This is a genomic window from Moraxella tarda (assembly GCF_035181405.1).
Classification (GTDB): Bacteria; Pseudomonadota; Gammaproteobacteria; order Pseudomonadales; family Moraxellaceae; genus Moraxella.
The window spans coordinates 38,371-91,889 of record NZ_JAYGGV010000005.1; the positions used below are offsets into that span (position 1 = coordinate 38,371).

34 protein-coding genes and 1 pseudogene are annotated in these 53,519 nt (G+C 42.6%); 11 read left to right on the forward strand and 24 right to left on the reverse strand.

The window, feature by feature from the left end:
• Positions 1 to 403, forward strand: a 403-nt coding sequence (locus U9670_RS07215; RefSeq protein WP_323842270.1) for a YadA-like family protein, incomplete at its 5' end; no start/stop codon positions are given.
• A 265-nt stretch (positions 404 to 668) separates the two neighbouring features.
• Here the strand turns inward: U9670_RS07215 and lpdA are convergent.
• From lpdA to sdhC, 7 genes are all read right to left on the reverse strand, one after another.
• A complete protein-coding gene (gene lpdA, locus U9670_RS07220; RefSeq protein WP_323842269.1) occupies positions 669 to 2,114 on the reverse strand; it encodes a dihydrolipoyl dehydrogenase in 1,446 nt (481 codons plus the stop codon).
• 128 nt (positions 2,115 to 2,242) lie between these two features.
• Positions 2,243 to 3,481, reverse strand: a complete 1,239-nt coding sequence (odhB, locus tag U9670_RS07225; RefSeq protein WP_323842268.1) for a 2-oxoglutarate dehydrogenase complex dihydrolipoyllysine-residue succinyltransferase — start codon at positions 3,479 to 3,481, stop codon at positions 2,243 to 2,245.
• A gap of 76 nt (positions 3,482 to 3,557) precedes the next feature.
• Entirely contained in the window at positions 3,558 to 6,398 is a 2,841-nt protein-coding gene (locus U9670_RS07230; protein ID WP_323842267.1) for a 2-oxoglutarate dehydrogenase E1 component, read from the reverse strand.
• Between the two features lie 470 nt (positions 6,399 to 6,868).
• Positions 6,869 to 7,579: a succinate dehydrogenase iron-sulfur subunit gene (locus U9670_RS07235; protein ID WP_323842266.1), complete on the reverse strand. Its 711-nt coding sequence runs from the start codon at positions 7,577 to 7,579 to the stop codon at positions 6,869 to 6,871.
• A gap of 100 nt (positions 7,580 to 7,679) precedes the next feature.
• A complete protein-coding gene (gene sdhA, locus U9670_RS07240; protein WP_323842265.1) occupies positions 7,680 to 9,530 on the reverse strand; it encodes a succinate dehydrogenase flavoprotein subunit in 1,851 nt (616 codons plus the stop codon).
• A gap of 46 nt (positions 9,531 to 9,576) precedes the next feature.
• The gene (gene sdhD / locus U9670_RS07245; RefSeq protein ID WP_323842305.1) at positions 9,577 to 9,912 is read right to left on the reverse strand and encodes a succinate dehydrogenase, hydrophobic membrane anchor protein; all 336 of its coding nucleotides are present in this window, start codon (positions 9,910 to 9,912) and stop codon (positions 9,577 to 9,579) included.
• Positions 9,913 to 9,932: 20 nt separating this feature from the next.
• Positions 9,933 to 10,322 (reverse strand): succinate dehydrogenase, cytochrome b556 subunit, encoded by a 390-nt coding sequence (gene sdhC / locus U9670_RS07250; protein WP_323842264.1) that lies wholly within the window; start codon positions 10,320 to 10,322, stop codon positions 9,933 to 9,935.
• Positions 10,323 to 11,362: 1,040 nt separating this feature from the next.
• Here sdhC and gltA point away from each other — a divergent pair.
• A complete protein-coding gene (gltA, locus tag U9670_RS07255) occupies positions 11,363 to 12,640 on the forward strand; it encodes a citrate synthase (RefSeq protein WP_323842263.1) in 1,278 nt (425 codons plus the stop codon).
• 125 nt (positions 12,641 to 12,765) lie between these two features.
• Here gltA and U9670_RS07260 read toward each other — a convergent pair whose 3' ends face one another.
• Positions 12,766 to 15,165, reverse strand: coding sequence for a helix-hairpin-helix domain-containing protein (locus U9670_RS07260; protein WP_416381518.1), 2,400 nt, complete (start codon positions 15,163 to 15,165; stop codon positions 12,766 to 12,768).
• A gap of 280 nt (positions 15,166 to 15,445) precedes the next feature.
• On the opposite strand from U9670_RS07260, the gene ompR reads away from it, so the two are divergent.
• The gene (ompR, locus tag U9670_RS07265) at positions 15,446 to 16,180 is read left to right on the forward strand and encodes an osmolarity response regulator transcription factor OmpR (RefSeq protein WP_323842261.1); all 735 of its coding nucleotides are present in this window, start codon (positions 15,446 to 15,448) and stop codon (positions 16,178 to 16,180) included.
• A 70-nt stretch (positions 16,181 to 16,250) separates the two neighbouring features.
• Here the strand turns inward: ompR and lptG are convergent, their stop codons facing one another.
• Entirely contained in the window at positions 16,251 to 17,357 is a 1,107-nt protein-coding gene (lptG, locus tag U9670_RS07270; protein WP_323842260.1) for an LPS export ABC transporter permease LptG, read from the reverse strand.
• Positions 17,354 to 18,565, reverse strand: coding sequence for an LPS export ABC transporter permease LptF (locus tag U9670_RS07275; protein WP_323842259.1), 1,212 nt, complete (start codon positions 18,563 to 18,565; stop codon positions 17,354 to 17,356). The genes lptG and U9670_RS07275 overlap by 4 nt, the downstream gene beginning before the upstream one ends.
• A 267-nt stretch (positions 18,566 to 18,832) precedes the next feature.
• On the opposite strand from U9670_RS07275, the gene U9670_RS07280 reads away from it, so the two are divergent.
• Positions 18,833 to 20,329 (forward strand): leucyl aminopeptidase, encoded by a 1,497-nt coding sequence (locus U9670_RS07280; protein ID WP_323842258.1) that lies wholly within the window; start codon positions 18,833 to 18,835, stop codon positions 20,327 to 20,329.
• 173 nt (positions 20,330 to 20,502) lie between these two features.
• Here the strand turns inward: U9670_RS07280 and U9670_RS07285 are convergent, their stop codons facing one another.
• The 9 genes from U9670_RS07285 to U9670_RS07325 form a co-directional block, all read right to left on the reverse strand.
• A complete protein-coding gene (locus tag U9670_RS07285) occupies positions 20,503 to 21,948 on the reverse strand; it encodes a surface lipoprotein assembly modifier (RefSeq protein WP_323842257.1) in 1,446 nt (481 codons plus the stop codon).
• 77 nt (positions 21,949 to 22,025) lie between these two features.
• The gene (locus tag U9670_RS07290) at positions 22,026 to 24,800 is read right to left on the reverse strand and encodes a lactoferrin/transferrin family TonB-dependent receptor (RefSeq protein WP_323842256.1); all 2,775 of its coding nucleotides are present in this window, start codon (positions 24,798 to 24,800) and stop codon (positions 22,026 to 22,028) included.
• Positions 24,801 to 24,809: 9 nt separating this feature from the next.
• Entirely contained in the window at positions 24,810 to 27,467 is a 2,658-nt protein-coding gene (locus U9670_RS07295) for a transferrin-binding protein-like solute binding protein (protein ID WP_323842255.1), read from the reverse strand.
• A 297-nt stretch (positions 27,468 to 27,764) separates the two neighbouring features.
• The gene (locus tag U9670_RS07300) at positions 27,765 to 28,961 is read right to left on the reverse strand and encodes an amino acid aminotransferase (RefSeq protein ID WP_323842254.1); all 1,197 of its coding nucleotides are present in this window, start codon (positions 28,959 to 28,961) and stop codon (positions 27,765 to 27,767) included.
• 114 nt (positions 28,962 to 29,075) lie between these two features.
• Entirely contained in the window at positions 29,076 to 29,990 is a 915-nt protein-coding gene (locus U9670_RS07305) for a LysR family transcriptional regulator (RefSeq protein ID WP_323842253.1), read from the reverse strand.
• A 245-nt stretch (positions 29,991 to 30,235) separates the two neighbouring features.
• Positions 30,236 to 30,736: a ribonuclease E activity regulator RraA gene (rraA, locus tag U9670_RS07310; protein ID WP_323842252.1), complete on the reverse strand. Its 501-nt coding sequence runs from the start codon at positions 30,734 to 30,736 to the stop codon at positions 30,236 to 30,238.
• A gap of 61 nt (positions 30,737 to 30,797) precedes the next feature.
• On the reverse strand, positions 30,798 to 31,733 hold the full coding sequence (locus U9670_RS07315; RefSeq protein ID WP_323842251.1) for a pseudouridine synthase: 936 nt from the start codon (positions 31,731 to 31,733) through the stop codon (positions 30,798 to 30,800).
• A 209-nt stretch (positions 31,734 to 31,942) separates the two neighbouring features.
• Positions 31,943 to 32,221, reverse strand: a complete 279-nt coding sequence (locus U9670_RS07320) for a hypothetical protein (RefSeq protein ID WP_323842250.1) — start codon at positions 32,219 to 32,221, stop codon at positions 31,943 to 31,945.
• Between the two features lie 242 nt (positions 32,222 to 32,463).
• Positions 32,464 to 34,104, reverse strand: coding sequence for a peptide ABC transporter substrate-binding protein (locus U9670_RS07325; RefSeq protein WP_323842249.1), 1,641 nt, complete (start codon positions 34,102 to 34,104; stop codon positions 32,464 to 32,466).
• Between the two features lie 201 nt (positions 34,105 to 34,305).
• Between U9670_RS07325 and U9670_RS07330 the strand changes: the two genes are divergently transcribed.
• On the forward strand, positions 34,306 to 34,428 hold the full coding sequence (locus U9670_RS07330) for a hypothetical protein (protein WP_323842248.1): 123 nt from the start codon (positions 34,306 to 34,308) through the stop codon (positions 34,426 to 34,428).
• A 299-nt stretch (positions 34,429 to 34,727) separates the two neighbouring features.
• Here the strand turns inward: U9670_RS07330 and U9670_RS07335 are convergent, their stop codons facing one another.
• Both U9670_RS07335 and U9670_RS07340 read right to left on the reverse strand, forming a co-directional pair.
• Positions 34,728 to 41,234 (reverse strand): S6 family peptidase, encoded by a 6,507-nt coding sequence (locus U9670_RS07335; RefSeq protein ID WP_323842247.1) that lies wholly within the window; start codon positions 41,232 to 41,234, stop codon positions 34,728 to 34,730.
• A 171-nt stretch (positions 41,235 to 41,405) separates the two neighbouring features.
• Positions 41,406 to 41,999, reverse strand: a complete 594-nt coding sequence (locus U9670_RS07340; protein WP_323842246.1) for an IMPACT family protein — start codon at positions 41,997 to 41,999, stop codon at positions 41,406 to 41,408.
• 67 nt (positions 42,000 to 42,066) lie between these two features.
• Here U9670_RS07340 and U9670_RS07345 point away from each other — a divergent pair, with 67 nt between their 5' ends.
• The 4 genes from U9670_RS07345 (at position 42,067) to dapB (ending at position 46,170) form a co-directional block, all read left to right on the forward strand.
• Positions 42,067 to 42,768: a pseudouridine synthase gene (locus tag U9670_RS07345; protein WP_323842245.1), complete on the forward strand. Its 702-nt coding sequence runs from the start codon at positions 42,067 to 42,069 to the stop codon at positions 42,766 to 42,768.
• 110 nt (positions 42,769 to 42,878) lie between these two features.
• On the forward strand, positions 42,879 to 43,868 hold the full coding sequence (locus U9670_RS07350) for a DsbC family protein (protein WP_323842244.1): 990 nt from the start codon (positions 42,879 to 42,881) through the stop codon (positions 43,866 to 43,868).
• Between the two features lie 207 nt (positions 43,869 to 44,075).
• On the forward strand, positions 44,076 to 45,239 hold the full coding sequence (gene dnaJ, locus U9670_RS07355; RefSeq protein ID WP_323842243.1) for a molecular chaperone DnaJ: 1,164 nt from the start codon (positions 44,076 to 44,078) through the stop codon (positions 45,237 to 45,239).
• A 118-nt stretch (positions 45,240 to 45,357) separates the two neighbouring features.
• On the forward strand, positions 45,358 to 46,170 hold the full coding sequence (gene dapB / locus U9670_RS07360; protein WP_323842242.1) for a 4-hydroxy-tetrahydrodipicolinate reductase: 813 nt from the start codon (positions 45,358 to 45,360) through the stop codon (positions 46,168 to 46,170).
• 169 nt (positions 46,171 to 46,339) lie between these two features.
• On the opposite strand, the gene U9670_RS07365 is transcribed toward dapB, so the two are convergent.
• Entirely contained in the window at positions 46,340 to 46,786 is a 447-nt protein-coding gene (locus tag U9670_RS07365) for an NfeD family protein (RefSeq protein ID WP_323842241.1), read from the reverse strand.
• A 570-nt stretch (positions 46,787 to 47,356) separates the two neighbouring features.
• Between U9670_RS07365 and U9670_RS07370 the strand changes: the two genes are divergently transcribed.
• Positions 47,357 to 48,202 carry a factor H binding protein domain-containing protein gene (locus tag U9670_RS07370; RefSeq protein ID WP_323842240.1) on the forward strand — a complete coding sequence of 282 codons (846 nt, stop codon included), beginning with the start codon at positions 47,357 to 47,359 and terminating at the stop codon, positions 48,200 to 48,202.
• Between the two features lie 136 nt (positions 48,203 to 48,338).
• On the opposite strand, the gene parE is transcribed toward U9670_RS07370, so the two are convergent.
• A complete protein-coding gene (gene parE, locus U9670_RS07375; RefSeq protein ID WP_323842239.1) occupies positions 48,339 to 50,231 on the reverse strand; it encodes a DNA topoisomerase IV subunit B in 1,893 nt (630 codons plus the stop codon).
• A 265-nt stretch (positions 50,232 to 50,496) separates the two neighbouring features.
• Here parE and U9670_RS07380 point away from each other — a divergent pair.
• Positions 50,497 to 53,316: pseudogene (locus U9670_RS07380) on the forward strand (S6 family peptidase); the annotation flags it as partial.
• 62 nt (positions 53,317 to 53,378) lie between these two features.
• Here U9670_RS07380 and U9670_RS08710 read toward each other — a convergent pair.
• On the reverse strand, positions 53,379 to 53,519 hold a 141-nt coding region (locus tag U9670_RS08710; protein ID WP_416381517.1), incomplete at its 5' end, for a pentapeptide repeat-containing protein.

Consider the following 53,519-nt stretch of genomic DNA (forward strand, 5'->3'; position numbering starts at 1 on the left):
GATTGCTGCTAACACAACCAGCATTCAAGCCAAAGCAAATGCTGCTGACTTGAAAGCTGCTAATGAGCGAATCACCACCATTGCAGACCAATACAACACACTAAACACCAGTGTTGACACGGTAAGCAACAACTACAAAAATCTTGATACCAAAGTTGGTAAGATGGATAAAGGTCTAAGTGCAGGCATCGCCAGTGCCGTTGCTCTTGGTATGATGCCAGCACCAGCTGCAGGCAGTCAGTACATCACTGGTGGCACAGGTTTTTATAATGGTCAAAGTGCCGTAGCAGTTGGCTTGACTGGTGCGACTGAGTCTGGCAAGGTTACTTATAAACTTGGTGGTTCTTTGACTTCATCTGGTGCTAGTACCTTTGGTGCAGGTGCAGGCTATCGCTGGAAATAATCAAGCATAGACTTTATCTAAAACCTTAAAAACCGCTTATCATTAAGCGGTTTTTAAGGTTTGTATCTAAGCTAGGCTCATCATGTTTTTGGTATCATAAAGTTAAATCAACCAACCCAAACCACCATAACACAAACATAAAAAATGCTTATCAGTCTAGGCAAAACCCAAACAAAGCCTAATCACAATCAAAAAAAACACCCATCAACAGTGTGATGGGTGTTTTTTTATCCGTTAATATCGTTAATGATGTTGGATTCGTCCATTAACGCTTTTTACGCTGAATGGCGTGGATTGCACGGCCATCTGCTGACAATACTGCCTCATGCACAGCCTCTGACACCGTTGGGTGGGCAAAAGTCATCAACTGCAAATCTTCGACACTGGACACAAATTCTAAGGCAATCATGCCTTGATGCACGATATCGCCTGCACCCACACCCACCATGTGTAGGCCCAGTAGGCGGTCAGTTTTGGCATCAGCAACGACTTTAATCAGACCTTGACCCTCGCCCTGTGCCAAAGCACGACCATTGGCAGCCAAGCTGAACGAGCCAGTTTTTACCTCATGGCCTTTGGCTTTGGCGGCTTCTTCGGTCAATCCCACCCATGCAATCTCAGGGTGGGTATAAATCACACTGATGATGGTGTCATAGTTGACCTGCGCCTTTTCACCATGAATGCGTTCTACCGCCATCATGCCCTCTTCCATCGCCTTGTGTGCAAGCATCGGCCCACGCACTAGGTCGCCAATGGCATACACGCCATCAAGGTTTGTTTTGCATTGGTCATCAACCGCCACAAGGCCACGCTCGGTCAGCTCAATGCCACAGCCCTCTGCCAACAAGCCTTCGCTGTATGCACGGCGACCCACGCAGACAATCAGCTTATCAAAAGTTTCGACTTTACTTTCGCCTTTGACATCAGTGGTTACCACAACTTCACCGTTTACCACCTCAGCTTTGGTAACTTTGGTATCGGTGCGAATGTCTAGACCTTGTTTTTTGAGCAATTTGGCAGCTTCTTTTGAGATGTCTTTGTCAGCCACAGCCAAAAATTCTGGCATTGCCTCATACACCACCACTTCAGCACCAAGGCGACGCCACACCGAGCCAAGCTCTAGGCCAATCACGCCTGCACCGATGACGCCTAGGCGTTTTGGTGCCTCGCTAAACTCCAACGCCCCTGTGCTGTCCACGATGTATTCACCATCTGTCTTGGCCACAGGGATATCAATCGGTACAGAGCCTGCCGCCAAGATGACATATTTGGCGGTGATGGTGGTCTCAGCCCCATCATGAGCGGTAAATTTGACTTGTTTTTCAGCCGATTTGCCATCAACCAGCGTACCCACGCCTTGTAGCCAATCTACGCCATTGCCTTTTAACAAGCCTGCCACACCAGCGGTCAGACCTTTGACAATCGTGTCTTTGCGGTTTAGCATTTTACTGATGTCAATATTAACATCGCCTGTGCTGATGCCGTGCTCTTCAAGCTCGTGCTTGGTCGCTTCATAGCGGTGTGAGCTGTCTAGCAGGGCTTTTGATGGGATACAGCCGACATTTAGGCAAGTACCACCAAGAGCAGGCTCGCCTTTATGAATGCGTTTTTCAATACAAGCGGTGCTAAAACCCAGCTGGGCAGCACGAATGGCGGCCTCATAGCCACCTGGCCCACCGCCGATTACTACTAAGTCGTATGAAGTTTTCATATTTTTCTCTTATTGTGTTATCTGATACTATTTTTTAACAAATTGTTCAACACAATGCCAAACAACTTGCCAAATGATTTGCCCAACAAAAGTACCCACCCTATCAAGATGGGTCAATCATTTAAAGTTTAAATGTCTAAAATCAGACGCGCTGGGTCTTCGATCAGCTCTTTAATTGCCACCAAGAACTGCACCGCATCTTTACCATCAATCAGGCGATGATCATAAGACAATGCCAAATACATCATCGGCAGGATAACCACCTGACCATTAACCGCCATAGGGCGTTCGTTGATGGCGTGCATACCCAAGATGGCAGTTTGTGGTGGATTGATGATTGGGGTTGATAGCAATGAGCCAAACACACCACCATTGGTGATGGTGAATGTACCACCAGTCATCTCTTCAATAGACAGCTTGCCTTCTCTGGCCTTGACCGCATAATCACGAATACCGCCTTCAATGTCGGCCAAGCCCATGCCATCTGTATCACGAAGCACAGGCACCACCAAACCACGATCAGACGATACCGCCACACCCACATCATAATAGCCATGATACACAATATCATCGCCATCAATAGAGGCATTCACCGCAGGGAAACGCTTCAATGCTTCGGTGGCAGCCTTAACAAACAGCGACATGAAACCAAGTTTTACGCCATGGCGTTTTTCAAACTGATCTTTATACTTGGCACGCAAGTCCATCAAAGGCTTCATATTGACTTCGTTAAAAGTGGTCAGCATCGCTGTTTCTTGGGTAGCAGACAGCAGACGCTCAGCGATACGCTTACGCAGGCGAGTCATTGGCACACGAGTCTCGGCACGCTCACCCACAGCGGTGGCAATCACACTACCAGAGGCGGTTTTAAGCGTTGGGTTGATCATGTCAGACTTGGTAACTCGCCCACCACGACCCGAGCCTTGTACATCAGCAGGATCAACACCTGTCTCTTTGGCAGCTTTACGCACAGCTGGGCTTTGGTCTTTAAAGCTTTGTTCAGCATTTGCACCTTTTGGCTGTACAGGAGCAGCAACAGAGGCAGGGTCAATCGTTGTACCCTTAGCAGCTTCTGACTCAGACAGAGCCTCTGATGATGGTGCATCAGCATCTTTGGCCACAGCAGAGGTTGCACCTGCTTCAAATTGAGCAATCACCTCAGCAGACAGTACAGTATCGTCCACGCCTTTGGCAATGCTGGTTACTACGCCATCATCAGGGGCAACAACTTCTAGCACAACTTTATCTGTCTCAATTTCAGCAAGCAGCTGGTCACGAGATACTTGCTCGCCCTCAGCAACATGCCACTCTACAATCGTACCATCTTGTACTGATTCTGGGAATACAGGGGCTTTAATTTCAGCCATGATAAACTCCTAGGTTTATAAATTTAATTAAAAAAATACAAAACGCCAAACCAAAATACTCGGTTTGGCAAGAATATTACTTCAAATCGCCTACAGTTACGCCAAGTGCATCAGCAATCAATGCCTGCTGTTGGGCAGCATGAATCTTAGGTGAGCCCGTTGCAGGGGCTGCCGCAGCAGGGCGTGCCGCAGGGGCAGCAAGTTTGGCAGACTCAGTTGCCATGATGCGATACATCTCTGGTAGCAGGAAGTACCAAGCACCCTGATTTAAAGGCTCTTCTTGTGCCCACACGACATCAGCAAGATTTGGATATTTCGCCAATTCTTCTAAAATGCGTGCCTCTGGTAGCGGATAAAGCTGTTCAATACGCACAATCGCCACATGGTCCAGACCCAGCTTACGGCGTTGGTCAAGCAGCTCATAATACACCTTACCACCGCACAGTACCATACGAGTTACTTTGTTGTTGTCTTGTGCATCAATCTCTGGCAATACGGTTTCAAATTTACCATCAGCAAGCTCTTCTAGCGTTGAGGTGGCAAGCGGATGACGCAATAGCGATTTGGGCGACATGACAATCAAAGGCTTGCGTGCAGGACGCACCACTTGACGACGCAACGCATGAAAAATCTGTGCAGGTGTCGTTGGTGTGATGACTTGCATATTGTCCTCAGCACACAACTGTAAATAACGCTCAAGACGAGCTGACGAATGCTCAGGACCCTGCCCCTCAAAGCCGTGAGGCAACAGCATGACCAGACCTGATAGGCGTTGCCATTTGGTTTCGCCTGATGAGATAAACTGGTCAATCACAACCTGTGCACCATTGGCAAAATCACCAAACTGAGCCTCCCAAACAATGAGAGCGTTTGGCATGGTGCTGGCATAGCCGTATTCAAAAGCAAGTACCGCCTCTTCTGACAGCAGTGAGTTATAGGTGGCAAAGCGTGCCTGCCCCTCACGAATGTGCTGTAATGGCACATAAAGACTGCCATCTTTTTGGTTATAAAGTTCGCTATGGCGATGCGAGAATGTACCACGACCCACATCTTCGCCTGTGATACGCACAAGCAGACCCTCATCAACCAACGACGCATACGCCAAAGTCTCAGCTGCACCCCAGTTAAGTGGTTCTTGACCTGTTTGCATGGCAAGACGCTGTTCAATGACCTTGGCAACTTGACGCTGTAATTCAAAGCCTTCTGGCACTTTTGCCATCGCCTGACCATAGGATTTGAGCTTCTCAATATCCACGCCAGTTTGCCAGTCGTCTTCTAGTTTATGTCCGATATAGGGTTTCCAATCCACAAACAAACTGATATCTGGGTCTTTGGCAAGCCCTCTTGCCACATCTTGACCATTATCAAGTGCCACACGATAGCCATCTTCAATCTGACCGCTTTGCTCTTGATCGATGATGCCTTCTGCCACCAATTTGTTGGCATACTGCGTGCGTGTGGTTGGTAGCTTTTTGATGATTTGATACATCAAAGGTTGGGTTGCTGATGGCTCGTCTGATTCATTATGACCATTACGGCGGTAACAAACAATATCAAGCACGATATCACGACCAAATTCATGACGATAATCCACCAACAGCTGAGCAGCAAATACCACAGCTTCTGGGTCATCGCCATTAACATGCAAAATTGGTGCATGAACCATCTTCGCCACATCGGTGCAGTATTCTGTTGAACGAGCATCTTCTGGACGGCTAGTGGTAAAGCCAACTTGGTTATTAATCACAATGTGCAAAGTGCCACCTGTCTTATAGGCACGAGTTTGCGACATTTGGAAAGTTTCTTGGTTGACACCTTGACCTGCAAAAGCAGCATCGCCATGCACCACGATTGGCAACACGGTTTTGTTGTCAATTTCATAGCCATATTTTTCAGAACGGCGAGCTTGGCGTGCTCGTACAGAACCCAACATCACAGGTGAGACAATCTCCAAATGCGATGGGTTATAAGCCAATGCCAAGTGCAGTTCGCCACCTTTGGTGATGACATTTGAGCTAAACCCATTATGATATTTAACATCTCCTGAGCCAATGGTTGGTTGTACTTTACCATCAAATTCATCAAATAAGGCAGCAGGGTTTTTACCCATGATGTTCACAAGCAGATTCAGACGACCACGGTGAGCCATACCAATGACAACCTCTTTGGCACCATAATCGCCAACACGCTGAATCATCTCATGTACCGCAGGAATGAAGCTCTCGCCACCTTCTAGACCAAAGCGTTTTACCCCTGTATATTTACGCGCAAGGTATTTTTCCAAACCCTCAGCAGCAGTCAGGCGGTCAAAGATTTCTAGCTTTTTATCCTTATCAAAACGGATATGCCCCTGATTGGATTCGATATAGTTTTCAATCCATTTTTTTTCGGTCGCTGTAAAGACATGCATATACTCATAGCCGATGCTACCACAGTAGATGCGTTCACAAATTTCAATGATTTCACGCAAAGTGGCTTCTTGCTTGCCAATACTCATCAAATTGGTTGGGAAAACCGTATCAAGATCAGCCTCAGACAAACCATGATATGCCAAAGTCAAATCTTCAATCTCTGGGCGTTTTTGCAAACCCAAAGGATCAAGGTTTGCCACACGATGGCCACGACGACGGTAAGCAGAGATGAGCTGCTGTACACCCATTTGTTTTGGATCACAGTTGCCGTCTGTTTGCACCAAACGACCTTTGGTCTGGTTGCGAGCAAGCAATAAATACTGCTCTTTGATCGCATTATGTGGTGCATCAGTGTCAACACGATAGTCTGCAAAATATGCTTGCCATTCTTCACTGACACTGTCTTTATCTGCCAAATAATCCTCGTACAACGCCTCAATATACGCTGCACCGTCCGCTGCCAATTCGGTGTTTTGATATGCCACCGTATTTTTACTGTTTGTCATAGTTTTCGCCATTTCTTTGGGAATTTTTAGGATAAATCATTGTTAATCGTTGAAAAAACTCTCAACACCGATCAAAATATCTACCGATACGCCTGAGTATTTTTATAAGACGCATATCAACTGTATAGTGTACGCCATTTCACACAAGATAACAAGTTGCAATGTTTTTAAAAATGTATATGGTCGTAAAATTTCGTAAAAAATTCCCATTTAAATTATCAATCACCAGCTTTTGGCAAAAAATTTTATAAAACTTAAATTTTTGACCGTACTTTTTTATCATGTATTTTGTCAAATCATCCAACCAAATAAAAATGAGCCAGCTTTTATCAATCAGCCATCAATCAGCCAACAGTTCTTATCAATTTTTATCATTGATCATAAATCCTAGCAACACTTTTTTGGTCTAAACCAAGCAAAGCAAAAAAGGTCTTATCAAAAGATAAGACCTTAAATACATCAAACAGTCACTAACCTGCTACATCAAGCAACATATTGCGGATATGGCCGATGGCTTTGGTTGGGTTTAGACCCTTTGGACAAACCGACACACAGTTCATGATACCACGGCAACGGAACAGGCTAAACGGGTCATCAAGACGAGCAAGTCGTGCTTGGGTATCGCTGTCACGGCTATCAATGATGAAACGATAACCGTTAAGTAGTGCTGATGGGCCAAGGAACTTGTCTGGATTCCACCAAAATGACGGACAAGAAGTTGAACAGCACGCACATAAAATACACTCATAAAGACCATTGAGTTTTTCACGGTCTTCTGGTGACTGCAAACGCTCTTTTGGTGGTGCAGGCTGGCTGTTAATCAGGTAAGGGTGAACTTTTTCGTACTGAGCGTAGAACTGGTTCATGTCCACAACCAAATCTTTAATCACAGGCAAGCCAGGCAGTGGGCGTACGACAATCTTATTTGGCAGGGTGTTCATATTAATCAAACACGCCAAGCCATTTTTGCCATTGATATTCATGCCATCTGAACCACAAATACCCTCACGGCAAGAGCGACGGAATGTCAAAGTTTCGTCAATTTTTTTTAAACGCAACAACACATCAAGTAGCATACGGTCGCTTTCTAGCAGCTCAATCTCGTAAGTCTGCATATAAGGGGCGTTGTCTTTGTCTGGGTCGTAGCGATAAATCTCTACAATGCGAGTGCCTCGACTCATAGTCCTTCTCCACAAAAATATTCGGTATGAAACTTAGGCTGATGACACAAAAAAATATTATTATTGGCTGTCAGCCTAAGTTCATTGATAAAATCATTAATTAGAAAGTACGAACCCGTGGTTCACAGTAGTCCACAGTCAGTGGTTTTTTGCGAACTGGCTTATAAATCACACGGTTATTCTCTGAATACCAAAGCGTATGCTTCATCCATTCATGATCATTACGACCCAATGGTGCATAATCATCATCAGCAGGACGCTCATAGTCTAATACAGAGTGAGCACCACGGCATTCATGACGAAGGGCTGCTGACAACATGGTTGCTTTGGCAACTTCATAAAGGTTGGCAACTTCTAAGGCTTCAATGCGTGCAGTATTAAAGACGGCAGACTTGTCTTTTAGGTGAATATTGGCAACTTTTGGTGCTATCGCCAAAATCTTTTCAACCCCTTCATCCATCAAAGCTTGGGTGCGGAACACGCCAGCATGAGATTGCATGATGTTGCGAATCTCATCAGCCACCTCTTGAGCGTTGTAGCCTTCAGTAGAGTTTTGTAATTTGTCAAGGCGTGCTTGGGTAAAATCAAGGACGCGTGGATTAAGTGGCTTGTAGCTACGGTCAGACTTAGCAAATTCATCAAGAATGTGCTGACCTGCTGCACGACCAAATACCACAAGGTCAAGCAGTGAGTTGGTGCCCAGACGGTTCGCACCATGAACAGATACGCACGCACATTCACCAATGGCATACAGACCCTTAATGATACGACCCTCAGTATACAGACCTTGCTCGTCCACATGACCATCTAGTACAGGTACAGTAACCTGACCGTGGATATTGGTTGGAATACCGCCCATCATGTAGTGAATCGTTGGCACAACTGGTACTGGCTCTTTGGTGATGTCCACATTAGCAAAGTTATGACTGATCTCAAATACCGAAGGCAGACGCTTCATGATTTCAGCATGACCTAAGTGTGTCATGTCCATCACGATGTAATCACCATTAGGACCACAACCACGACCTTCTTTAATCTCTTGGTCCATAGAACGAGAGACAAAGTCACGAGGTGCAAGGTCTTTTAGTGTTGGGGCATAACGCTCCATGAACGCTTCACCATGCTTATTACGCAAGATAGCACCCTCACCACGGCAACCTTCGGTCAATAACACCCCAGCACCTGCCACACCCGTTGGGTGGAATTGCCAAAACTCCATGTCTTGTAATGGAATGCCAGCACGCACCACCATGCCCAGACCATCACCTGTATTGATATAAGCATTGGTAGACGCTTTAAATATACGGCCTGCACCACCTGTAGCAAGAACAGTCGTTTGAGCTTGGAATACTGAGATATTGCCAGTTTCTTGGTCAAGAGCCACCACGCCATTGATGTTGCCTTCTGAGTCTTTAATAAGATCAAGTGCAATCCATTCAACAAAAAATTGGGTGCCTTTTTCAAGGTTTTTTTGATATAAAGTATGAAGCAACGCATGTCCTGTACGGTCAGCAGCTGCACACGCACGAGGTACCGCCTTTTCACCATAGTTGGCAGAGTGCCCACCAAATGGGCGTTGATAAATGGTGCCATCTGCGTTACGATCAAAAGGCATTCCCATGTGTTCTAGCTCATAGACGACTTTTGGTGCTTCACGGCACATATATTCAATAGCGTCTTGGTCGCCCAGCCAATCAGAGCCTTTCACAGTATCATAAAAGTGAAAATGCCAATTGTCATTACTCATGTTGCCCAAAGATGCACCGATGCCACCTTGTGCAGCCACAGTGTGCGAGCGAGTTGGGAAAACCTTAGTCAGTACCGCAACTTTCATACCGCCTTCTACAAGCTGTAATGACGCACGCATACCTGAACCGCCACCACCAACAATGACTGCATCAAAGTTGAGCGTGGGGATATTATTGATTGTATTATCTTGTGCTGATGCCATGTTAATTCCTAAAATATTATCAATTTAGCAGATGATGATCGGCAGATTACCAAAAAATCATCACGCCCCAGAACAGATACACCAAAACAGCGATGATCACCACTGCTTGTAGCACCAAACGCAGACCTGATGATTTTACATAGTCAGTAAACACCGTCCACATACCCACCCACGCATGAAACACGAGCGATAAAATCATCACAAGGCTAAACAGCTTCATGGGCAAGCTCATCATAAAGCCATGCCAAGTGTCGTAATTGACATCATTAAATAAGAAAAATCCTACAACAACCAGTGCATACACCGCAAGAACAACCGCACTGATGCGTTGTAAAATCCAATCTCGTGAGCCTGAGCCCGTCAAGCCTGTTGCACTTTTGATACCTGAATTATTTCTAGCCATTAGAACATCACCCATACAAACGAAGCCACAATCAAGGCCGCTGCAATCACAAAGCTCACAACTGCAGCAGTCTTGCCAGACTTAAATTCTTCATTCATGCCAAGGTCAGCAAGCAAATGTTTGCAGCCCATCACAAAGTGATAAGCCGTTGCCGCCACAAAAACCCATGCCACAAAACGAACCAACAAATTATCAAATACCGAAGCAAAGCTTTCAGGCGATGATAATGATGTTTGCAGAACGCATAGCATCACAGGAACAAGTAAAAACAGCACAATGCCAGAAACACGGTGCAAAATAGAAGCCATTGCAATCGGAGATTTTGAGTTCACCGCAATCACTTGGCTTAAAGGTAGGTTAATCGGTCGGTTGCTTTTCACAGCGGGCATCCTTATCTAATTAACGCCGCAAAGGGCAAGGAGAGCTGGCTGACAAAGGAAGCTCCAAATGCACATTTGTTTTGTGTTGTTCAATCCTAAATACTAAACAATAAGGCAAATTAAGACCTTTAATGATCGGATTTAACACATTTTCTTAATAAAACAAATTGCACCTAAGAGTCAAAACCCTACACAGCGAACACCATCAAAAAAAATTGAAAATACTTTTAAATCATAATCAATGAACCAAACCATCTGCCATCATGGCAGGCAAAACTTGCATGAAAGTTTTGCCAACAGCTTGATATTGCAAGTGATTATCGTTTATAAAAGCAGGTTGGTAAATATCGGAATTATAAAACGCTTGGCGAAATTTTACAAACAAATTTGGGCATTTTTGTTAAAAATGTGGCAATTTTTTGTAACTAATAAAAAACAATCGCAACATCACAACAAAATTTAATCAATACCATCTAATTAATACCAAAAAATCTTTACCATCAAATCTTGCACTGCCTGTGGCGTTGTCATCAAGATTTGGTTTAATATCTGGCTATAAAGAACTTTTAAGCAATCGTTATAAGCAATGTTTTAGTAGTTTTAGTATTAATGTTTTAGTATTTGAGTGATTTTTATAAATTTTTTATCAACAAATGTGATCAATCAATTGTTACAAATAATGTCATGATGAACAAAAGCCCTTGTCAAAATATAAAATTTTTCCTACAATCACTGCATACAATTTATCACAACTGGCACAACAGCTCTTCATTTTTTCAAATTTTTTGTTGGCAATAACCACGCTAAAACAGGTGTTTTGAGAAATTTTTGTGATGAATGCTTGTAAGTTGTGCAAAGTTTTTGTATCATCAGCACACCAGCTGTTCAATGCGTACTTTTTTTACGCACAAAAACACCAAACAAGGATGTCGCATCTTGAATAAAGGCTTATGAAGATGCGATTTAACTCGTCAGTTTTCATTTTTAGTTTGCCATGATGGCAGACCAAGATGCAAACATAGGACATTCACAACCAAAAGAGGTTTATCATGACACAAGAAGTTAAATTGGTCGTAGATGGCACAGAATATGAAATGCCAGTTTTAGAATCTACATTGGGTCGCCCTGTACTAGACATCACCGCAGTGAACAAGGCAGGTTTTTGGACTTATGACCCAGGCTTTATGGCGACCGCACCTGTTGAGTCCGCTCTGACTTTTATTGATGGCGACAAAGGGGAATTGCTACACCGTGGCTATGCCATCGATGAGCTTGCTGACAATGCTGACTATTTAGAAGTATGCTATGCTCTGCTATATGGCGACCTACCAAATGCCAAACAAAAAGAAGAATTTTATGAGCGTGTGAGCGGTCGTATGGCTGTTCATGACCAGTTGCGTAAGTTTTTTGAAGGCTTCCGTCGTGATGCTCACCCAATGGCAATCATGATTGGCGTGGTCGGTGCCCTGTCTGCTTTTTATCACAATCATCTAGACATTTCTGATGCCGAGCATCGTGATGAGACAGCGGTTGACTTGATTGCAAAAGTACCTACTTTGGCAGCGATGAGTTATAAATACTCAATCGGTGAACCATTCTTATATCCACGCAAAGATTTCAGCTATGCTGAAAACTTCCTTTATATGATGTTTGCAACACCAGGTGATGTCAATTACAAGCCAAACCCTGTACTTGTTAAAGCGATGGATAAAATCTTTACCCTACACGCTGACCACGAGCAAAATGCCTCAACTTCTACCGTGCGTCTGGCGGGCTCGACAGGTGCCAACCCTTATGCCTGTATCGCTTCTGGCATTGCTGCTCTTTGGGGGCCATCACACGGTGGTGCTAACGAGGCAGTTCTTACCATGCTAGATGAAATTGGTACGGTTGAGAATGTCGCATCATTCATGGAGAAAGTAAAAACAAAAGAAGCCAAACTCATGGGCTTTGGCCACCGTGTTTATAAGAACTTTGATCCACGCGCCAAAGTGATGAAGCAAACCTGCGATGAGGTATTGGGTGCACTTGGTGTTAATGATCCAAAGCTACAACTGGCCATGGAACTAGAAAGAATTGCTCTGTCAGACCCATACTTCATTGAGCGTAAATTATACCCGAATGTAGACTTCTACTCTGGCATTATCCTAAAAGCTATCGGTATTCCAACCTCAATGTTTACCGTTATCTTTGCCCTAGCGCGTACCGCAGGCTGGATTGCACACTGGACAGAGATGCACTCAGAATCTTTCAAGATTGGTCGTCCACGCCAAAGATATACTGGCGAGAAGCATCGTGCATTTGTAAAATTAGAAGATCGCAAATAATTTTAGCTTTACAAAGCCTAATAAAAAATCCCTCAAAACTTTGGGGGATTTTTTATTATGACACTTTTATATCAGCATATCAATTAAAAACCACCCATAGAAGGTGGTTTTTAATTGATGATTCATCACAAACCTGCTTGTTTTAACAATGCACCAAAACTACCCAGCTTGTCTGATTTCACCTTAGCAGATTTTGAATATGCCTCTTTTTTTGGTTTGTTGCTTGAATTTTTATCAAATGCCTGCTTTGATCTGCGTTCAAAATGATGCTCGCCTTTGGCTTGCTCAGGCGGCTTTTTGCCCGCCCCGTTCGCATCTGCATTTTCTGATTTTTCAGATTTCATGCTAAAACCAATGCGACCACGAGCCTCATCTACCGAAATCACACGAACGCTGACAATATCTTGGGGTTTGACGATGCTTGCAGGGTTGTCCACAAAGTCATCGGACAACTCAGAAATATGCACCAAACCATCTTGATGCACACCAACATCAACAAAACAACCAAAAGCAGTTACATTTGTTACCACGCCTTCTAACACCATGCCAACCGCCAAATCTTTGATAGAATTGACATCATCACGAAATTTAGCAGTTTTAAACTCACCACGAGGGTCGTGGGCAGGCTTGGCCAGTTCATTAAGTACTGTAGCAAGCTGGCTAAAATTATCACTGCTGTCATTGAGCGATTTGGCAACACTTTCATTACCTAAAACATCTGATAGCGATTTATCCGCCTGACGCAAAATCTCGTATACCAGACCATAGCTCTCAGGGTGCACGCCTGTGGCATCCAAAGGCTCTGTGCCATCTTTGATACGCAAAAATCCTGCTGCTTGTTCAAAAGTTTTTACACCCAGTCTTGGCACCGCCTTTAACTCATCACGGTTTTTAAAAGCACCATTAACACGGCGATAATCGACGATTTGTTGTGCGACATTTTTATTTAGGCCCGCAATGTGTGCAAGAATGGCAGGGCTTGCTGTATTAACATCAACCCCCACCGCATTCACACAGTCCTCAGTAACCTTATCAAGACTTGATTCAAGCTCAGTTTGATTAACATCATGTTGATACTGACCTACACCGATGGCTTTTGGCTCAACCTTCACAAGCTCAGACAAGGGGTCTTGTAGACGGCGAGCGATTGACACCGCGCCACGCACCGACACATCAAGATTGGGCAACTCATTACTTGCGATTTCACTTGCCGAATATACAGATGCACCAGCCTCAGAAATGACAAGAGCCTTGGCGGATAATTTTTCATCATCAATAATTGATTTTATCAGAGCCTCACTCTCGCGACTGGCCGTACCATTACCGATGGCAACCAATACCACGCCATATGTTTGTATCAAGTCAGCAATCACCTTGCGTGCTGCATCAACTTTATTATAAGGCTCAAATGGATAGACCGTTTCAGTTGCCAACACATCGCCTGTAGCATCGATGACGGCCATTTTTACCCCATGGCGTATGCCAGGATCTACACCCAAAATGACCTTGCGACCAGCAGGGGCTGCCATCAGTAAGTGTTTTAAGTTTTCGGCAAATACCCCAATGGCATCGGTCTCGGCTGCCACACGACGCTCGGTTAATAAACGGTGCTCGATTTGACTACGCCACTTGGCGTGCCATAGTTTATCTGCTGTATCTGCTAAAAATGCACCATTAGCAGCATTATCATCAACATTAAAATGAGATTTGATTTTTTGGACAAACGGCTCATCTTCACCATCAACATGAAGCACCAATACATTTTGCTGACGGCCACGCAACATGGCAAGCAGGCGATGATTTGACAGTTTGGCAAACGACTCAGTATGTTCAAAATAATCCTTAAACTTCTCACCTACCTCTCGTTTTTCTTCACCCACCAATTCTGAACGAATGCTGGCAGTCTTATTAAAGCCCAATCGCACTTCGTCCAATAAGTCTAATGACTGTGCCCAATTGTCCAAAATAATTGCCTGCACCCCTGCCAACTGCTTATCAAAATCTTTAAAGTCAGCTTCAAAAGTTTCACCCATTTCGTCGGTCAAAGTATCAGGACAGACAAAGCCACAAAGTGCATCAGCAGGGTCAGCTCCTGCTAAAATTGCATCAGCAATCGGTTCAAGACCAGCAAGTTTAGCACGAGCAGCGACAGAACGGCGACGCGGACGATATGGCTGATAAATCTCTTCAAGCTCAAGTTTGGTGGCAGCCGCCTCAATGCGTGAGATCAGCTCTGCCGTCAAGACATTTTGAGCAGCCATCAATTCCATGATTTTTAGGCGTCTTGCCGCCAAATCTCTCTCAGAACTCAGCCCTTTTTCAAGACCACGCAAAACAGCGTCATCTAGACCACCTGTCTGCTCTTTACGATAACGCGCAATGAATGGCACGCTCGCTCCTTCATCAAATAAGTTGGCAAACGCCAATACTTGATTAGTTTTCACGCCGTGTTCTTTGGCAAGTTTTTCATAGATGGCATCATGATTGATGGCAGGTTGAACGGTGTCTGTCATGGTTTTTTCTATTTTAAAGTTAAAGATGAAATTAAAAACAGTGAGCATTTTACCACAGTCGTTTCATCTTAAAAACCGTAAATTCACCCAAAACCACGATTTAGGTTAAAAGATTTGGGTTAAAAATTGTTATCGTTGGTAAATTTTACTTTATTCATCATGTAGGCATGATATGATAATAAAAAATTGCCAAAAAACTTGCCAAAAAGTTGTTACATTTTTTTGTGCAATGTTGTACACTAAACATCTATAATATCTGACATCAACCAGTGGACAAACCTAAGGATAAGACATGACAGAATTGAACGAAAATATTGCTCATCGCATTTTGGTGGTTGATGATGATGTGCGGCTGCGAACACTACTACAACGCTTTTTAGAAGATGATGGTTTTGTGGTGCGTGTGGCACACGATGGCAAGCAAATGGATAAACTGATCGCTCGTGAGGCTTTCTCGCTCATCGTGCTTGACCTTATGTTGCCCGATGAAGACGGCATCAGTATATGCAAGCGTTTGCGTGCCGAGAATTCAGGCATACCCATCATCATGCTCACCGCCAAAGGAAGTGATGCCGATCGCATTGCAGGGCTAGAAGCAGGGGCAGATGATTATCTGCCAAAGCCATTCAACCCAAAAGAGCTACTGGCTCGCATCAAAGCTGTTCTACGCCGTCAAAATCGTGAGTTGCCTGGTGCACCAAGCCAACAAATGGAAGTGGTAGAATTTGGTTCTTGGACGCTGGATTTATCCACACGCACGCTCAAACGAGAAGGCAATGTTGTTACCCTGACCACAGGAGAATTCAGCGTTTTAAAAGCCCTAGTACAACACCCAAGAGAGCCTTTGACTCGTGATAAACTCATGAATTTGGCTCGTGGTCGTGAATGGGGAGCAATGGAGCGTTCTATTGATGTGCAAGTCTCTCGCCTACGCCGCCTAATTGAAGATAACCCTTCGCAAGCTCGCTATATCCAGACCGTGTGGGGTGTGGGCTATGTATTCGTGCCAGATGGTGCAGAAGGCTAAGCTGATTTAAGCTAAACTGATTTAAAAAGCAGGTTACCACCTGCTTTTTTTGCTGTATTTTGTTGGCTTATTACTGGCGTTTATTCAGTAGATATATCCCTGCTGCCGCACTGATGATGATGGGTAACAATGTCATAGCCAAGGGAGGCAGATTGACTGCCAAAGCAATAAAACCTGTCAAATCAGTCAGATAGCTAAACAACAGCCCTGTCAATAATGCCAGCACAATCCGAAGTCCAAGCCCTTGCGACCGTAGTGAACCAAAAACAAATGACGATGCCACCAACACCAAGGATAATATCGCAAATGGCAAGAGTAGCTTTTGCCAAAATTTTAGCTCATGCCGAGCAGACGACACCCCTTGGTGATTCATCAGCTGTTTGTGTGCGTACAAGTCGGTCAATGACATATCATCAGGGTCTTGTGTGAGCAAATGAACATCGGTCGGTGCAATGGGTAGCGTGAGCAGTTTGCTATCCTCATGGCTATGCTGCACCCCATGTGTGCCGATATCAATCGCCTCAACATCATTCAATTGCCAAGTGTAACGACCATCTAAATAAGGCGAATGAACAGCCATCTTATCATAATTACCAGACTCTGCACGCAAGGCATGGATCAAATTGCTGTTACCATCAAGCGTATATCGCTTGGTCTTGCCCAATCTACCCTCGCTGTCAGCATAACTGATATAAACAATATCCTGCCCCAACTCATGCTCACTGACCGACCAATAACCATCTACCGATATCAGGTGGCTCATGGGTGTATCATGTCTGATGGCGGTAGCTTTTTGATTGGCAGTAGGCAGGACAAACTGATTCACCGCAAGAGAAATCACCACAAATAGACTAGCAGGAATCATTGCCCAGCTGATGATGCGATACTTACTCACACCAGATGCCTGCATACTCACCAGCTCACTATTGCCCGCAAGCAGTCCTAGCCCAATCACCGAGCCAAGTAGTATCCCTGTTGGGATAAATTGCACCAAAAAATACGGGGAGCGATATAAAATCAAAGTAAGTGCATCTTGGACAGTATAAACATCGCTCAACTTCTCTAGCTCGCTCAAATAGGCAAAGATCATTTGAAGCAGCCATAAGCCCACCACCGCAACCATCATCGCAAACAAAACGGCACGAATCACATAGCGTGCCAAAAGATACGATCTCATGTACGCACGCTCCGTCCAAGACGCAATTTTACCATCATTCGTTCATGATAATTGATGTACAAAGCCACACAGAACATTACCGTAAGCACCAAAGGATAAGCCCAGTTGCCCAGCTTACCTTTGGCGACACTTTCTTTTAAGGAAATCAAAATCAGCACATTAACCACAAAAATCAAGATCGCAGGAATGAGTTTAAGCCATCTGCCCTGCCGTGGGCTTGCCTGTGCCAAGGGCGGTGCAATCATGACAGCAATCAAAATCAACCAAGGCAAACCAAACCGATAACCCAGCTCAGCATGAATTTCGCTACGGCTTGGGCTAAAAGTGGTTTTGTTCAGATGATCAAGCAAGTCTGTCGTTGCCCAACCTTCAATTTTCATCGGTTTTAGCTCATCAGTTTTGCCTACTGCCAAGCTGATGCGATATTTTTCAAAACCTATTTGGCTGTATTTTTTGCTGGCAGCATCAATTTCATAGCGTCTGCCTTGATGTAAATCCAATCTCAATACACCATCATCGCTCTCCACCTGTGTGGCAGACTTAGCATAAATGACGGTGTCTTTTTCTTGGGCAGGCTGACTTGGGGCGTTTTGAGCAAGTGATTCAACCTTTTGGTCAATAATTGTGCCTTGCTTGGCAATGTCGTTTAAAGACGACTTATTGGCTTGTTTGTTTGGCATCCAAATCACAATGACATCTTTTAAATATTCTCGGTTTTGTCCAATTTCACCGACATATAAATGATAATCGCCACTACTAACAAATTTTTTTGGTGTTATAAAATCAAAGATCTCCAGCACCGATTGCTCTTGCCAGACATTCGTTGCTCTTGCCACACCCCATGGCTTGCCTACGGTTGTGATAAAAAATTGCATCACAAAAGCAATGAGCACAAATGGCAACAGCAGCCTTGCCACCTGTCCACGGCTGATGCCAATGGCATTTAGTGCCGCCATCTCGTGGTCTGCGTACAGTCTGCCAAAGACAAGCATCAAGCCAATAAAAAACGATAATGGAAAAATCAGTTCCAAAAAATATGGCAAGTTATAGCTGATGAGAGTCAGCAGAACGCTCATGTCCAACCCACCCTCTGCCACCATGCCAAAATAGCGAATTAAGCGACCACCGAGCAATATCACTACCAAAAACCCCAGCACTAAAACGGTGGTCATGGCGACTTCTCGAATCACATAACGGCGTAGAATCACGGATTTATCCAAGTAAATTAAGCAAAGCAATTGGTCATTATATCAAAATTTCGTTGCAAAAATCTTGAAAAATTTTTTACAGGCGGTATGTCAATCGACAGTTTCTTACACCAAACCCACTCATCAAATCAATACAACAAATCATGTTTTGACATCACTTTTTATTAAGCCCCTTACACAAAGCATGGCAAATGTGTTAAACTAACTGTGCATTTTTACAAATCTCAATCACTAAAAATCATCTTATAAACACATTAAGGAATCATCATGTCAATTACCCTTTCTACCCATTCAACATTCACTTTAAAAAAACCAACCAAATCCAATCCTTTGCCACAGCTTGTATTCTTTGCTGACGACGAAGGCAACATCTTGGGCAATACTGACAACGACCACGCCAAGCGTGCCGAGCAGTTAGTCGCTAAATCAAACTTTGCAGGCGGGCTGTGTGACTTGGTCAGCGACCATGCACTAGATGATAATGGTGTTGGTATTACGGTAGTGGGTGTTGGCAAATCAGATAAACTGGCAAGCAATATCCAAAAGCTGGGTGCAGCCACCTACAAAGCCATCAAAAACCACAAATCGGCCGTGATTATGTGGGGCGATGTCATTTGCCAAAAACATTTTTCTCAATTTGCCCTTGCACTGCTCAATGCAAGCTATCGTTTTGATCGTCATTTCTCCAAAAAAGCCGATGCAGACAAGTTGGAGACAGTCAGCCTCATCAACAACAAAGACAGCGAAGCTGAATACCAAGCAGCTCTTAGTCTGACCAAAGCAACCTTTGAAGGTCAAAGTTTTGCCCGAGATTTGGCAAATGAAGCACCCAATATACTCAATCCAAGCACGCTTGCCAAAGAAGCCAAAAAACTTGCCAAAAAATACAGTGATAAAGTTGAGGTTACCGTTTTAGGAGAAAAAGAAATCACCAAACTGGGCATGGGCTGTTTCATGTCGGTATCAAAAGGCTCGGACGAAGAAGGCAAACTCATTGTCATTGAATACTTTGGCAAAACCAAAAAGAACAAAAAAGCCAAACTAAACAACCCAATCGCTCTTGTGGGCAAAGGCATCACCTTTGACACAGGCGGTATCTCACTAAAACCTGCTGCAGGCATGGATGAGATGAAATTTGACATGGGTGGTGCAGCTGCCATGCTTGGTACAACCAAGGCGGTCTGTGAAGCAAATATGCAGATTGACCTAGTTACCATCATCGCTGCCGCCGAGAATATGCCATCTGGCAAAGCCACTCGCCCCGGTGATATCGTTACCGCAATGGACGGCACCAGTGTTGAGATTTTAAATACCGATGCAGAAGGTCGTTTGGTGCTATGCGATGCTTTGTGTTATGTTCAGGATAATTATGAGCCACGCACCATCATTGATGCAGCAACCTTAACAGGAGCCTGTGTGGTGGCACTAGGTGCTCATCGCTCAGCAATTTATTGCAACGACGAGGACACTTTGTCTGCATTAGAAGAAGCCAGCGAGTTTACCAATGATTTAATCTGGCATATGCCACTGGGAGATGAATACAAGGCTCAGCTAAAATCCAGCATCGCTGACTTACAAAATATTGGCGGTCCAAAAGGTGGTTCTATCACGGCGGCTTGTTTTTTAGAGCATTTCATCAAAGACAACCAAGCATGGGCACACTTGGACATTGCGGGCACAGCTTGGGTTAGTGGTGAAAACAAAGGTGCTACTGGTCGCCCAGTGCCAACATTAGTACAGTTTTTAAAATCACAAGAAAAATAATTTACGCCAAAAAAAATAAAACGCTCAAAATTGAGCGTTTTATTTTTTTATATAGATAAGCACAAAAAAAATTGGGCAGTCATTACCATACATACCAAGACACTGTTGCATGAATAACACCACACCGCCCCATAAACAACCGCAGGCAATGGATTTACAGCCTAATCAATCAACTAAAAACCCCCTGATAACTCAACAAACACACGGCTTTTATCATAGTTATGTAATGGAATGGTGCTGTCTGTTTTTTGATACTGCCAAGTCAGCCTTGGCATGAGGCCTTTATACTTAAATTTGTCATGCCATAGACTGATGCCTGCATTATACTCTTTGTTGATTTGAATTTTATTAAAAATGGGCATGGGTGCCAAATAGTGCCTATTAGCAATGCCGACATTGGCACTGACACCAAGATTTTTCCATTGTTTAGAAATACTGCCCGTCAAGCCAATTCGTCTGTACGAGTCATCTTTGTCTCGTGTCTTAGTATATTGATAATCCGAACCGATACTCAGCCATGCATTGCCCAAAATCTGACTTTTAGTACTAAAACTTGGGGACAAACTGATGCTATAACCATCTAGATGCTTACGAGTTTGATATTTATTTTTGGCAAATTCAGCACTGGCAGAAAATTGGCTATCAGCACCAAGTAAAGTACTGCCTGCCAATCGCACGCCCACACTATCAGAAAAATACTTCAACTCGGTATTTTCTTTTTTTGCTCCTGCATAGTAGGTCAATTCATGAAAAGGAACGACACTTAAGCTTCTTTTGGCATCACGAAAACTGGTGTTGAGCGATGAACGCAAAGACACCTCATTATACTGCTTGGCATCACGATACAGCTTACCACGCACACTAACATCTGGGGAAATTGACACCCCTTCATCAAACAAAAATCTTTTGGATAGGCCAGTATTAAATGCTATGCCGTGAGCAGATATTGGGGCGTTTGCCGACCACCCACCGCCCAAATTCCGATTTTTTGGTGCATTATTAATATTTTTATCAATAATTAAATTACCACCAGCACGGACATCTGTTTTGGTAAAATTATCAATGGCAGTTAAATAAAGCGATAGTTGTTGTGTCAAGATTGGATCGCTGGTGATGATGTTACGAGCTTCTTTGTATTGACGATTAGCAAATAGGCTTTGGGCCAAACGCGCTGCAAATAACCGATTATCAGGGTAGTTATTTTTAAGATCTTTATAGAGCTTGATGGCAGTTTTATGTTCTTGGTTTTGTGTTGATAGTACAGCGTTTGCCCAAACGATCATTGGATATTCTATCAAATCTTTCGGCTGTTTTTGATAAATGGGTAACAATGTCCGCACGCCATCTATATTATTATAGACCAGTGCTGATAGCATCGCTCGTGCCAAAAGCTCGGGGCTGTTTAATAATGTAGATTCATCAATATTAATCACCTGTGTGTCAGTTGGTATTGCTGGTTGTGTTGGGCTGGGCGGTGGGGCAGAGTTGGTGTCAGACAACTGCAATCGGCGATCATCTTGGGTCTGGTCTATGATGTTGGCATGTGCTTGTACATGACACATCAGTCCAACGGACAATAACAATGGCAACGCACTGCCACACAATTCTAATCGTTTCATATAATCTCACAAAATAAGCATACAGGCGAACAGCGTCCACCTGTATGAATTTACCACACATCACATTGGTCAAAAAATTAATATTTCATCTCAAGTGATACTGCAAAGTTACGCCCTGGCGCGGCATATTGGTTCAGCGAAGCTTGTCCATGAGCATTGCCAGAAGTGATAGAAGTCTGACGCAACGACTCCCAAGTACTATAGCGATGATTCAAAAGATTTTGAACGCTGCCACGCACGGTAATATAATCCGTTGGACGATAGAACGCTGACAGGTCTAAGGTATGCCAACCACGACTTTTAACATTGGTGGCTTTTCTTTCATGCTTTTCACCACTAGGTATGACAGCCTGTGTTTTTAGCTCATTGGCATCTTTGGCACCAGTGATGGTCCAAGTTGCCCCAAGACCCCATTTATCGCCATCAGCTGCATAGTCCAACCCAAAAACATATCTGGTTGGTGTGATGGTATCTAGAAAATAACCATCTGCACTGATAAAGTTCCCTTTAATCTTATTTTCTTTCACATTGGTTTTAAGGTAAGCTAAACGACCTGTTAGACCCTGTGGCAGTTTATCTGATAAGCTGTCAAAATAGAGTTTACCACCAATACTAACACCATCAAGATGAACATCTTGGTAATTGCGATAGCCCCAGATCTGTACAGGTAAATTAGGTGCTGGTCTATCAAAGTGTTTTAAAGTTAGGTCAATTAAGTCTTTGTAACGGTTATCAAAATAGCTGACATCAAGCACGCCCATATTGCCTTTAACACTGATTCCCAATTCTTGATTTAAGGCTTTTTCTGGACGAACATTAGTGGCTTCATATTTGTCATCATCCTCACCTTTAATTAAGCCGTCCAAACGATAACCAAATAATTCTTTAAAACTAGGTACGCGATAGCCTGATGACGCTCGATACATGATATCCAAATAATCAGTTGGTCTTACCACAAGCCCAGCATTCCAAGAAGTGTTGTTGTATTTACCCTTACCAGTCCAGCTGTCATCACTATTAAACAAATGCGTATCATAGCGTAAACCCAAACTTAAATCCACCAAATCACCAAAATAAATGGTGTCTTTTAATGATGCGTGCAAATTATGCCCCGTAATAACACTGTCGCCACACTTACGTGCCTCACCAAGTCCAGATTGCTGATCTTTACACACATCGCTATATTTTAGCACAGGCGGTTGGATTGACCACACCTCCACACCGTGTTTATCTTTTAAGAATTCATATTGTAGTTTATAGGACTTTTCGTGAATGTCTGAAATGGTGCGTTTGGAGTTAAATTTATCTATACCAACACCCGCTGACAGCTTATGATCAATCTTCTCTCCTTGGATAAATTTACTAAAATCAGCACGCAATACATTATGATTTTCTACATAAATCGTACGGTTGCTTTTTTCGGCAGAATTGGGTTTATCAATACTAGCCACACAGTTTTTATCAATGGTTGGGTATTCAGAGCAGTATTTTTCGGTAACAAAATTGTTGATATCTACCGTTTGACGATCAACGCTAATTTTGGCATCATCAATTAAGGCGTTTTTGTTGTCATTTTTAAAGTGATAGCTTAAGCCAAATCTGTCTTTGCTGTGTTTTTCATCAATAAAACGAGCCTGCGACCAATAACCTGCAATTCCATCTGGTGGCGTAGTATGTAGTCCTTCATGGTAGCGACTACCAAGATAAACTTTTCGAGCTGAGCCTAGTGCACCTCCATTCAGAGTGTCTTTTAAGTGATAGCTTTCTTTGCTCATGTCTCTGGTGTCATATTTTTGTTTTGTGCTCTCATAAACTGCCTCAAAGCGATGCTGTGGAGCAAGATTATAGCCTAATTTGAACAAGTATGAGCCAGATTTATAATCCATAGGGTCGCCCAAAACTCGGTATGTACCTGTGTAATCTTTAGCATTCATTTTCTCAAAAATGGGTTTGCTTAGCACTTTTTTCTTAATCGTACAGCCCGCCAGACTGGTTTCATAGTCAGGACATTCTTCTACGACGATAAATTTATGCGTATCATCATCATCAAAGACAATGCCACCATTCGTCAAGTCATCAGCCGTACTGCCCCATCGCCATATGCCATATTCTGTGTTCAATATGTCTTTGTGTGGTATGACAGCCTGCTTGGTACGGTCGGTATATTGCAAGAGCAAATCAGCCTTGTCATTACGCAGGGCAAAGCCCGCAGAGTGCATGGTCTGCTTATCACGGCTAGCATAAGAGCCTTTGTAAAAGGTGCCAAATTTGCTATCATGGTCTAATACATCACTGACACTTTTGGTACGAAAACTCACCGCTCCGCCCAATGCCCCACTACCAGACTCTGTACCGCTCGCCCCTTGGCTGATTTGGACGGCACTGATATTTTCCAGTTCAATCTCGTTGATTGCACCGCTGCCCTCTCGACCTTCGCCTGTTTGGCGTTTTTGTACCAAGTATGACTGAGCTTGGCTTAGCCCATCAACAGTAACGGCAACTCGGTTTTTATCTACACCACGAATGGTATAACCTGAACTTGCACCACGACCTTGTTCTACTACTGCTACACCGGGTGTATCTTTGACCAAATCACGAATGGATAGGATTTGTTTTTGGCTAATCTCCTCGGCTGTTTTGACTGTTTTTCCAAGCCCTGTTACTTCTTCACTTTTCTTGGTTAAGCGTTTTTTAACCACAACATCAATCGTATCTAGCACGGCATTTGGGGCATTGGGATTTTTAGCAGTACTATTTTCATCATCTTGAGCAAATGCTGGGTTTACGGCCCCAAAAAGCATCGAACACACAACCAAGCTTAGGTATTTTTGGCGATATTGATTTTTTTTCATAACAATTCCTTATTTTTTCTCTTTATTATTTACCTGTTCACTTGTGCCATAGAACACGCCACCACCCACAACAGTGTCAGATTTATTCTCTTCGGTTTGCTTCTCTAATTTACCCTCAAAAGAGAATATACCCGCCAAATGTTTGGCGTCTTTGCCATAAAATCCACCTTGCACTTTGCTGTTGTCAATGGATTGTAAAATTTGATTATTTTGTTGTCTACCAGGGTCTAAGTCAAGTCGTCTGGCAAGATTTAGCGTGCCTTCAAAACCATTTTTTACAATGTTGGCGTTAATTTGGAAAACAGGGTTCGTGTCTTTCTCTTTAATCAGCTGACCTGTCAATTTTCTTTCATCAAAATTAACATTAAAATTAGCTTTGCTATCATACGCACCCTCGCCAGCTCTGGTTTGCCAGTGGTCGCCAATTCGCCCATGCCAAGTGCCTGAATAACTTACCTCGCCTCGGCTTGGAATCTGTTCACTTGGGGTACGATCACCCAATAGATAAAACCCTCTGACAGAATCATCAATTGCAATCTGTGCTTGCAATTGGCCATTGCCACTATTTGCATCAGGTTTTGGTAAAAATTCTTTTAAATTTTCCAATACCGTCAAATCAAATTTATCACCGCCAACAAACAATTTGACAATTTCATGATTTTCATTAACCTCGCCTTCAGTCTGTTTATCTAACAAAGACTCAAGTTTTTGTTTGATTGCCTGATGTTTATTGTTGGTATATGCTTCTAGCACCTTGGTGATGATTTCTTGTTTACTTTCTTGTTTTCCATCATCTTCTGATAACAGAATATAAACATTGATCAAATCAATCAAATCTCGTTTTTCAGTGTTGATTTTTTGTTTAAGATCAGCCTTAGCATTATCAATCACCTGCTCGCTATATTGTGGCTCTACTTCGCGTTTTGGTAAATACTTTTGCAAATTAGCTAAGACATCTGGGTCAAATTTATCACCCTGCCTCATCAAGCCCAATGCTTCTTCAATACTACTGTACTCAAATTTACCAAATAGCTTCGCCAATTTCGCCTCGGCTGGCTTGACATCTGTAAACGCAGACAGAATCTTTTTGGTAATTTTTGCTTTTAATACTAATGTCGGACTGTCTAAATACTCATTCAATTCATTTTCAACATCGCCAAGGATTTCCTCCCTAGCCTCTTGCAACTTATTTTTTGCCTGTTGAAGCTCACTTTCTGAATAGCCAGGATTGGCAGGCGGTTTTGGTTGGCCATTACCACTTGAATTAGGCACAACAGCTCTGTTAAACGAACCCAAACGCAACAAACCGTCTGTTGTACCAAAGCTTGTAACAACGGCTTTTTGACCTGAAGCAAGTTGTACTATTTTTTGACGATGGTCATTAGGCAAAAGCTCAATAAACTGAGAGCCTATCTGTAGTTGATTGACATTACCAAAGTTGGCAATCGAATGCATGGTTGCTTTTTGTGCAGGGTTAATTTGACTGTCCTGAGTGGTATCCACATACAACCCATCATATCGGACTTCCAACTTCTTCACCTGATTTTCGGTTTGTTTACCTGAAAATACCCCAAATACCGAATTATCGTCTGTCAAGAATCGCCCACCCAACTCTTCAGCATTAGGCCCAAAAAATCCACCTTCCAGACGATTGGTCGCATCTTTTTGGAAAAATTGTAAAGTAGTGTCTCTATCTACTGCTCTGGCACTGCCAGAAAAACGGTTGCCTTGAATTGTGGCATCAATTTCATAGCGTTTTTTGGTTTCTATCTCGCCTTTTCTGGTTTGTTGCTTGCTATTGCTTAAAGTCCCTTTTAAAGTTTTGTCATCAAAGTTGGCTTGAAAAGTCGCTTGATGATTGCCGTTTCGTGGTGAGGTCTGTCCAAAAGAGGTCTCAGCAAATGAAGTCGCCCCCATATAATCACCCCAGTAGTTATCCATACCAAAAGTTACGCCACCACCCAAATGTCCTTGCTCTGGTCGTTCATTGTTTTGGCGTCTGTCGCGTTTTGCATCGGTGACAAAATCCCACGAACCTGTGTATTGTACATTGCCCATGGTGCGTCCGATGGTAGGTTGTTCGGCATAATAATATACATAACCATCACCATCTTCTATGAGGTATTTTTTGCCCTTTTCATCCGTTTTTTCTAATGATTCGTCAGCATACAGGTAAGAAAATATCCAGCCTGTTTTGACATATTTGTAGTCGTCATGAGGCTTTTTATAAGGCGACATTTCCTCTGAAAAATTACTTTTATAACGCTCTTTGTTTTTTTGGTCATAATTTTGTTTAAGCTCTTTGGTCAAGTCCGCAAGAGTCTTTTGGCTATTTTTTTCAAGGGCATCTTCGCTTAGCTGCTCATGTTCACCAAAATAACTGACATCTTTGTAATCTACAGCCCGTTTGCGTTTTGGAATGGGCATAACCGCGCTTAATGCAGAACCAAATAAAGGCTTAATTAAAGTATCGCTATTTTGGTTAGGTGGCACAGGCTGAGCATCGTCTTTTGTTGGTGGCTGAGGAGTGGCGGTTGGATTCACGCCGACCTCAATATAGCGTGGATTACTAAATCCACCGCCATTACAAGCGGTTAATAACACAGTGCTGACAGCCAGAACCAGTGGTAAAGGGGTGAGTTTTTTAGTATTGGATAAATCAGACATAACGTCTCCAAGCAGATGAATTAATCAGTCAGATTGCACAAACAACAACCTTGCAATTTGATTATTTTTTTGTAACAAAAGATGGTGAAATATTAATGATTTCTTACGCTTATGGTCGGATTTATTATAATTAATCTTAAATGAAAAAGCAATAAGAATTATTATCAATAATTAAATTGCTTTCAAACAGTATTGCTGTCCACGGCAGAATCTGATTACCAGTTTAAACAATAAAAAAAATACCCCAAAGTTGGACAACCAACTTCAGGGTATTTACACTAAAAACAGCAGTTAAAATTATCTTAATACTTCTGCCATCGCATAAGCAACATATTCAACATTTTTGCTGTTTAGCCCTGCAAGGCACATACGACCATTTTCTACCATATATACCGCAAACTCATCACGCAGACGCACCACCTGCTCAGCATTTAAGCCAGTAAAACTAAACATGCCACGCTGTTTGGTGAAATAGCTAAAATCACGCTCAGGCAATTTGGCACTCAATGCGTCTTGTAACTTTTGACGCATCGTGCGAATACGATCTCGCATTTCATACACCTCGCCCACCCATTGATTAAACAATTCATCATCATTCATCACAATATCAACAACCGCACCACCGTGTGATGGTGGGTTAGAATAGATGCGACGCACGGTAAATTTTAGCTGTCCAAGCACACGCTCAGCTTCATCTGCCGATGGTGCAACTACTGACAAACCCCCAACACGCTCGCCATATAGCGATAAGTTTTTTGAAAATGAATTTGATACAAATACTGGCAAGTCCAGCTCTACAGCACGGCGAATGGCGTATGCATCACTGTCCATGTCATCACCAAAGCCTTGATAGGCAATGTCCATGAATGCGATAAGTTTTTTATCTTTAATGATATCAAGTACAATATCCCATTGCTCACGATCCAAATCTACACCAGTTGGATTGTGGCAACATGGGTGCAACAATACGACATCGTTTTGGTTTAGACTTTTAAAAAACTCACACATTTCATCAAATTTTACGCCAATCGTAGCAGCATCATAATATGGATACTCACCCACCTCCATGCCAGCACCTGCAAAGATACTGATGTGATTGCCCCAAGTTGGCTTTGATACATAACATTTGGCTTTTGGAAACCACTGATGAATGAAGTCCGCCCCCACTTTTAATGCTCCCGAACCACCCAAAGTAGCGATGGTTGCCACACGACCCTCAGCAACTGCCTGACTGTCTTTACCAAATAATAGCTCTTGGCACGCTTTTTTGTATCCAGCCAAGCCGTCCATTGGCAAATAACCTCTTGGTCGTGGCGGATTGGCAATTTGTGCTTCAGCGGTTTTTACACATTCAAGCACGGGCAGTTTGCCATCTTCAGTATAGTAAACACCGACACCCAAATTTACCTTGATATCGCTTCGTGGATCGTTTGCAAACTTATCCATCAGACCCAAGATTGGATCGCCTGCGTAGCGTTCAACATGATTAAACATGACAACTTTTCCTTTAATTAAAGCCTAACGGCGAAAATGATAACCAATACAGTATAAACCAAATCCCACCTCTTGTGCAGATCATTTCTAAACAAAAGTGGCAAAATACAGCAACTATTCTTTTGGACTGCTCACCAAAAATTCATGTGCGTTTTCAATCAAAAAATCCTTAAAAGCAAGTGCGGCAGGTGATAACGAACGATTTTTATGCGTATAGAGCAGAAATTTCCTCTCAACCACAGGCTCTGCAATCGGACGCATGACCAAACCATACAGCTCCACCCATTCTGCTGCATAGAGTAGGCAAATCGTTACACCCAAACCCATTCTCGTCATGCCAAGTGCTGTTGATAGAAAGTTTATCTCAAAATCAGGATTAAAAATACGGCTCGAAATTGGTGCTGGTAGCTCGTTTTGCAAAGACTTAATAAACGGTCCATTTAGGGTGATTAAGCGTTCATTCAATAAATCCGTCCAGCGAATTACCTCTTCATTAGCAAAAAAATGGGTCTTAGGTAGTACCAAATAAAACGGTGAGCTAAACAACGTATCTGTTTGCAAATCATCTGAATAAGTTCTCTCAGGTGCAATGCCCAAATCAGCTTCTAAATTTTCAATAGAATCTACAACATCATCCACCGAACAGTCAGTTAGGGTTACTTGGATATGTGGATGCAATTCACAAAATTTAGCAATGAATTTTGGCATAGTTGATGCCGATAATTGCTGAGACACCGCCAAACGCACATGACCTTGGTGCAACGATTTGAGGTTTGCGACTTTTTCGTTGAGTACCGACATCTCGTTCAGCACTCGTCTTGCTTGTGGCAGTAGTCGTGTTCCTGCATCGGACAAGTGTAACTTGCGAGTAGTACGATCAAACAGCTTAACATCAAGATTTTGTTCAAGCTCTTTAATCAGCCCACTCAAAGCAGATTGAGTCAGGCACAAAATCTCAGCCGCCCTAGTAAAGCTGTTTTGTTCAGCGACAAGCACAAAAGCACGCAGTTGGCGTAGCGTAGTACTCACGGTTATAATCCCTAGTAATATATGTATCAGTTATTATTATAAATTATAATTTTAAAGATACAAGTAGCTTATGAAAATAAATCCCAACCCTCATTAAAACCAAAATAAAAAACCAATCTTTAATTTAAGATTGGTTTTTTGGTTAATATTATTTTATTCAACAGACCAAACCGCTTTGGTCAATCAGCTTTTATGGGCATATTTTATTATTAGGTTTAAAGAAAGATCAATAACACAAAGACCAATCACACTAAGGCAATGTCTGACAGCAAAATGCCATTGTTATCCGCATAGACATACGCACCATCACAAATAGTAACGCCACCAAGGTACAAATCAAGTCCTATCTCACCCACACCTTTACGAATGGACTTTTGCGGGGTTGAGCCCAATGCCTGCACACCCAAATCAAGCTCAGCAAGTGCATCAACATCACGCACACAACCATAAATAATCACACCTGACCAGCCATGTTTGACAGCACTTTCGGCAATCATATCACCCAATAATGCACATCGCATAGAAGCACCGCCATCAACAACCAGCACTTTACCAATGCCATCGGTTGCCAACAATTCCTTAACTCGTGAATTATCTTCAAAACATTTGACAGTAACAATTTGTCCACCAAATGATTTACGACCACCAAAACTGCGAAAAAATTTACCATCTATGCTTGGTAAAACCACTTGGATTTTTTTGTCCTCGTTGGCATCTAACAAATCACAAGTTACAAATACACCCATCGTTTCACTCCCATCATCACAAACTACAACGAACAATTTTTTTTACAAAAATAGCATTTCATCAATCTTTTGTCAATTTATCCGACACTAAGTCAAGCGTGCGATTTGACCTAAAACTCATTTGTTGTTTTGTGATGGGGTCAACAAAACTGAGTGAATAAGCAAGCAGTTGTAGCGGTGAGGCAAAATCGCCCTGTTCTTTATGGCAAATGCTTGGGTAATAAGGGTCGTTTTTAATCGGAATGCCCAGATGATTCAAATGCACTCTTAATTGGTGCAACTTACCTGTGGTAGGATAAAGTTCATACTTCGCCCAGCCATCATGCACTTGCAACCGATGAATGCGTGTATGAGAATTAGGTACACCATCTACCACCGCCATTGTGTAAAAAGGCTCGCCACGCTCCATGCACAAATTCACATCAAGCGGAAAAGCCAAACCAAAATGAACAGGTGCAATGGCATGATAAACTTTTTTGATGGTTTGTTTTTTAAATAATGACTGATAAATGCCTCTGGTCTCAGAATTTTTGCTGATGAGTATTAACCCTGCCGTCTCTCTATCAAGACGATGAATGGGGGAGAGTGTGGAAATATTCGTTTTGCACTTTAGGCGAGTTAAGAGCGTTTGTCTAACATAGTTGCCACTTGGGGTAACTGTAAGAAAATGAGGTTTATCCACAACCATAAATTCCCGATTTTCAAAGATTATCTCGTGTTCAAACGGTACAATGGTTTCATTTTCTAAGAACCGATAATAATAAATATGGCGTCCATGACAATAAGGAGAGTTGGCATCAACCCGCCTGCCATCGTCCCAAATGACCAAACCATCATCAAAACGCCTCTGCCATTCATCAGGCAAGATATGAGGAAATTTTTGACAAAGAAAATGATAAATGTCAGCGGGCCTCTTGGTATTGTCCATAAATTTTTCTAAATAAACCACACTAGGAGACACGCCATCAATCATCGGAGGAACAAATACTCCACCCATTACAAAGCCCCTTGATCAAATCGTCCATTATAAATGATTTTGATCAGTCTTAACCAAACATTTTCCCAGCTGATAAAATTTAGCACAACCACCAACAAGAGCCACAATGCTTACAACAGACGACTTAACACCTGCCAACTGGCTTTATTTTTTATAAAAAAGTCATTAACACAGCATCATTCATTAAAAATTTAAGACACTCGCTTTAATCAATCAATTGCAAAACTTTTTTTAAAGGCCAAACCACCAACCTTGACCATCTTAAAGCCCCAAAAACCACTGCAAACAAATACCATATTGATGACAAGAATGTATTGATCATAAAAACAAACAAGCTGTTTTGGTCGGCTTTCAGCACCACCTATCAATCTTGCACTTTGTAAGAAAAAGCTGACAAAAATTGACGATATTGGCGTATTTTCTTGTTGTTTTAAATTTGGCATAATATTCCCAAGCAGCAAGGAGATGGCAGATGGATATGCCGACATGGACGAATGCTGTGGTAAATGGAAGTAAAGCAAGGACGAATACGGAAAAAATCATGTAAATCTCCCAAAACAATAAGGCCACAATCATAACGGTTGTGGCCTTATTGTTTTTTATTAGATTATTACGATTTGCGTGATTACAAAAAGCTCCTGTACTACTGGGAGCTTTTTATGTTTATTGAATGTGTATTTTTCGCGCCAGCAGAAGGGGCTTTCACCCCTTTTTTTGGCTTTTAAGATTTTTATTTAATTGACCAGTACTTAGCTTGCCAATTACCCAGTGCATCCTTAGTAGAATAGCCCTGAACATAAGGCTTAACCGCCCTTGCATTAACTTGGTAATACACCCATACATTTGGCACATCTTTATCCAAAATCGCCTCTAAGTCATGATACACCTTGGCGCGTTCAGTATCACTGGTCTTAGTCAAAGATGTTTTTAATAATGCGTCATAATCTGCATTGGAGTAATTGCCATAGTTGCCTGAGCCCTCAGTACGCATGACATTCAAAAAGGCTGCTGGGTCATCATAGTCGCCACACCAAGCTGCACGCGCCATTTGATGTTCGTGGTTACGGCGACTTGCCAGATATGCCTTCCACTCTTGATTAACCAGATTAATCTTGACAAAGCCAAGTGCATCATGCCATAGTGATTGGGCAGCAACAGCAACTTTTTTATGATTTTCGCTGGTATTATAAAGTAAGTCAAATTTAAGCGGATTAGACTCATTGTAACCTGCCTCATTGAGCAACCGCTTAGCCTCAGCAATGCGTGCAGTTTTGTCAAGTTTGTGCCAATCTGGGGTATAATTTGGGTTGTTAGATACGACTGTTGGCGTCATCTGATAAGACGGCATCTCACCACGAGCAGCAACTTTTTCAGTGATGGTTTCACGATCAAGTGCCAGCGTCATTGCACGGCGAACACGCAAATCGTCAAATGGCGGTTTTTTGACATTCATTTCATAATAATATGAACAAAATGATGGTGAGGTCTTAACCTCATCTTTATTAGCCGATGCCAACACATCACTTGGGATATCGGTAAAAGTAATGTCAATCTCACCCGCTTGATATCGTGAATAATCCGTTGGGCCACTATCAATCGGCAACAACACCAAATGCTCAATGGCGACATTGGCAGCGTCATAGTAATGTGGGTTTTTGACAAAGACCATTTTTTCGCCAACTTTCCAGTCTTTTAAAATATACGCACCGTTTACCACAATATTTTCAGGTTTTGCCCATGCATCACCAAGTGTCTCGACCACTTTCTTAGGCACAGGACGCATGGCAGTGTAGGCAGCCATCTGTGGAAAATATGGTACGGGTTCAGATAAGGTGATTTGCAAAGTCTTATCATCAAGTGCCTTTACACCGACCTGTTCTGGTGGCAATTTACCCTCAATAATGTCGCTAGCATTTAGCACTTTGGCGTCTGCAATAAAATTGGCAAAATTAGCGGCGGTCTTAGGGTCAACCATACGCTGAAAACTAAATACAAAATCATGTGCTGTAATGGCATCGCCATTTGACCAATTGGCATCACGAAGTTTAAATACCCAAGTGATGTTGTCCGCACTTTCCCAACTTTCTGCAATGCCTGCGATTAATTTGCCATCTACATCTGTACTGGTCAATCCCACAAACTGCTGGCGTGCAACTGACGATTCTGGTACACCACCTGTCTTGTGGGGGTCAAGTGAGCTGATTTCTGCACCGTTGTTAATGGTTAGCGTTGTCTTGTCTTGCTTACTGGCAGTTTCGCTTGTTTTAGCGTCTGACTGGGCCGATTCGGATTTGTTTTCACAGCCCGACACAGCAAGCAACACACCAATAGACAAAGCTGAGACTGCAAATTTTAGCGTATGTTTTGTCATAATACATTCCTTTTTGATCATTTTGCCAGAAGTTATGGGCTTTAAGCACAAGTAATTAAAGCCTTAAAGCATTATTTGGGGTATTTTATCATCATCATAGAATAAATGGTTTTGGTTTTTTATTCCATTTTTGAATATATAAATCTCATTTTTCATGTAAGTATTTTCTTACACGCATTGGCGATATTAGTGTATTGTTTTATGCCAAGAAAATTGGCACAATATGACCATCAGCAAGGATTGGGTGAATGGATATGCCGACATGGACGAATGCTGAATGTCATGATGACGACATGGAAATTTAGGAATGGCAAAACACGATAAAACCACAAAGTTCACTTTGTGGTTTTATTGTCACATATAAAAATCAACAATAAGCACTGATTAGCACTCAACATTTATCGCTTATCAATATTCATCTTAGCCGCACATGGCACAACAAAACCAAGACCTTGCACCACTTTCAATCACTTTTGATACAAGGTCCGATAAGATAATTGACAAACTGCTGATCTAAATTCTAAGTTTAATCAGCCTACCATCGTACTTTAGCAGCTTAATGGCCAAATTGTACAATCATCATCTTTTTAAAAGACTGGCAAGCCTGCTTGGTAGGCATCAATTTAGAATTTAAAATTAACGCCCGCTAAGGCATTGACTCTTGTGCCAGATTCATTGTTCTTGGCATAATCTGCCTGTAATTTTATCTCAACATTCTCTTTACCAAGCACAACTCCGACTTGCCCCACCACCTCATTGGCAAATTTTTGTGTCAATGCTTGGTTGTTGATATGAATTTTGGCATCAGAATTGGTATGGCGGTAGCTGACACCAACACTTGGACGAATATTCAGCCCATGTGTCATCTGAATGGCCTTGCCAATATTGACACCTGCCTGATAACTCATCATGCCAATTTTGTCTTGCTTAACGCTTACCTCGGTACCATCATTAACTCTGATTTGATAATTTGCGCTACCCAATTGATGGTAATGCACACCTGTGTGTACTTTCACATCAAGCAAGTCATTATTAAAAGTTTTGGCAACTCCCAAACCGACACTTGACATATTTTTGTTGATATCAGGCATTTGGGTTTGATGATGCTTTGTTTCGGATTTGGCTTGACCTATTGACACATCTCCCATCAATGCCAAACCATCATGATGTTGCCATTTACCGTATGCCGTACCCGTAACAAGTTGACCCTTACCTTTAAAGTCATCGGCATAATCAGCAACATAATGCAAATGACTCAAAGATGCCCCCAGTATCAAGTCGCCCATGCTCAATGGCAAAGCATGATCCAAACCAATTTGGGTCAGCTGACTTTTTTGTTCATAGCCACGATACTGGTCAGAAAAATGGTGAGTCTTTTGGGTGTCCGCCTGAATCCAAACACCTGAATGCTTGCTATCTAGATGTTGCACGCGCTCATTGATGCGCTGATTGATATGCACTAAGTGGTATGCCCCTGCTGACAATTCAGACAAAGCGGTATTTGCATATTGACTGATGACATCAGACTGCTTAACATTTTGAGCAGCCTGAGCATCTTGCCGAGCTTTTTGGGCGGCCGAATCTTTGGCTAAAGAAACTTTTTCGGCCTGCTGAGCTTCAGATTGTTTCTTAGACTCTTCTGCTTGGGTTAGCACCAATCGAGTTTGACTTTGCGACTGAATCAGACTAGCTTTTTGGGCTTTTAAATCCACCAAAGTTTGTGCCAACTTTTGAATCAACCGATCTCTTTCTTGCTCCAAAGCCACTATTAACTTAGATTTTTCATCAGCCAACCGTTCAACATCGGCCAATCTTTGTTGAGCCTCCGCTTGTTTTTGTTGCGATTGATTAAGAGCGACAATGACATCAGCTTTGGCAATCTCTGCTTGCTTTTGTATTTCTATGGCTTCATTTCTTGCCATCTGAGCTTGTTCACGCAGTTGTTGTTCTTGGCTTAATTGCTTTTGTAACTGCTCATTTTGAAGCTCAATGTTTGCCAACTGCTGATTCATCGCCATTAAACTTTGTTGAGCATCGACCAGTACTTGATTTTGTGAATCAAGCTTTTGCTGTGCCTGTGCCAAATGCACTTTAAGCTGAGCAATGGTTTGTTCATTTGCAGCAGTGCTGGCTTGTAATTTGGCACTTAAAGATTTAACATCGGCAAGAGCATTTTTTGCTTGCTCCTTTGCCAGCTGTGCCACTTTTTTAGCGTCTTCGGCTTGTTGTTGGGCCAGTTTGGTATTTTGAGCAAATAGCTGAGTCACCTGCTTAACTTGCTCTTGCGCTTGTTGCTTATCCTTCTCTGCTTTTTGTCTGGCCAAATCAGCGGTCTGTTTGTCTGCTTGAGACTGGATCAGTTTGGCCTGAATGCTTGCCAGTTCTTGTTGTTTGGCAACCAATTGGTTTTGGGCTTTTTCTTTGGCTTGATTGGCTTTTGTTAGTGCCTGCTCTTGCTTCGTCACTTGAGCCTGAACCTGCAACAAATTACTTTGCAATTTAGTAACATCAGCCAGACCCTGTGATTGTGCCAATTTCAAAGCACCTTCGAGAGCTTTTTTCTCAGCTTGTGCTTCAACCAAACCATCCTGAGCAACCTTCAAAGCTTTCTCTGCTTGATTTTTAGACGAAACTGCGCTCGCCAAATCCTCTTCCAACTTAGTTTTGTCAGATTTTAATCTGATAAAATCCGATTGAGATTTTACTAAGTTTTCTTGGACTTGTTGCTTATCCTTCTCTGCTTTTTGTCTGGCCAAATCAGCGGTCTGTTTGTCTGCTTGAGACTGGATCAGTTTGGCCTGAATGCTTGCCAGTTCTTGTTGTTTGGCAACCAATTGGTTTTGGGCTTTTTCTTTGGCTTGATTGGCTTTTGTTAGCATTTGGGTCAAATTGCCCAATTCTCTTTCTTTATTTGCCAGATTATTTTTCAAGGCAGTTTGAGCATCAACGACATTTTGCAATTCGTCCGTTTTTTGTGCTACCTGAGCATTGGCATTGGTCAAATCTTGGGTTAATTTTGCCACATCAGCCGAATCATTTTTCTGTGCCAGTTGCAAAGCCTCTTGTGCTGTCTTTTTAGCCAAAATAGCCTGAGCCAACTCGCTTTGAGCCTTCATATTCTCTGCGTTGGCAGCATCTAATTGGTTTTGTAAAGCCGACTTATCGCTCTGAGCTTGGCTTAGCACCAACTGAGTTTGGTTCAGCTCTTTTTGCGATTGGGTCAGATCAGATTGCAATTTTGCCAAATTGATTTGTGATTGACTCAAAGCTTCTTGGGCTTTTTTGGCAAGACTTGCCTGCTTTTTAGCTTCTTCTTCGGCCAATTTTAAAGCTTGCTCTGCCACACGCTGGGCATTTTGAGCATCTTGCTTTGCCTGACTTAAATCCTGCTGAATATCTTGAGCATTTTTTAGTGCCAACTTTGCATCATGCCATTTGTGTTCCGCATCTTTTTTATCGGCATTAGCTTGGGTTAATTGAGCTTGAGTTTGATTCAGCTGTTGCTCTATTTGATTTTTGGCTTGCTCAGCCTGAATGGCTTTGTTTAACGCTTCATCTTTTTGTTGATTGGCCAAAACCAACACTTGGTTAGCCTGCTCAAATCGCTTCTGTGCTTGATTTTGTAAATGTTCAGCATGATCTTGGGCTTGTTTTGCCATCAGTTGGGCAGCTTGAGCCTCAGTCAGAGCTTTTTCTTTTTCGCTAAGCTGTTGATTGAACGATGCCAACTGATGTCGCAACGCTGTCAGCTCTTCATCGTTTGTGTTTTTCGTGCCTTGAATGTTGGCAAGTTGTTGTTCCAAGTTGGTTTTTTGAGCTTGAAGTTCTTGCAAGTCTTCTTGAGCTTTGACTTTTTGGCGTTCAGCCTCAACTTGGGCGGTCAATGCCTGCTGCAATGACTGTATGGCTTGAGTTTTATCAATATCAGCTTGAGCCTTATCATTGATGGCCTGCCGTAAGGCGGCTTGAGCTTGTAGTTTTTCATTTTCAGCTTGAGTTTTGGCACCATTGACCGCATTGAGTTGATCTTGTAGAGCATTTTTAGCAGCCAAGGCCTCTTGCAGTGATTGCTGAGCCTGCACTCTTAAATCATCTGCTTGGGTTTGGGCGGTTTGTGCATCGGCTAATTGCTGGCGAATCTCAGCCAATTGTCTTTCAGCATTAGCCTTGCTTGCTTGTGCCTGCTCGGCCAGTTTTCTGGCATCTTGTGCCTGCTGCTGAGCCACTTCCAAATCTTTGGCACTTGCACCACCATTTGCCAGTGCCTGCTCCAAAGCCTTTTGGGCATCTTCTCGTGCTTTGATGGCATCAGCTAGGGCCTGTTTAGCCTTTTGGGCATCTTCTGCCGCCTTTTTAGCTTCAGCATCTTTTCGGACTCTAATCTCTTCTGACTTTTGCTCATTAAACAAATAATAGCGGTTGGTTTCGTCATTTTTTAATGTATAACGCCAAGCTCCTGCATGCACAAAGTCATCTTTTAGTTTAAACTCAACATCTTTGCTTTCTTGCCCGCCGTGTTTTAATGCCACCAAGTCAAGCTCAGCAACCTTGGCTTCTGCCCCTGTATTTTGCACAGTAAGTGTATGATTGCCTGTGGCATAACCATGCACAGTCAAAGTGTCGGCCTCACCTTGTGCCAAATTGGTTTGGTGATTGAATTGAATACTGCCTGACAAATCACCATTGAGGGTTAGATTTTTAAATTCGCTAGGGTTTGTCGTTGTGTTGAGCGTGATTTGACTGCCAGTCTTTCCGTCCAAATGGCCAATCTTACCACTGTCTGGCAGCTGCCAATGGCTGTTTTCATGCAGCACAACTTGGCTTCTGCGAGCACCTGATACAGCAAGGGTGAGCGGATTTGGATTTTTTAAATGCAATTGGCTTTCATCATTTAATTGCACATTTTTCGCCAAAACATCACTATTTAGGGTGATTTTGGCATGATTTTGGGCATTTAAGTTACCTAAAATCGTGGCATTATTCACATTAATATGGGCATGGTCTTGAGCATGAACATCGCCAGAAAGATTGAGCTTGACCAAATTTTTCTCAGCAATGGCCGCACTGCTACAATAAATTTGTCCTGTATAATCAGAGCGATAGCAATTATCTGTCTTGCCATTGACAGCACCCAAGTTTACAGTGGCATCACCAAATGCCGACACATCACCTGTCATCTGTGGCACATTACGACTGGTGGATAAGACGCCGTTATCCCTTACCTCAAAAGATTTTGCGGTAAAATTATGGTTGAGCCATTCATCCTCTAGGACCACATCTTTTTTGCCCAGATGGTCATAAGCGTGTGGAACAGGACTGCCTGAGAGTATCACTGTGCCATTTTCTACGCTCAACTTACCATCAAGATTGATATCGCCAGACAAAATCATCACTTTATCGGCAGATGATGCATTAACACGAACATTCAAAGCATGATTGGGTGTATCAACAGTAGGCTTAATTTCGCCCAGATTGCCCTGAAAAATCTGTCGGTTATTGCCAGTATCTAGATTATCTTGTACAGTCAAAGTCAAGTTGGCGGGTCTGTCAGGATTGTGATTGACGATTTTAGCACCCTCATCTACGGTGCGTAAACGATTAAAAGTTAAATCATTGCCATTTAAATCCAATCGACCACCGCGATGGCCAAACACGATATTATCAGGGCTAACTTGATGTTCATCACCAAGCACAACAGTGGGTCGACCACTGGTGATATGAACTTGATTAAAGGCCTGTCTTTCACCAGCACGGTCAGCTTGCTGTGCTAAAATCAGCTTACCATCTCCCACGCTAACATCACCTAGGTTTTTTCCTCTGCCAGACACGCTCAGCGTACCTTTACCGATTTTTGATAAGCGGTCACCTGCTGGATTATGCAATCGCCATTCTACTTTCTTGCCATCAGCAACAGATATCCCAGCCCCAACCCAAGTGGCATCATCACGGCTAGGACCTATGACTGTCATATCAGCATCAAAGTACAACGCCCCCGCCCCTTGGTGAATATCACTACCAAGACGCAAAGTGGCTCTCTCCCCTGAAAAATACACGCTTTTACCGTGATTTAAATCTTTACGAAAGTGCGTTTGGGTGGGGTTGGCTTGTGCTTTATCATACACATTGACCACTTGGCGTAAATCTTTATCGCCTGTACTGGTTATCGTGGAGGCATTTTCATTCACCAACCAATGAATACGAGAATCACGAACTTTATTGACAACATGAACTTTATCTTCGTTCATTGTTTTTTCAATAAAGTCATTATGATGCAAAACCGTCCAGTTGCCATTAACCTTATTGCCCGCGCGGTGAACAGCAATGGCGGTCCATTGTTGTTGGTCAGCATCATAGGCAATGATAGGAGAACCGCTATCACCACCCAGTGTTATCGTGGGCATAGGACCATAAGCACTACTATTAACAGCGGTACGACCATCAACAGCGCCAATATACAATTCACCACTTCCAAGCAAGGCAATGCCATTCATGATATTACCACCGATCAAATACTGATAAAACCCTGCTACTTCCTTATCCTCACCGCCTGCAATGGGGCGAACCTTTTGTACACCCATGCCATTTCGCATGATATAAGGAAAGCGTCTGCGGTCTTGCAAAACCTTCCAATCATCTACCTTTAAAACAGGTATCGGGGCTGTTTCGGTAACTAATTTATGCAAGCGAGGGATGTGATAATCATCAATATTAATTTCCCTGCCATTTTGACCACTTGGTGGCTTCTCATTTCTATCCACAATAAAATAGTTGAAATTACTTTCTGGGTGTCCGTCTTGCTTAGGAGAGCCAAAGGCTACAGATTTATAGTATTTATTATGTTTGACACTGGCAATATACTGCGGATCAATAAGATGAGCAACACCGTTATTAACCGAAATGATTGACCAATCAGGCACAGGCGTGCCATCAGCAAGCATGAATCCGCGTGAATGACCTTGGTTATCAATCACTTCAATATTACTCTCCCCCAGCACAAACTTTCCTTTATTTTCAGCAAAATCACGAAAGTATTGATAATTGATACTGTCGGTAACAACACCAGAATGGGCATCTAAAATAGCAAGGCTAAGAGCACTGGCAAGCAAAGTTTTTTTAAAATGATATGACATGATAATAAGTATTACTGATAAAAAAATAGTCCAATATTGTATCACATCTTGCTTTATCAGTTTTTATGTTTTTTGTATCTGATGATTATAATACTGTAATACGGTTATTTTACAATCACACTGACCATCAAGCTGAGATACACATACCGATACCGCCATCAACCAGATTGACTAACCGTCTACAACCTCTCCATAAATCCCCAAACTCATCTTAAAATCTGCCAACTGCTCACTCTCCATCTGTACGCTGATGATGACCGCCTGTCCATAATCTACGCCAATAATCTTACCAGCAACCTGCCCCACCAAATAGCGAATTTGTGCTTCATGGGCAAAATCTGTCACGACTTTGACCTTTGATTTGGCAATAAATGGCATCAACACCATATTATCTACCACCATCTGAGTAGCGGTGGCATAGGCTCGTGTCAATCCGCCTGCACCAAGTTTAATGCCACCAAAGTAACGCACCACCACGACAAGCACATTACCAATGCTCTTGTGTTGCAAAACATTGAGAATGGGTCTACCTGCCGTGCCATTTGGCTCACCATCATCATCAAAGCCTGCCGAGGTGGTGTTGTTTGGATCGCCAATGATGTAGGCGGTGCAATGATGCCGTGCATCAGGATATGCAGATTTTAGTTGTTCCACATGAAACATTGCTTGATCTTTACTGTCAATTGGATAAGCAAAAGCAAGAAATTGTGATTTTTTAATTTCATAAACAGCTTGGCAAGGGATAGATGGCGTATGGTAGGTCATGTTTTGGTTTTATTGAATAAATGTGATAAACTAGGCGGTATTGTAACTTATTTTAAGCAAAAAAATCATGCGATTAGACAAATTCATCAGCAAGGCCACCGAATTATCCCGCAGCGAATGCAAAAAAATCCTTCACCGTGGCGAAATCACCGTCAATGGCGAAATCATCAAAGATGGCAGTCACCACATTAATAGCGATGATGATGTCATGTGGGCGGGCGAAACACTGAGTGTTGCAGAAGGCAATCGCTACATTTTACTGTATAAGCCAGATGGCTTTGAATGCACACTTAAAGCCAAAGAGCACCCCATCGTTACCGATCTTATTGCCGTTCCCGAAGTATCAAGCTTACGCATGGCAGGGCGACTTGATGTTGATACCACAGGGGCGTTATTACTTTCTGATGATGGTGCATGGTTGCACCGTGTAACCAGCCCAAAACGCCACCAACCCAAATGCTATGAGCTGACTCTTGCCGACCCCATGAATGCAGATGAACAAACGCACGCCATCAAGCAAGTCGCAAACGGTATTTTGTTAGAAGGTGAAACCGAAAAAACCCACCCCGCCAAGCTGTCTTTCATAGATGAAACACACGCCACACTGATTTTGACCGAAGGTAAATACCACCAAGTCAAACGCATGATGGCGTATTTTGGCAATAAAGTCATAAAATTGCACCGTAGCAGCATTGGCACGATTACTCTTGATGGCTTAGAAATGGGCGAATGTCGCTTTTTGACAGCAGATGAAATTGAGCAGTTTTAACAAATTACCTTAACAAATTACCTTAAAAATGCTGAGCAAAAAGATGGCTTTCATCCACCAAGCCAACCCCTTTGTTTAAAAAAAAATTTAAAAAAAGGAAAATTACAACCATGAAAAAAATCATCAAGCCCCTTATTTTAGGTTTGGCTCTCACTACTGGTACAGCAATTGCTGCAGATAATAACACCACAGATAATCATGTGATTCGCACCACATTGACAAACGCAGGACTCACCGTCCCCATTCAAAGCATCGTGGCAAGCCCCATCAGCTCGCTCACCCTGCTTACTTTGGGCAATGGCCAAGAACCACTACTTATCACAGATGATTTGCAGTACATCATTCAAGGCAATATTGAGCCAAACCCAAGCAAAATACTTGATATAAGCAAACAAATCAGCACAGCAGCGGCAGGCACGCCCATCAGCAATGCCCACAAAACTGCTTTGCTTTCCAATATGACGGCTCTTAAAAATATTGACGACGATGCTGCTTTTTATCACACCAATATCAAAGATGTGCTATGGGGCGTATCGGCAAGTGGCACACCGTTTTTAGTGAGTGCTGATGGGCAGTATTTCATCAACGGAGAGATTTCTGTCATCAAAGAGGGACGGTTTGCAGGGCTAGACAATGACTTTGAGACCGCCAAAAACCGCCATGTATTCTCAAAGCTTGATGAAGACACGCTCACCATCTATCCTGCCAAAGGCCAGCAAAGAGCGGTTGTGTACATTGCCACCGACATCAACTGCCCATATTGCAGAATGTTTCATCATAAAATCCATGAATTTAACACAAAAGGCATCACCGTCAAAGCCATTGGCTACCCTGTTTATGATGAATCACATACTCCCATGCGTCAGATTTGGTGCGAAACCAACAACACCAAGCGTGCCGCTTTGTTATCTGCTGCCATGAAAGGCATTCATGGCATAAGCAACGCCTGCCAAAATGATAAAAACCCCATCAAACACAATCAAATCATGGCACATTCATTGGCAGTCATTGCTACGCCTGCCATTTTTAATGAACATGGCGATTTATTTCAGGGCGACTTTACCACAGATGAATTCTTAGAATTTTTAAATATTAAATAAAATAAGCAACCTAAATAAATACCACCAACCTTTATCAAGCCTTTAAGCGAAGACTTGTGCGAGATTTTATCATGACCGACAGAGCGTTTTTATGAATTTTTATCTCAATTTTTAAGGAAAATATGTAAAATTTTACACATGCCTACCTTGATAAATGAGGCAAAATCACCATAAAAAGCAAAACTATTTTGGCACTACGGAATTAACATGAGCAGAGATTTTTATACCATTTTGGGCGTAGATAAGTCGGCTGATGAAAAAGAAATCAAAAAAGCCTATCGTCGCCTAGCGATGAAATACCACCCAGACAAAAACCCAGATGATCCAACCGCCGAAGAGAAATTCAAAGAGGCAACAATGGCGTATGAGGTGCTGTCAGATGCACAAAAACGCGCCAGCTACGACCGCATGGGACACGCCGCCTTTGAGCAAGGCATGAATAATGGCGGTTTTGGTGGTGCTGGTGGTTTTAATGGCGATTTTGGTGATATTTTTGGTGATATTTTTGGACAGGCGTTCGGTGGAGGCGGAGGTGGCTTTGGCGATTTCTTTGGCGGTGGTCGTTCATCTCGTACGCGTGCCAGTAAGGGCAATGACCTACTTTATCGTCTCAGTCTAAGCCTAGAAGAGGCAGTTAAAGGCTGCAAAAAAGAAATACAGTTCAGTTCATCTGTCAGTTGTGGCACTTGTCGTGGCAATGGGGCAAAATCAGACGCAGACATCACCACCTGCCACAGCTGTGGGGGGCACGGTCAAGTGCGTATGCAACAAGGCTTTTTTGTCATGCAACAGACCTGTCCAGACTGCCACGGCACAGGCAAGACCATCAAAAATGCCTGCCCAGACTGTCATGGCGAGGGCAAGCAAAAAAAATCACAAACTCTGGAAGTTTCTATCCCAGCAGGTGTTGATGATGGTGACCGTGTACGCCTAGCAGGCAAAGGAGAGGCAGGCGATGCTGGTATGCCAAATGGCGATTTGTATGTTGAAATTCATGTCAAATCACACGAAATTTTTACCCGTCATGGTGCAGACTTGCACATAGATGTTCCCATAGACATTGCCACCGCTGCCTTAGGAGATGAGGTTGAGGTCCCGACCTTGGACGGCCGTTTAAAAATTAAAGTCGTTGAGGGCACACAATCTGGCAAACTGCTACGCATACGCGGAAAAGGCGTCACGACTGTGCGTGGTGGTATGCAAGGTGATTTGATTTGCCGAATCATTGTTGAAACACCAACCAACTTATCACATGAACAAAAAGAACTGCTTCGTCAATTCCAATCCACACTTGGCAAAGAAAATGCAGCAGGCAAAAAGAAGGGTTTTTTTGATAAAATCAAAGACGAGGTAAAAGACATTTTTGATTAATCATTTGGCATTGTCAAAAACACGGTAAAAAATTACCGTGTTTTTATTTTGTATTTTCATTTAAGGCTGTTTTGGGTATAATCCAATGCACCACTCACCAACTTTAAAGGACATCATCATGAGCAACATCAACATCGGCATCATGGGTGCATCAGGTCGCATGGGGCGAATGCTACTACAAGCAGTACTAGACAACCCAAACGCCAACTTAAAGGCAGGCTTTGTGCCAAATTTTTCAAGTTTGATTGGTGCTGATGCAGGTGAATTCATCGGCATGCCCAAAGTGGGTGTACCATTGTCCACTTTCACACAAGTTGAGCACTTAGAAGGATTGAATGCATTGATTGATTTTAGCCTACCCAATGCAGTTGATGCAACCATTGATGCTTGTGTGTCAGCAGGTGTTCCGATGGTTATGGGGGTAACAGGTTTGTCTGATGAGCAAGAAATTAAATTAAAAAAAGCCAGCCAAAGCATTCCTATTGTCTATGCTGGCAACTATTCAACAGGCGTCAATTTATCGCTCAATCTGTTGGCCACCACCGCCAAAGTGCTAGGACTAGATACTGATGTTGAAATCATCGAACATCACCACAAACACAAATTAGATGCACCATCTGGTACGGCATTGATGATGGCAAAGTCAGTTGCTGACGCTCGTGGTCAAAGCCTAAAAACCGCCCTAGTTCATGGTCGTCAAGGCACATTAAAACGCACGCCAGGTGAGATCGGCATGCACGCCATTCGTGGTGGCGAAATCGTCGGCGAGCATACGGTTGAATTCATCATGAATGGTGAGATCATCGAAATTACCCACAAAGCCATGAGTCGTATGACCTTTGCCATGGGTGCGGTGCGTGCTGCCAGCTGGGCGAGCGGTCAGTCTGCAGGTTTGTATGACATGCAAGATGTGCTTGGTTTAAAGGCATAATTTGTAAAAACCACAAACCAACAGCCTTTAAATATCATGCAATTTGCATAAACAAAAAATGAGCCAACAATAAAAAATTAAAAACACAATGAGCTACCAAAATTGGGGCGATTAAAAAAGCCTCAAAAATTAGGTCCATTTTCCTAATTTTTGAGGCTTTTCATGGCATTTAGACCACCCTTTCAACAAATAACTCATTACCCACAACACGCTTTATCATCGCACGCTCTCCTACTAAGATGGGCACATCATCATGGGTACGGCACACCCATTCACTTGCCCCAAGCAATGGTACATTAAAGCGAATTTTACCACCCTTACTATCAGTATGTTCAACAATCATGCCCATCTCACCAATGATGCCAGCACCGCCCAAGCCAGCCTTAGTGCGGGTTTGAATCTTTGGCTGAATGAACCTAAACCAAAGTACGCACAGCACAATCGACAACAAAAGCCAAATGATAACAGCGATACTCCAACCCATCGGTATTAGCCAAAATACCAATGCCACGATCAGTGCCGCCACACCAAACCAAATCAGAAAAAATGATGGTAAAAACATCTCAAGCGTGACTAACGCCACCCCAAAAACCAGCCAATGCCATGCCTGAATCATCTTTTAGCCCTCTTATAGCCATTTGTCTCTTTATTTTGATCTTATTCTGTGCAGTATACAGCCAAACAGTGTATAAAGCCATAGTAAAATCTGCCAGACCATTGATTTGGCCCTCATCAATCCATAATGTCATATTACAGCATCACAATGCCATCACCTAAGTGCTCAGTTGGCAAGCTTACCACAAAGTAATTTGCTAATGGCGGCGGTGACTTTAAGATCCGCGTCCAATCGTTTCAATCAAGTCAAGCCAGACTACGATCATCAGGATTCACCTCACCGATCAGATGTGAGGTCATTTACATAAAATTACAAATATCACCCATCATTCATGCTATACAACATCAAAAGCCATACGCCATACCAGTAAATACACAAAGCCAAAAAAGCAATCAGCATTTAAAAAAATGTTTGAATACTTATGTGTCAGATTTTTTGCTAGTTTTTATTGTATATTTGCTTTAAATTTGCTATGATAACAATAAGTTTAATTCTGGCACAATAATGTAATATATAGTGTCATTCACTGATGCCATTTGGCATACCTTTATACCCATCTTGGAGATTGTTATGCAAGTTAAACATGTTGCTCTTGCCATTTCTGTTGGCATGCTATTAACCGCTTGTGCTACCGGCAGTGGTAGTAGCAGTGCAAGTATTGCAGTTGATGCCCCAAAACCCGCTTACTCAGGTAATTTATATGAAGACCTTGAGCTCAAAAGCGACCTAGAGGGCGTGTTTTCTACATTCAGCAAACAAGATGCATGGGTAAAAGATTTACGCGTAAAAATTGGCGATAAAACTTTTGACAATGGCAGTAAAATCAATTTTAAAGAGCTTGGTCAAGGCTTTGTTGTGATGCCTGTTACAGCCAGCATGCAAGTGACTGTTGACCATGAAGACAAAGCACAAATGAAAAGCGGTGAAAAAATCGTGAGCGGTAATATGGCGCTATTGCAACAGCAATACTCACTTGCTTTTGTCGGACTGCACAACAAAATTACTCACGCTGACGGCACACAAACTGTTGCCAAGATTGATCTTTTTGGTAGCGTGCATGGAAAAGAAACAAAAAATCTACCTGCAGGGCAAGCTACATATGTCGGCAAAGGCTATAGCATTTTTAATAATAAATTTGACAGCAAAAACGATGTCGACACCTACAACTTTACTTACAATGTTGACTTTGCCAACAAAACAGGCGAAGGCTCACTGGTCGGCCGTGACACATTGACACTACAAAAAGGTAATTTAACCTTTAACCTAGAAGATGAAGAACATCAAATAGAAGGTAAAGTTACTGGTCTATCAAATGGTGAGTATAAGTTGAATTTCTTTGGTGACAACGCTGAAGAAATAGCAGGGTCTTTTGATAGCGATAGCAAAACAGGCATCATTGGCGGCAAAAAACAATAAGCCCACAAAGATTGCCAACAAAAATAAAAAACCACACAATTTGTGCGGTTTTTTATTTAATCAGCCAAAACACACTCTTAGTTCAACAAGCATTCAATAAGCCATGCCCAATGTCGCACCAATATAACATCAATAATCACACCGCCAAATCTGCCAAGTCACCTTTGGTCTCCAACCAAGTCTTACGGTCAGATGAGCGTTTTTTAGCTAAAAGCATGTCCATCAGCTTTGAGGTTTGCGTCCAATCATCTAAGTCAAGCTGAACCAGCCTGCGAGTATCAGGGTTCATTGTTGTCTCACGCAAATGATCAGGGTTCATTTCTCCCAAACCTTTAAACCGAGTAATCTGAGGCTTGCTTTTATTCTTGGTCTTTTTTAGGATATTGTTTAATTCATCATCATCAAGGGCATAATACACCTCTTTACCAATATCAATACGATACAAAGGCGGCATGGCAACAAACAAATGCCCTGCCTCCACCAACGCCTTAAAATGCTTAACAAATAACGCACAAATGAGTGTGGCGATGTGCAGTCCGTCCGAGTCAGCATCTGCTAAAATACAGATTTTATCATAACGCAATTCGGACAAATCGTCAGAAGCAGGGTCAACGCCAATGGCAATGGCAATATCATGAATTTCTTGACTTGCCAAAACAGTATCGTGCGAGATTTCCCATGAATTTAAAATCTTACCACGCAAGGGTAAAATTGCTTGAAAATGACGATCTCTTGCTTGTTTGGCCGAACCACCCGCCGAATCACCTTCCACCAAGAACAACTCTGCCCCATCTTTTAAATCACCCTTACAATCGGCAAGTTTTCCCGGCAAGGCTGGACCTTGTACAACTTTTTTTCTGGCAACTTTTTGGGCAGATTTTAGGCGTTTACCAGCGTTGGCAATCGCAAGCTCAGCGATCATCTTGGCAGTATCTGGATGAACATTAAGCCATAGACTAAACGCATCTTTGGCTAAGGCCTGCACCAAAGGAGCGGCCTCACGACTGGATAATCGCTCTTTGGTTTGTCCACTAAACTGTGGTTCAACAAACTTGAGCGATAAAATAAAATTCACCCCCTCCCATACATCATCGGCCGTCAGACGAACATTTCTAGGCAACAAATTATGGATTTCACAAAACTCTCTTAACGCATCAGTGATGCCCGTACGCAGTCCATTGACATGGGTTCCGCCTTGTATGGTGGGAATGAGATTGACATAACTTTCAGCGACACAAGCACCACCTTCAACAGACCACGCAACCGCAAATGTCGCCCCGCCACGCTCGCCACCGACTGGCTCTTGACTAAAATAAAAAGGTGCCATAGGGACAATTTGCGTATCGCCAAGCTGTTCGGTCAGATACTGCACCAGACCGTCTGTATATTGCCAAGTTTCGCTATCAATAGGGTCAATTTCTGAAATAAAGTCAATCTTTAGCCCTGCAGACAAGACCGCTTTAGCCTTTAAATTATGCTTTAAGGGCTTGATGGCAAACTTAGGGTTGTCAAAATATCGCTCCTCCACCCAAAAGCGTACTTGCGTCCCTCGCTTTTTCTTATTACTACTTGGCTTTTGTGTCAGTGCTGTTACAGGCACACCCTGCTCAAAAATCATGTGATACTCAAAGCCATCTCGCCACACCGCAACCTCTACTCGCTTGGATAAGGCATTAACAACACTGATGCCAACTCCATGCAAGCCACCACTGATGGCATAATTATCTGTAGAAAATTTGCCACCTGCGTGCAATCGTGTCAAAATCAGTTCTATACCTGATTGATTAAATTCTGGATGCACATCAGTTGGCATACCCCGTCCATCATCAAGCACCGATAATGAACCGTCCGCATGGAGCGTTACTGTGATATTTTTGGCATGCCCAGCCAAAGCCTCATCAACCGAGTTATCAATCACTTCTTGGGCCAAATGGTTAGGGCGTGCCGTATCAGTGTACATGCCTGGACGACGACGGACAGGCTCCAATCCTTCTAAGACTTCTAAGTTTTGGGTGGTATATTGATTCATTTTTTTGTACTTATTTTTGAAATAAAAAGATATTGTAACCCATTTTGAAAAATATTTGAATTTGACTGCTAAAATTCCTCACATTCATCAAAATACCATCAATCAATCAACACAAAAAATTATTCAAAAGGCTATGATGACATGCGTGTTTTTTTGGTGTTCATGTCTTATCATATTTATCGTCTGATACTACAGAGTAAGCTTGTTGTTTTATTGTTATTATTATATAATCCAAAAAATTTAGACCCACCAAATGAGCTATTTCATGAAAATATTAAAACCCACCCTACTGGCTTTGGCAGTATCATCAACACTTGCTCACGCATCTAGCTTGCGTAATGACATCAATCTACAAGTTTATCGTGATTTTGCAGAAAACAAGGGTGAATTTATTGCAGGTGCTACCGACATTACAATCACCGATAAAAATGGCAAAATACTGGGCAAATTGCTGCCCGACGGTGTGCCCGTACCTATTTTTTCGGCCACTTCCAGTGGCAAAGGCATCTTAACATTAGTTGCACCACAGTTTGTCACAAGTGTACAGCACAACTATAATACATATTTTAAGGAAGTTGAATTTGGCACTCATGATGTACATCATGCCCCAAAAAATCGGTATCATGCCGAGCTTCGTAACGATTATGAAACCAAAATCAACCCTCTTGATAAAGAATATTATGCAACAATCAAAGCAAATGGTGAGGGTCATTTTGCGATTGATGACGAAGTAAAAGATGGTGTTATCACACAAGACGAAGCATATGCACGACAACTCAATTTTTATGACTTTAATATCCCAAAATTAAACAAAATGGTTACCGAGGTTGCACCAACGCTGACCAGTGACTCTGCTCAAAGCTTTGACCCAAAAAATTATGCAGCTTTCATGCATGTAGGGGGAGGTGCACAAGAAGTTATTGATCCTAAAACTGGCGACGGCATACTCTTAAAAGGCACTCACCCACAAGACCAGCATCAAGACAATTTTTTTGTTTATCGCTTTTTGACGGCAAGTGCAGTGCCTCGTTTTTCAGATGAGCCACGAGTAGATTGGAGCAACTTTACCCATGATGGTATCGTGTACTACTTGATGAGTGAGCGTTTTAAATTTGAGGATTTGTACGATTCTACAAAAAAAACCACCGATTCACCATTGGCAGCAGTAGCACAAAGTGGTGATAGTGGTAGTGGTCTATACGGTTTTAACAAACTCACTAAGCAATGGGAATTGGTAGGATTGGTTGCTAGTGGCGATGGACAACCTGGTGCACGCAGTAAATCTCCAAATGATGATGGTAAGAATGGTTCCAGATACACAATCTTTGACCGAGAGTTTATGGAGAAAGTAATAGCTCGCAGAGCTGTTGGAGAGATTGCAGGTGAGCTGGCTTGGCAACAAGACGGTGATGATACCAAATTCATCACTGATGATAATTCAAGCTTCACCCTGGGTAAGCATGATGATTTGTATGTTGATGAAGACACACATCTAAAAATCAAAGGCAATGTTGTACAAAAAAGCGGTGGCATTCATGTAGGTCTGGGTGGACAACCCACCCATCTGATCATTAGTGGTGGCAGCCATAAAGGTGGGGGTGTTAATGTCGCTAATGGCAGCTCTGTGAATTTTTCTAGTCAGATTACCGCTGATGATTATCTGGCCAAACTTGGGGAAGGTACGCTTGTCATTGATGGCAATAACAACAACCAAGGTGGCATCTCAGTTGGTGATGGCGTGGTGTATCTATCCAAAGAAGGTCAAGCTGCTAATTATGTAGAGCTGGCCAGTGGTCGTGGCACGGTGGTGCTGGATAAACCAAATCAGGTGAAAAATAATGACTTCAGATTTGGTCATCGAGGTGGTGTGCTAGACATACATGGACAGACCATCACCACTGACTATATGCACAATGTCGATGATGGTGGTATCATCACCAACCGTGCCAATACCAACGGTTCGGTGATTTGGAAAGGCGAGCGAAAACTTCTAAATGAAACAAAAAATGGCATTAACTACATTCTTAATGAGCAAACAAACGATCTTTATATCCTGATTGGCGATAGTAAGATGCGCACCACAGGAAAAACGGACAATAATTATGTGCTCGTAGGCACTCAAAACAGTGAGCCAGGCAATAGCAACAAGATTAATAAGAAAGCTCGTGAATTTCAAAAACTCCAAGGCAATCGCACCGCTTTTTCTGGGAAACTGGGCGAGCAGACTCAGACTGGAAAGCTGGATTTTGTCTTTGATCCAAAAGACAGCACCAATGGCCTGTTGTTGTTGACAGGTGGTAGTGTGCTAAATGGTAAAATTAAGGCAAATGATGGCAAATTAGTACTGGCAGGAAGACCGACACCAAGAGCGTTTGACCATATCAATCAAACAGAATTTGACCCCAACAAAAACACTTGGATAGAGCGTTCTTATCAAGCTGACAGCATAGAAGGTACAAATAATGCCGTCATTAAAACTGCTCGTGGTGCCAATGTCCTTAAAGCAAATATTGTAGGTAGCCAAAATGCCAGTTTTGATATTGGTTTTTCTAACAATGCCTCAGATAAGCTGTGCATACGCTCAGATTATAACGGTCTGATTGAATGCAGTGCACTCATTCCAAACCAGACTCAAACACACGAAGTTCGCACTTCATTATTAGGCGATGCCAAATTAACAGATCGTGCCAAATTGCAACTCACTCACACTGATTGGACGGGCTCTGCCAATACCAACAAAGACAATACCATTACGCTAAATGATAGCAAATGGCAAATGAATGATAATGCTCATATCGGCAATTTGACATTATCAAATGCGCAAGTACATTTATCAAAAGACGGTTTGGCAAAAGATAAATTTAACACGCTGACGGTGCAAGGGGATCTGACAGGTTACAGTGATATTTATTATCGCACCCACATCAAAGAGCTTAAGGGTGACAAAGTTACTGTAGAAGGTAAAAGTGCGGGCACACACATCCTGCATGTCTCTAACAGTGGTAAAGAACCTGCTAAGGCAAACAGCACACTATCGTTGTTTGAAACCAAAGGCGGTCGTGAAGATGGTTTAAAAGTCACCCTGCACAACCAAGAGGTAGACCTTGGCGCTTATCGTTATGTATTAGGCGATGATAAGCAAAAATTTTATCTATATAGCCCAATGGTCAATCTAGAAGCGGAGCGTAAAGAAGCGGAGCGTAAAGAAGCGGAGCGTAAAGAAGCGGAGCGTAAAGAAGCGGAGCGTAAAGAAGCGGAGCGTAAAGAAGCGGAGCGTAAAGAAGCGGA

Excerpts from the sequence above, each read along its gene's own strand:
- U9670_RS07320 (WP_323842250.1), bottom strand. The coding sequence starts at position 32,221 with ATGTCGGCATATCCATCTGCCATCTCCTTGCTGCTTGGGAATATTATG.
- U9670_RS07285 (WP_323842257.1), bottom strand. The coding sequence starts at position 21,948 with ATGAAACGATTAGAATTGTGTGGCAGTGCGTTGCCATTGTTATTGTCC.
- U9670_RS07315 (WP_323842251.1), bottom strand. The coding sequence starts at position 31,733 with ATGGGTGGAGTATTTGTTCCTCCGATGATTGATGGCGTGTCTCCTAGT.
- U9670_RS07230 (WP_323842267.1), bottom strand. The coding sequence starts at position 6,398 with ATGACAAACAGTAAAAATACGGTGGCATATCAAAACACCGAATTGGCA.
- lpdA (WP_323842269.1), bottom strand. The coding sequence starts at position 2,114 with ATGAAAACTTCATACGACTTAGTAGTAATCGGCGGTGGGCCAGGTGGC.
- U9670_RS07290 (WP_323842256.1), bottom strand. The coding sequence starts at position 24,800 with ATGAAAAAAAATCAATATCGCCAAAAATACCTAAGCTTGGTTGTGTGT.
- U9670_RS07325 (WP_323842249.1), bottom strand. The coding sequence starts at position 34,104 with ATGACAAAACATACGCTAAAATTTGCAGTCTCAGCTTTGTCTATTGGT.
- odhB (WP_323842268.1), bottom strand. The coding sequence starts at position 3,481 with ATGGCTGAAATTAAAGCCCCTGTATTCCCAGAATCAGTACAAGATGGT.
- U9670_RS07330 (WP_323842248.1), top strand. The coding sequence starts at position 34,306 with ATGCCAAGAAAATTGGCACAATATGACCATCAGCAAGGATTGGGTGAA.
- U9670_RS07350 (WP_323842244.1), top strand. The coding sequence starts at position 42,879 with ATGAAAAAAATCATCAAGCCCCTTATTTTAGGTTTGGCTCTCACTACT.
- U9670_RS07370 (WP_323842240.1), top strand. The coding sequence starts at position 47,357 with ATGCAAGTTAAACATGTTGCTCTTGCCATTTCTGTTGGCATGCTATTA.
- U9670_RS07280 (WP_323842258.1), top strand. The coding sequence starts at position 18,833 with ATGTCAATTACCCTTTCTACCCATTCAACATTCACTTTAAAAAAACCA.
- gltA (WP_323842263.1), top strand. The coding sequence starts at position 11,363 with ATGACACAAGAAGTTAAATTGGTCGTAGATGGCACAGAATATGAAATG.
- sdhA (WP_323842265.1), bottom strand. The coding sequence starts at position 9,530 with ATGGCATCAGCACAAGATAATACAATCAATAATATCCCCACGCTCAAC.
- U9670_RS07345 (WP_323842245.1), top strand. The coding sequence starts at position 42,067 with ATGCGATTAGACAAATTCATCAGCAAGGCCACCGAATTATCCCGCAGC.
- U9670_RS07340 (WP_323842246.1), bottom strand. The coding sequence starts at position 41,999 with ATGACCTACCATACGCCATCTATCCCTTGCCAAGCTGTTTATGAAATT.
- dnaJ (WP_323842243.1), top strand. The coding sequence starts at position 44,076 with ATGAGCAGAGATTTTTATACCATTTTGGGCGTAGATAAGTCGGCTGAT.
- U9670_RS07300 (WP_323842254.1), bottom strand. The coding sequence starts at position 28,961 with ATGTTTAATCATGTTGAACGCTACGCAGGCGATCCAATCTTGGGTCTG.
- rraA (WP_323842252.1), bottom strand. The coding sequence starts at position 30,736 with ATGGGTGTATTTGTAACTTGTGATTTGTTAGATGCCAACGAGGACAAA.
- lptG (WP_323842260.1), bottom strand. The coding sequence starts at position 17,357 with ATGAGATCGTATCTTTTGGCACGCTATGTGATTCGTGCCGTTTTGTTT.
- U9670_RS07335 (WP_323842247.1), bottom strand. The coding sequence starts at position 41,234 with ATGTCATATCATTTTAAAAAAACTTTGCTTGCCAGTGCTCTTAGCCTT.
- U9670_RS07365 (WP_323842241.1), bottom strand. The coding sequence starts at position 46,786 with ATGATTCAGGCATGGCATTGGCTGGTTTTTGGGGTGGCGTTAGTCACG.
- ompR (WP_323842261.1), top strand. The coding sequence starts at position 15,446 with ATGACAGAATTGAACGAAAATATTGCTCATCGCATTTTGGTGGTTGAT.
- dapB (WP_323842242.1), top strand. The coding sequence starts at position 45,358 with ATGAGCAACATCAACATCGGCATCATGGGTGCATCAGGTCGCATGGGG.
- U9670_RS07295 (WP_323842255.1), bottom strand. The coding sequence starts at position 27,467 with ATGTCTGATTTATCCAATACTAAAAAACTCACCCCTTTACCACTGGTT.
- parE (WP_323842239.1), bottom strand. The coding sequence starts at position 50,231 with ATGAATCAATATACCACCCAAAACTTAGAAGTCTTAGAAGGATTGGAG.
- U9670_RS07235 (WP_323842266.1), bottom strand. The coding sequence starts at position 7,579 with ATGAGTCGAGGCACTCGCATTGTAGAGATTTATCGCTACGACCCAGAC.
- sdhC (WP_323842264.1), bottom strand. The coding sequence starts at position 10,322 with ATGCCCGCTGTGAAAAGCAACCGACCGATTAACCTACCTTTAAGCCAA.